The 49,547-nt window shown below is 33.4% G+C and carries 43 protein-coding genes and 1 tRNA gene; 22 read left to right on the forward strand and 22 right to left on the reverse strand.

The window, feature by feature from the left end; translation table 11 throughout:
* Both J0M08_09420 and J0M08_09425 read right to left on the reverse strand, forming a co-directional pair.
* A partial coding sequence (locus J0M08_09420) for an amino acid permease (GenBank protein MBN8703274.1) occupies nt 1-921 on the reverse strand: 921 nt, incomplete at its 3' end.
* Nucleotides 922-935: 14 nt separating this feature from the next.
* Nucleotides 936-2,507 carry a hypothetical protein gene (locus J0M08_09425; GenBank protein MBN8703275.1) on the reverse strand — a complete coding sequence of 524 codons (1,572 nt, stop codon included), beginning with the start codon at nt 2,505-2,507 and terminating at the stop codon, nt 936-938.
* 310 nt (nt 2,508-2,817) lie between these two features.
* Here J0M08_09425 and J0M08_09430 point away from each other — a divergent pair, with 310 nt between their 5' ends.
* Nucleotides 2,818-3,972, forward strand: coding sequence for a hypothetical protein (locus J0M08_09430; GenBank protein MBN8703276.1), 1,155 nt, complete (start codon nt 2,818-2,820; stop codon nt 3,970-3,972).
* A 14-nt stretch (nt 3,973-3,986) separates the two neighbouring features.
* Here J0M08_09430 and J0M08_09435 read toward each other — a convergent pair whose 3' ends face one another.
* Complete coding sequence (locus J0M08_09435; GenBank protein MBN8703277.1) at nt 3,987-5,504, reverse strand: hypothetical protein; 1,518 nt, start codon at nt 5,502-5,504, stop codon at nt 3,987-3,989.
* A gap of 86 nt (nt 5,505-5,590) precedes the next feature.
* Between J0M08_09435 and J0M08_09440 the strand changes: the two genes are divergently transcribed.
* From J0M08_09440 to J0M08_09450, 3 genes are all read left to right on the forward strand, one after another.
* Nucleotides 5,591-7,456 (forward strand): gliding motility-associated C-terminal domain-containing protein, encoded by a 1,866-nt coding sequence (locus J0M08_09440; GenBank protein ID MBN8703278.1) that lies wholly within the window; start codon nt 5,591-5,593, stop codon nt 7,454-7,456.
* Nucleotides 7,457-7,525: 69 nt separating this feature from the next.
* The gene (locus J0M08_09445; protein MBN8703279.1) at nt 7,526-8,029 is read left to right on the forward strand and encodes a T9SS type A sorting domain-containing protein; all 504 of its coding nucleotides are present in this window, start codon (nt 7,526-7,528) and stop codon (nt 8,027-8,029) included.
* 51 nt (nt 8,030-8,080) lie between these two features.
* On the forward strand, nt 8,081-9,526 hold the full coding sequence (locus J0M08_09450; GenBank protein ID MBN8703280.1) for a hypothetical protein: 1,446 nt from the start codon (nt 8,081-8,083) through the stop codon (nt 9,524-9,526).
* Nucleotides 9,527-9,664: 138 nt separating this feature from the next.
* Here J0M08_09450 and J0M08_09455 read toward each other — a convergent pair whose 3' ends face one another.
* The 3 genes from J0M08_09455 to tsaE form a co-directional block, all read right to left on the reverse strand.
* Nucleotides 9,665-10,510: an MBL fold metallo-hydrolase gene (locus J0M08_09455; protein MBN8703281.1), complete on the reverse strand. Its 846-nt coding sequence runs from the start codon at nt 10,508-10,510 to the stop codon at nt 9,665-9,667.
* Between the two features lie 6 nt (nt 10,511-10,516).
* On the reverse strand, nt 10,517-11,713 hold the full coding sequence (locus J0M08_09460) for an alanine dehydrogenase (GenBank protein MBN8703282.1): 1,197 nt from the start codon (nt 11,711-11,713) through the stop codon (nt 10,517-10,519).
* Between the two features lie 99 nt (nt 11,714-11,812).
* The gene (tsaE, locus tag J0M08_09465) at nt 11,813-12,229 is read right to left on the reverse strand and encodes a tRNA (adenosine(37)-N6)-threonylcarbamoyltransferase complex ATPase subunit type 1 TsaE (protein ID MBN8703283.1); all 417 of its coding nucleotides are present in this window, start codon (nt 12,227-12,229) and stop codon (nt 11,813-11,815) included.
* Between the two features lie 122 nt (nt 12,230-12,351).
* Between tsaE and J0M08_09470 the strand changes: the two genes are divergently transcribed.
* The 3 genes from J0M08_09470 to J0M08_09480 all read left to right on the forward strand — a co-directional run bounded on the left by J0M08_09470 (nt 12,352) and on the right by J0M08_09480 (nt 15,024).
* Nucleotides 12,352-12,813: a hypothetical protein gene (locus tag J0M08_09470; GenBank protein MBN8703284.1), complete on the forward strand. Its 462-nt coding sequence runs from the start codon at nt 12,352-12,354 to the stop codon at nt 12,811-12,813.
* Nucleotides 12,814-12,956: 143 nt separating this feature from the next.
* On the forward strand, nt 12,957-13,541 hold the full coding sequence (locus J0M08_09475; GenBank protein ID MBN8703285.1) for a penicillin-binding protein activator LpoB: 585 nt from the start codon (nt 12,957-12,959) through the stop codon (nt 13,539-13,541).
* A gap of 100 nt (nt 13,542-13,641) precedes the next feature.
* Nucleotides 13,642-15,024, forward strand: coding sequence for a hypothetical protein (locus tag J0M08_09480; GenBank protein MBN8703286.1), 1,383 nt, complete (start codon nt 13,642-13,644; stop codon nt 15,022-15,024).
* Here the strand turns inward: J0M08_09480 and J0M08_09485 are convergent.
* From J0M08_09485 to J0M08_09505, 5 genes are all read right to left on the reverse strand, one after another.
* Nucleotides 15,021-16,808, reverse strand: coding sequence for a SpoIIE family protein phosphatase (locus J0M08_09485; GenBank protein MBN8703287.1), 1,788 nt, complete (start codon nt 16,806-16,808; stop codon nt 15,021-15,023). The genes J0M08_09480 and J0M08_09485 overlap by 4 nt on opposite strands.
* A gap of 19 nt (nt 16,809-16,827) precedes the next feature.
* Nucleotides 16,828-17,715, reverse strand: a complete 888-nt coding sequence (locus tag J0M08_09490; GenBank protein MBN8703288.1) for a tetratricopeptide repeat protein — start codon at nt 17,713-17,715, stop codon at nt 16,828-16,830.
* Between the two features lie 2 nt (nt 17,716-17,717).
* Nucleotides 17,718-18,245: a YfiR family protein gene (locus J0M08_09495; GenBank protein MBN8703289.1), complete on the reverse strand. Its 528-nt coding sequence runs from the start codon at nt 18,243-18,245 to the stop codon at nt 17,718-17,720.
* A gap of 79 nt (nt 18,246-18,324) precedes the next feature.
* Nucleotides 18,325-18,579, reverse strand: coding sequence for a hypothetical protein (locus J0M08_09500; protein MBN8703290.1), 255 nt, complete (start codon nt 18,577-18,579; stop codon nt 18,325-18,327).
* Between the two features lie 43 nt (nt 18,580-18,622).
* Nucleotides 18,623-21,601, reverse strand: a complete 2,979-nt coding sequence (locus J0M08_09505) for a histidine kinase (protein MBN8703291.1) — start codon at nt 21,599-21,601, stop codon at nt 18,623-18,625.
* Between the two features lie 84 nt (nt 21,602-21,685).
* Between J0M08_09505 and J0M08_09510 the strand changes: the two genes are divergently transcribed.
* Nucleotides 21,686-23,272: a S8 family serine peptidase gene (locus tag J0M08_09510; GenBank protein ID MBN8703292.1), complete on the forward strand. Its 1,587-nt coding sequence runs from the start codon at nt 21,686-21,688 to the stop codon at nt 23,270-23,272.
* Nucleotides 23,273-23,983 carry a hypothetical protein gene (locus J0M08_09515; GenBank protein ID MBN8703293.1) on the forward strand — a complete coding sequence of 237 codons (711 nt, stop codon included), beginning with the start codon at nt 23,273-23,275 and terminating at the stop codon, nt 23,981-23,983. It abuts the gene before it with no gap.
* A 10-nt stretch (nt 23,984-23,993) separates the two neighbouring features.
* Here J0M08_09515 and J0M08_09520 read toward each other — a convergent pair whose 3' ends face one another.
* From J0M08_09520 to J0M08_09535, 4 genes are all read right to left on the reverse strand, one after another.
* On the reverse strand, nt 23,994-24,635 hold the full coding sequence (locus J0M08_09520; protein MBN8703294.1) for an O-methyltransferase: 642 nt from the start codon (nt 24,633-24,635) through the stop codon (nt 23,994-23,996).
* Between the two features lie 11 nt (nt 24,636-24,646).
* Nucleotides 24,647-26,344 (reverse strand): M3 family oligoendopeptidase, encoded by a 1,698-nt coding sequence (locus J0M08_09525; GenBank protein ID MBN8703295.1) that lies wholly within the window; start codon nt 26,342-26,344, stop codon nt 24,647-24,649.
* A gap of 34 nt (nt 26,345-26,378) precedes the next feature.
* Complete coding sequence (locus tag J0M08_09530) at nt 26,379-27,266, reverse strand: PD40 domain-containing protein (GenBank protein ID MBN8703296.1); 888 nt, start codon at nt 27,264-27,266, stop codon at nt 26,379-26,381.
* A gap of 45 nt (nt 27,267-27,311) precedes the next feature.
* A tRNA-Leu gene (locus J0M08_09535) sits at nt 27,312-27,391 on the reverse strand.
* 136 nt (nt 27,392-27,527) lie between these two features.
* On the opposite strand from J0M08_09535, the gene J0M08_09540 reads away from it, so the two are divergent.
* The 7 genes from J0M08_09540 (at nt 27,528) to J0M08_09570 (ending at nt 33,560) form a co-directional block, all read left to right on the forward strand.
* Nucleotides 27,528-28,457 carry an NAD-dependent epimerase/dehydratase family protein gene (locus tag J0M08_09540; GenBank protein MBN8703297.1) on the forward strand — a complete coding sequence of 310 codons (930 nt, stop codon included), beginning with the start codon at nt 27,528-27,530 and terminating at the stop codon, nt 28,455-28,457.
* A gap of 156 nt (nt 28,458-28,613) precedes the next feature.
* The gene (locus J0M08_09545; GenBank protein ID MBN8703298.1) at nt 28,614-29,771 is read left to right on the forward strand and encodes a 3-hydroxybutyryl-CoA dehydrogenase; all 1,158 of its coding nucleotides are present in this window, start codon (nt 28,614-28,616) and stop codon (nt 29,769-29,771) included.
* A 73-nt stretch (nt 29,772-29,844) separates the two neighbouring features.
* Complete coding sequence (locus J0M08_09550) at nt 29,845-30,261, forward strand: methylated-DNA--[protein]-cysteine S-methyltransferase (GenBank protein ID MBN8703299.1); 417 nt, start codon at nt 29,845-29,847, stop codon at nt 30,259-30,261.
* A gap of 9 nt (nt 30,262-30,270) precedes the next feature.
* Entirely contained in the window at nt 30,271-30,690 is a 420-nt protein-coding gene (locus J0M08_09555) for a hotdog fold thioesterase (protein ID MBN8703300.1), read from the forward strand.
* Nucleotides 30,691-30,756: 66 nt separating this feature from the next.
* Nucleotides 30,757-31,338, forward strand: coding sequence for an elongation factor P (gene efp / locus J0M08_09560; protein MBN8703301.1), 582 nt, complete (start codon nt 30,757-30,759; stop codon nt 31,336-31,338).
* A gap of 19 nt (nt 31,339-31,357) precedes the next feature.
* Complete coding sequence (locus J0M08_09565) at nt 31,358-32,284, forward strand: UDP-3-O-(3-hydroxymyristoyl)glucosamine N-acyltransferase (GenBank protein ID MBN8703302.1); 927 nt, start codon at nt 31,358-31,360, stop codon at nt 32,282-32,284.
* A 52-nt stretch (nt 32,285-32,336) separates the two neighbouring features.
* Complete coding sequence (locus tag J0M08_09570; GenBank protein ID MBN8703303.1) at nt 32,337-33,560, forward strand: PP2C family protein-serine/threonine phosphatase; 1,224 nt, start codon at nt 32,337-32,339, stop codon at nt 33,558-33,560.
* Here the strand turns inward: J0M08_09570 and J0M08_09575 are convergent.
* The 5 genes from J0M08_09575 to J0M08_09595 form a co-directional block, all read right to left on the reverse strand.
* On the reverse strand, nt 33,537-34,991 hold the full coding sequence (locus tag J0M08_09575) for an O-antigen ligase family protein (protein MBN8703304.1): 1,455 nt from the start codon (nt 34,989-34,991) through the stop codon (nt 33,537-33,539). The two genes, J0M08_09570 and J0M08_09575, sit on opposite strands and share 24 nt — an antisense overlap.
* 1 nt (nt 34,992) lies before the next feature.
* Complete coding sequence (locus J0M08_09580) at nt 34,993-36,000, reverse strand: hypothetical protein (GenBank protein MBN8703305.1); 1,008 nt, start codon at nt 35,998-36,000, stop codon at nt 34,993-34,995.
* 55 nt (nt 36,001-36,055) lie between these two features.
* Complete coding sequence (locus J0M08_09585) at nt 36,056-37,495, reverse strand: oligosaccharide flippase family protein (protein ID MBN8703306.1); 1,440 nt, start codon at nt 37,493-37,495, stop codon at nt 36,056-36,058.
* Nucleotides 37,496-37,564: 69 nt separating this feature from the next.
* Nucleotides 37,565-38,575, reverse strand: coding sequence for a bifunctional oligoribonuclease/PAP phosphatase NrnA (locus J0M08_09590; protein ID MBN8703307.1), 1,011 nt, complete (start codon nt 38,573-38,575; stop codon nt 37,565-37,567).
* Nucleotides 38,576-38,657: 82 nt separating this feature from the next.
* Nucleotides 38,658-41,645, reverse strand: coding sequence for a gliding motility-associated C-terminal domain-containing protein (locus tag J0M08_09595; GenBank protein MBN8703308.1), 2,988 nt, complete (start codon nt 41,643-41,645; stop codon nt 38,658-38,660).
* Nucleotides 41,646-41,748: 103 nt separating this feature from the next.
* Here J0M08_09595 and J0M08_09600 point away from each other — a divergent pair, with 103 nt between their 5' ends.
* Genes J0M08_09600 through J0M08_09625 form a run of 6 tightly spaced genes read left to right on the forward strand, consistent with a single transcriptional unit; the run spans nt 41,749 to nt 48,295 of the window.
* Nucleotides 41,749-42,453, forward strand: a complete 705-nt coding sequence (locus J0M08_09600; protein MBN8703309.1) for a WG repeat-containing protein — start codon at nt 41,749-41,751, stop codon at nt 42,451-42,453.
* 7 nt (nt 42,454-42,460) lie between these two features.
* A complete protein-coding gene (locus J0M08_09605; GenBank protein ID MBN8703310.1) occupies nt 42,461-43,480 on the forward strand; it encodes a PorP/SprF family type IX secretion system membrane protein in 1,020 nt (339 codons plus the stop codon).
* Nucleotides 43,481-43,492: 12 nt separating this feature from the next.
* Nucleotides 43,493-44,758 (forward strand): MFS transporter, encoded by a 1,266-nt coding sequence (locus J0M08_09610; protein ID MBN8703311.1) that lies wholly within the window; start codon nt 43,493-43,495, stop codon nt 44,756-44,758.
* The gene (locus tag J0M08_09615; protein ID MBN8703312.1) at nt 44,745-45,530 is read left to right on the forward strand and encodes a TIGR02757 family protein; all 786 of its coding nucleotides are present in this window, start codon (nt 44,745-44,747) and stop codon (nt 45,528-45,530) included. The genes J0M08_09610 and J0M08_09615 overlap by 14 nt, the downstream gene beginning before the upstream one ends.
* Nucleotides 45,531-45,532: 2 nt before the next feature.
* Nucleotides 45,533-47,107: a DUF2029 domain-containing protein gene (locus tag J0M08_09620; protein ID MBN8703313.1), complete on the forward strand. Its 1,575-nt coding sequence runs from the start codon at nt 45,533-45,535 to the stop codon at nt 47,105-47,107.
* Between the two features lie 3 nt (nt 47,108-47,110).
* Nucleotides 47,111-48,295 (forward strand): hypothetical protein, encoded by a 1,185-nt coding sequence (locus J0M08_09625; GenBank protein ID MBN8703314.1) that lies wholly within the window; start codon nt 47,111-47,113, stop codon nt 48,293-48,295.
* Nucleotides 48,296-48,300: 5 nt separating this feature from the next.
* On the opposite strand, the gene J0M08_09630 is transcribed toward J0M08_09625, so the two are convergent.
* Together J0M08_09630 and J0M08_09635 are read right to left on the reverse strand one after the other, a co-directional pair.
* Nucleotides 48,301-49,023, reverse strand: a complete 723-nt coding sequence (locus J0M08_09630) for a methyltransferase (GenBank protein MBN8703315.1) — start codon at nt 49,021-49,023, stop codon at nt 48,301-48,303.
* The coding region (locus J0M08_09635; protein MBN8703316.1) for a radical SAM protein at nt 48,987-49,547 on the reverse strand (561 nt) is incomplete at its 5' end. The genes J0M08_09635 and J0M08_09630, both read right to left, overlap by 37 nt.

Here is a 49,547-nt window from a genome sequence, read left to right on the forward strand (position 1 = left end):
CACCATACCGGTTAGAACCAGTGCTAATATGATATAAACAACGGTGCAAATTAGTAAAGAGTAAATCATTCCTTTGGGCAAATCACGCTGCGGATTTTCACTTTCCTCTGCCAATGTTGATATCGCGTCAAATCCAATATATGCAAAGAAAACAGCTGATACACCTGCCATTACTCCGCCAAAACCATTTGGCATAAAAGGTGTCCAGTTGTCAATGTCGATATAAAAAACACCAACTACGACTACCAATACAATAATTGCAAGTTTTATGAGAACCATTATATTACTTACGTTTTTCGACTCTTTAGTGCCAATATAAACAAGCGCTGTTATAAGCACATTTATTAGCACTGCAGGTAAATCAAATATAATTTTTAATCCCCCTACAACAGGAGCGTTTGACCAAGCAATGAAACCTTCTGTAGCGGTTGAGTTTTCTATAAATGCCTTATGTGCCGATTTGTAATTAATGGTAAGCCATTCGGGCAAATGTAATCCAAAAACATCCAATAAATTGGTGAAATATCCACTCCAAGAAAAAGCTATATATATATTTCCTATAGAATACTCCATAAGCAATGCCCAACCAATAATCCAAGCAAATAACTCTCCAAACGAAACGTACGAATAGGTATAAGCACTACCGGAAACAGGAACTCTAGAGGCAAACTCGGCATAACACATAGCTGTAAAACCGCATGCTACAGCACAAATAATATAAAGAAATACAACTCCAGGACCTCCGGAAAAACAAGCATTACCAATTGCGCTAAATGTTCCCCCTCCTATAATTGCAGCAATGCCAAAGAAGGTTAAATCTCTTACGGTCAAATGTTTCCCTAAGGCATTTCCATGCAATTCATCGTGCTCTTTTTTAGCTAAAATATTTAAAATGCTCTTTTTGCGAAATAGTTTGTTCATTGTATTATTCTTAATTACTTACTAAAGATAAATTCTTTTAATCTTTCTATTGAATTAAGAATAAATTTAGGAATAAGTGGAGTTATTCTTTCTTTATCTATTAATAAATAAATGGAAATAAATAAAAAAGGCAGTAGTGGAATTTTATATCTTACAATGGCACCTAATACTGGAGTTGTAATTCCAATAATTGTAACAAGCAATGAAGAAAATAATAAAGAGAATAGAATTAGATTGATATTGGAACCTCTTTTTTTGAAAAAAAACACTGCCAACAAAAGCAAGACAATTAAAAAAGAACTTTCAACGGAAGGAACAAAATACAATGCATTTTTCTGTTCCCAAACAAAAGGACGAAATAAAGTATTGGCAATGCCTACAGGAAGATAGCTTACTACACTCCACAAATCGGAATCAATAATCTTATTTGAAAGTAAGCTACCGGAGGGTACTAATATATATTTTAGTTTAAACCTGGTGGTGTCCGATGAGTTCTTTACATAAACCGTATCTTTAAAATCCGACTTTCTTTTCCAGTATTGGTAATCGCTCCCTTCAACAAATCTATAGTACTTAGAGGAATTTCCTACCGGAATTAAATCGTTTTTGTTTTCATACTCTGTAAATGCAGCTACAGAGTCATTAAATACATAGACACCTCCTTCTGCTAACTTTACAAAGTCTCTTTGTTTTATTGATAAATGCTTTACCAGATCATATTTAACAAAAAAATTGTAAGAAAAAACTATAGAAAGTATAATAGTAGAGGCAATTACCGAATAGGTAAGATAAACCCTACGTATTAATTTATTGTTGGATAAAATAAACGAGATAATTCCTGGAATGAGAGCTAAAAAAATGTAATATTTAACAATTAAAATTAGGATGAGAGCAAATAACCCCAAAATAAAGTACGTTGCCTTAAACTTGGTCCCCTTGAGTAGCTCTGATAAGGAAAATAGAGAAACACCAAGTGCAAAAAATATTATAGATTCTTTTAATAGTGTAGAAGTCCAAAACTGTATAGTTGGAATAAAGAAAACGCATGCCACAACAAAAAAGCTTGTATATGAGAGCGAATAGACCAAAAATCTATAAATACCTACAAATCCAATAAGAGATAAAAAAGAAGCAAAAATGGAGTGTACATTAAAAAAACCAAAAGAAAATAATTGCAAAATTGCGTTTAAGCGAATAATGGTTCTCGTTCCATTATAGGATTCGGCTCCGTACTTTAAAAGCCAATAATCCATTTGCTTATAGTAGGTTTTCTGAAAATAGCTACCATCATCTGCAATGTTAAACACCATCCTAAAATAATCCAATGGATTAGTTTTTAGTGCTCCAAAAATTACTTTACTATCGTCAAAGAATTTGTATATATCAGCAGTTGTTCTATCTGTATAATAGAATGTGTAAATACTCCAAACTACAATTGCAATAATAATTTTAAATACAAAAATAGTGCGCAAGAAAAAAGTACTAAGTCCACTATTAGTAAAAAATGGAATTCTGCCAATAAGAAAAACAAATATTGACGAGTAAAATAGGATAAGAAAAAACTCTATAGCAAAATCTAAATTCACTTGTCAAAGATACTATTTATAGAGTAGTAGTAAAATTTGCTTCAAAAATGAAAACTATATGAAGAAGTTGTTTAAAGTTGAACCTGTTTTTAGCTTCTAATCAATTGTCATTCCTGCGAAAGCGGGAATATCTGCTTGTTCCCAACATGAGATAACCGCTTTCGCGATAATGACAGTTATTCCGGTTCTTATTTATGGTTCGACTTTGACAAGCCTGAAAAATAATCTTTGAAAACTTACAAAAAACAAAAAAAAGAAATTGAGAAGGATGTATTATAATATAAATTGAGCCCGCAACTGATAAACAATTATGAAGGTCTTTTTTTTAAACATACTTCTACTCTTTTCATTCAACATTCTATCACTCCCCCCTTGTTTTACATCTTGTGGAATAGGCACAAACTCTCAGGTTCGAGATGGAGCTACATTTACAACCACTACTATTGCAGGATCAAGCTCCGGATGGAGTAATGGAAGTAATTCGCAAACCTCAAATGATTCAAGGGCAACGAACACTTCTAGTTTGGCCTCAGTAGGTAATTATACAGATTATTTAGTTATTACCAACTTTGGTTTTTCGCTACCTGCAACCGATAATGTTCATGCCATTTGGGTAGTAATTGAAAGAAGGGATCCAAATGCAAAAGTTTCTGATAATAGTATAAAAACTGTAGTGTCTGGAAGTATTACAGGTTACGAAAGAGCAAACACAACTACAACTTGGTCAACTTCAGACACATATATTTGTTATGGAGGAGCTAATGACACCTGGGGAAACATATTGACTGGAGCAGACGTTAACTCATCGAATTTTGGGGTGGCTATATCCATTAAAAGAAATGTTTCTGGGGGGACGGCAATTGGAGAAATAGACCATGTTTATATAGAGATTTGTTATAGTCCAGATCCTCCACCTTGGCTGCCAGTAGAACTATTGTATTTTGAAGGCAAACAGATAGACAACAATGTAGCCGTAAATTGGGCTACCGCCTCCGAAAAAAATAATTCTTACTTTGTTTTGAATAAGATGACAAACACGGATTTTGGGTTTACTCAGAAAGCAACTATTCAAGGATCAGGCAATTCTCAAAATTTGAAATCTTACGAATATATAGATACTGATTTAACTTCAGGAACTACTTATTATAGTCTTGACCAAGTTGATTATGATGGAACTATAGAAAACATTGGTATAACTGCTATTGACATAAAACTAAAAGAAGACCCAATTTGTCTCTATAGCCACGAAAGCGATGCAATTATTCTTAAGTTGCCAAAAAATGAAACAATAAAAAGCGTAAAAATACTTGGAATTTGGGGGCAAGAATATATTATCATACCTAATATTAAATTGCAAAATGACCAGCTGGTATTATCCTATGATGTTTCTAAACTACCTAGAGCACTATACACTTTAGTTGTAGAAACCAACAATAGCGTATTTTATAAAAAAATAACAAAATAGATTACTTAACTAAATTATGCTTTGGCCTTCCTAAGCTGATAATCTATCATAGACACTCCTTCAATATTACTATTTACCCAATCTAAAAAATTAAACAAGTAGAAAATGGATTTATTTTCATCATCCTTAAACAATTTCTCTAGCACAGTTTTTAATCCAATAAATTCCTTTTTAGGTATTATATTGGACATAGCAGAAGAAATATTACGCTTAAAAAAAGAAAGTAAAAGTTTTTCCACTTCACTTATTCTTTCGTATTTTTTATAAAAACGATCAATAGCTATTATTTTATAATATAATAGCTCTATTTTATCCGCATGGTAATAGTTAATCAACTGCAGTATTCTAGCAACTATTTTATAATCGTTAAATGGGATAGTATCATCAGAATATACAAGGTATGACAAATACTCTTCAGCCTTATTATAGTTTTTCTCATACAAATAGGTACAAGCAACTGTAAAATTCCAACGAATTTCCATGGCAATGTTATAATTGCCTTTTGCAAAATTAGTTTTACTGAGCCGAACCGTTTCTTCTACCACCTCAATACTTTTCTTGAAATTCCCTCTTGCATTATAATAGTTTATTTGCTGTAAATCTGTACCTATTCGTATTGATTCTTGCTGCTTTGTAGTAAGAGGCAATAATTTAATTTCCTCTAAAACCTTAACGACTTTACTTAAACTATCGTTTTTTAAGTGAATATTTAATTGCGAAGCTAATATTATTGCGGTATAATAAGCTTTTAAGTCTTGATCTATTAAATAATCGTACTTTTGCCATAATTGACGAATTTTATCTCCATTTTTCGAGGCTTTATCTTTATCATTTTCTGTGAAAAAGAATTGATCTCTGTTTTGCAGAAACAATAATTCTAGTCGTTTAGATTTTTCAATAATTGACTCAACTTCTTTCTCATTTGCAAATAAAGAGTAGTATGCTTTTTTTTCTTTAGGAGTCCTAAATACTCTTTTTCCATTTGACATCAATTTTATGTTCTTCACAAATAAACTCACACAATGAGTTAATATCTCAGCGTAATTTTGCATTTGGATGGTTTCATTTTCAATAATATCCTTACTTGATTTTTCTGGTTCTCTATATCGCAGTCGTTTTGTCATCAAAAGTAGAAGATATTCATATTGCTCATTTTCTTTAGCATATTTTATGGCTTTTTCAATTACAATGTTGGCTTGTTCTTTAAGTTCCTTCTGTCTTAAAAAATCAATTCTATTTAAGTAGGACCTTGTTTTTTGCTCCTTGCTAATATTAGTATTCTCTAAACATTCCAAAATTAAATTGTACAAATGATTCTTTGTTACATGAAGCTGTTTTATAAAAGTTGTATCAGCAAACGCTAGTTTTATTTCTTCTTCATTAAAATATGACTGTTTTTCAATCAAATCAAATAATTTAAGAAGATTACTGCCTTCAATTTTCGAGTAGCGTTTAGAGTACAATTTAAATTGTCTTTTTTCAGCCTTTGTTAATGAATGTATAAGGTCATATAAATCAGATTTAGGTTTCATGTCGTTCTAATTTTATTTTTGAAAAATTACGAATAAATAAATTAAGTTGACATATTTTCTGTTCAGTGTAGTAGTTTGTAGTAATTATGTTTATAAAAACTACCATTCCGATTATATTGCTACTAATTATTGGTAATTATATTTTATCTTTTTCACAAACAATTTGCTTGCCAAACTCTTCATTCGAAAGAGGAGTTGTTTACAGCTTAGGGAGCCGAGTTCCGGATGGATGGCAACTAAGTGGTGGTTCTGCTGATGCGCAACCAGGTAACTGGGGTGTAACACAAACTGCATCAGATAGCAATTATTATATGGCATTTTGTAATTGGGAAAAAATTTGCACGGATGTTCCGGGATGCCTACAAGCGGGGAAAAAGTATAAATTTAGCTTAGATGCATCATTAATTTCAAGCGATTATTACTCTACCAATTCCAACAACTACAATGCAAGTTCTAGTAATTGTGTTTTGCCTCTTATGGGCGTTTGGGGAAGCAATCATTGTGATAGTTTAGACGAGCTATTGTTCGATACTGTTATCACACATATAGGATGGCAAAAATACACTATAGAATTTGTTCCGAGCCAAACATATTGTAAAATTATTATAGGATTCTACAACGAACAAATCGCCTCTATAGCACAATGCACTGGTATTACTGCCGGATATTCTTACTTTGGAATTGATAACCTGAGCTGTATTTATTCCGAAAAATCTGTAAAATATACTAACCAGACTTGTTATAGTAGTTGCGATGGAACAGCCAAAATTGAGATGATGACAGGTACTCCTCCTTTTGGCTATGTTTGGACTCCAGGAGCTTATACAACCGATAGTATTTCCGGGTTATGTACAGGAAAATATTATGTAAATATTACCGATAGCATTGGCAACACTTTTCTTGATTCTGTTGAAATAATAGCCCCTCCTGCACTTGTAGTTTCAGATACTATTACACCCGCATCTTGTGGTAAACAGGATGGGGAAATTCATGTATCTGTTTCGGGAGGAGTTCCGAACTATACCTATAATTGGTCGAACAACACTACATTAAACAAGGCAATTGGTTTAGCTGCTCAAAACTATAGCCTTCTTATTACAGACTCTAACTTATGCCAAACACAATATTCTTACAATGTACCAGAAATGCCCGGTCCTACTATTTCCTATACAAGTAATATAAATAGTGGATGTCCCTCTACGTGTATCAACTTTGGATTGGATGCTGCTAATAACGGAACCATGGACTCTATTTTATGGGATTTTGGAGATGGAAATACTGCTAACACAAACTCACCTATACATTGCTACACACAATCAGGCACATATAGCACATCTGTTTGGATTTTAGACACAGCAGGTTGTGCCAGCAGACAAACAATAGAAAATCACATAACTATTTTTCCTACTCCTAAAGCAGATTTTTTTACACAAACCGATGAAACAACTATTAGTAATCCGGAAATCGTTTTTTTTAATACATCAACTGGAGCACATACACAAAGTTGGTATTTTAGAGATACATACGGAGGAATAAGCACAGAGAAACATCCTAAACACTTTTATTCCGATACAGGGTTATATTGCACCCAACTAATCGTTGAAAACACATTTAGCTGCAAAGACACTATTGAAAAATGCGTTTATATAAAAGATGACTTTATTTTTTACGCACCTAATGCTTTTACACCTAATGATGATGCAACAAACAATTTTTTCAGAGGCGTTGGAAGCGGGATAGTTGAATACCAAATGTGGATATTCGATCGCTGGGGTAGTTTGGTTTACAACACAGGAAAATGCACAGACCCAGATCAAGCAGAATCGTGGAATGGAAAAACAAACAACAACCTAAATCCCGCACAACAGGATGTATATGTTTGGAAAGTTGTAATCAAAGATTTGAAAGGTAACCAACATAATTTCATAGGACACGTAACTATCGTAAGATAAATTAATCTAAGTTGAAACCTTACGAAAAGAAAATATATAAATAAACCTATATGTAATAGTTACATTAACATGAAACATTTTTGCTCTATTATATTCAAACTTCTACTTTTTGTTAACAATTACAATGCTCAAGAGATTATTAACTCAGGTAGCTCAAATTTTACTACACACAACATTGCACACACCTTCTCGGTAGGAGAGTTGGCTCTAATTGACACCTATAATCAAAACAGCATCATTATTACACAAGGTTTTTTACAACCAACTGCACTCCCTAATAATATAAATAAAGTACAAGAGCTTTTTGCTAATAATAAAATACTTATTTATCCTAATCCTTGTATGTGTAATGGCGAAATACATCTTTACTCTAGTACCAAAACAGTAAGCAATATAAATATTAAAGTAATTAATCAAATTGGGCAACAAGTATTCACAAAAAACAACTTACTTGTAAGCACTCACGATGAGAGCATTTCTCTTCCAAAAGATTTAGGTAAAGGAATATTCTATATTTCATATTACACAAAACACGATACATTACTGTACTCAGACAAACTTATTATTGAATAACGCCATGAAATAGAGCTGTTTTATAAAGTGTATCAATAAAATAATATAACAATGAAAAAAACAACGATTTGCTTCATGAGCTTCCTTCTGTATACATTTATTCATTATGCTCAGACGCCCTCTGCAATAAACTATCAAGGTATTCTTCGAAATATAAACGGACTACCAATTAACAACAAAACAATAAGTGTGCGATTAAGTATTCTACACAATAGTGTTAACGGCAGTATTGATTTTCAAGAAACACATGTTGACACCACCAATCAGTTTGGATTATACACCCTACACATAGGAAGAGGAAATGTAACGACAGGAAATTTTATTTCGATTGATTGGGGACTGTCATCGCATTTTTTACAGGTAGATATTGATACCTCAGGAGGAACAAACTACATTACAATGGGAACATCCGAATTACTTGCAGTACCATATGCACTACATGCAGAAAAAGCAAATACCTGTACTCAACTAGACACAGGAAGTATCGCACAAACACTGCGCCATAATGGAACCAAGTGGATTGCAGATACACTGTTGTATAACAATGGTACAAAAATAGGGATAGGCACTACTAATCCATTAGCTAGCGTAACAATTCAAAACACTGCAGGAAGTGCATTAGCGCTTACAAATACAAAACTGAACCCTAATGCAGGTGACTTACTTGGAGCTTTAATGTTTGGAACCCAGGCAACATCAAACTCTATTAATAGCTATGATGCTGGTATAAAAGCATTTGCGGAGCAAAATCATTCAGGCTCAAATCACGCTACCTACTTATCTTTTCATACAAAACCCTCTACACTAGGTCCAGGAAGTGCGTCTATAGAAAGAGCTAGAATTAATGCAAACGGCAGTTTCGATTTCGGTACCTCAAAATTTTCATGGGGGCCTACTATAGGCAATAATGATGTTTCAATGTATAGAACGTATCCTAATGTATTAAAAATTGATGGGGCCTTGTTTGTTGGAAATTTTGGTTCTCCCGATGCAGACTGGACAGTAAGACCTGCACGAACTTTTACCGCAACCGGTAGAGCCGGGCAATTAGGCGTAAGAGGACAAATTACTACGGCAAATGGGCACGATACCTATATGGCCTTAATAGAAAGTGATGGTATTAATATACCTAGTGGATACTCCAGCTCAACCATCGCCTCTTTAAGAGTAGACGAACCCAACATTACTTTAGGAACATCTGTTAATTTAGGCAGCGCTGCCTCTGTATTAATTGCAGGAGCACCTACAGAGGGAAGTGTAAATTATGGTTTATGGACAAAGGGAGATGTACGTTTTGACAATAAAGTTGGAATAGGTATAGGCGCCACTCAACCACAAGGAGCATTGGATATACAATCAACGGAAGGTGGATTAATTGTACCGAGAATGACAACTACTGAGAGGAACGCACTATTGCCAATCAATGGAACAATTATTTATAATACAACTACTAATCAATTCAATTTTTACGAAAACAATAATTGGGGCACAAAATAGCTTTACAATTTCTAATTAACGAAAATGCTTATCTAACTCTCCTGAAGAACTTAAAACAGTTGCATTTAAACTAATAGTGGAATAAAAAGAAACATTTTAAACAATTTCCCACATATAAATTGAATATAGAAATATTGATTATAAACTATTCAGCATAAATGCTTCTGTAGCTATAAAGCCTCTTTCTGTTGTTTCAATTTTGCAGCATTCATGAATTGGGTCGTGCTCAAAAAACAAGGTGTAATTATTTTTCACAGCTTGCTGCAAAAATTCCTGTTTTTCGCTTAGCGACACTAGTGGTCTTGTATCATACGCCATTACATACGGAACAGGAATATGTCCTATAGATGGCATTAAATCTGCCATAAATACAATTGTTTCATTTTTGTATTTTATCATAGGAAGCATCATGCTTTCGGTATGTCCGTTTACAAAATGCATGGATATCGAACTTCCTAATTCGTTATTCTTGGTTTTATCAATAAATTTTAATTGACCACTTTCCTGTATTGGCAATATATTTTCTTTTAAAAAACTAGCCTTCTCTCTTGCGTTTGGATTAACAGCCCAATCCCAATGTTCTGTGGTACTCCAATAGGTTGCATTTCTAAAAACGGGTTCGTAATGAGTTTTGTTAGTATTCCATTTTATCGCGCCACCACAATGGTCAAAATGAAGATGTGTTAATACCACATCCGTTACATCATTTAACGAAAATCCTAATTTGTGAAACGATTTTTCTAGAGTGTCGTCTCCATGCAAATAATAATAGCCAAAAAATTTATCACTCTGTTTATTACCTAATCCGGTATCAACTAAAATTAACCGATTGTGATCTTGAATAAGCATGCACCGCATCGCCCAAGTACACATATTATTTTCATCTGCAGGATTTAATTTATTCCAAATTGATTTAGGCACTACACCAAACATTGCACCACCATCTAATTTAAAAAGACCTGTGTTAACTGAATAGATATTCATAGAATATTATATGGCGGACATAAACAAATCAATGTCTTTATGCGGAATTTCAAACAATTCTCCTAAATATCTATTTACCAAAATACCATTGTATATGTAAACACTATTTCGAACTCCCGAGGTAGACTTAAGCATTTTTTCCACTCCACCTTCTTCTCCAATACTCAATAATATGGGCGAAAATATAGTGCTAAAGGCATAAGAGGCTGTTCGAGAAACACGAGAAGCTATATTAGGTACGCAATAATGCACTACTCCATGCTTTCTAAATACAGGATTTGTATGATTTGTTACACGAGATGTTTCAAAGCATCCACCCTGATCAATACTAACATCAATAATTACAGAACCGGTTTTCATTTCAGCCACCATCTCTTCAGTAACCACCAGTGGAGTCCTTTTTTGCGTTGCTCTTATAGCACCAATTACAACATCCGCTGTTTTCAAATGTTTTGCCAATACTTTAGGTTGAATAATAGATGTAAATACTGGCATTCCTAGGTTGCTCTGCAGTCTTCGTAGTTTATAAACAGAGTTGTCAAAAACTTTTACTTGAGCTCCAAGACCCATAGCTGTGCGTGCTGCAAACTCCCCTACTGTACCTGCTCCTAAAATTAGAACTTCTGTTGGCGAAATTCCGGAAATCCCTCCTAAAATTAAACCTTGTCCATTATTTACGTTGCTTAGATACTCAGCAGCAATTAATATAGATGCTCCACCTGCAATTTCGCTCATAGAGCGTATTACAGGGTATACCCCTTCTTCGTCTTGTATCCAATCAAATGCAAGGGCTGTAACGCGTTTTGCCATCAATTGTTTTACATAATTTTCAGGCTGAACGGTAAGTTGTAATGCAGAAATAAGCGTTTGCTTAGGCTGCATATACTCTATTTCTTTTAACGTTGGCGGTGCAATTTTTAATATAATATCAGCTTTATACACATCTTCAGTTGTATAAACAATCTCTGCTCCTGCTTCGCTATAATCGTTATCCTGAAAATTGGACATTTTTCCTGCATTGGTCTCCACCAATACTCTGTGCCCGTTATTAATCAGCACTCCTACAGCATCAGGAACTAACGCTACTCTGTTTTCTTGAAAAGATGTTTCTCTTGGAATTCCAATATATAAGCTACCTTTCTTCTTGGCTATTTCAAGCATTTCTTCTTGTGGAAGCATTACACCTCTTGCCAAAGAAGCCATTAGTTCTTTTGATGTTTTCACGCAATTATATTTTTGAGATAGTTCAAATGTAACAATTTAGGTTAAGATAATAGAGGACATATATCATTGCCATACATTTTATTCAACAATTTTTATCATTCTTTTTGCTTCGGAAATCACTTCTATTTTTACTTTTAATAAATTACCAGGGAGCAAACTTTCAATTCTTTCCGGCCACTCCAGTAAACAGATATTACCACTAAAAAAATAATCTTCACACCCAATATCAATAGCTTCTTGTATTGAATTTATTCTGTAAAAATCAAAATGATAAATTGGTTTATTGGCAGCTGTTCTATACTCATTTATGATTGAATACGTAGGACTTGTAACTGAATCAGTAACAGCTAATGCAGCGCATATTTCCTTAATAAAAGTGGTCTTGCCAGCTCCCATAGCTGCGTAAAAAGCAACAATAGAATGTGTTTTTAAGTATGGTAAAAGCAATTTTGCGGCTTTTCCTAAATCGTCTGTATTGTCAATAAAAACTTCCACAATTGCTTGATTTATAAGGCTAAATATACAAAACTCTAAAGTTAATCGCACAAATAAAATTGCTGTTTTTTGACTTTTGGCACGCTATTTGGTATATTGTTAGTAGATTAAAACTTACAAAAATGAAAATAATAAAGAAACTTACCATTTTAGCTTCATTGGTTGCAGTATTTAATACTACCAGTGCACAAGACGAATTAGTTCCGGATCAAAATCCGAATTACAGAAAAAGTATGGATAAATACATGACAGTAAAAGACGATTTAACAAAAAGCGAAAGTACTACTATTCAAGCTACATACAAGGCTATTGATGATATGGAAATAAGGAAAGAAAGACGTATGCAAAGAAAAGAATGGCGTCAAGATAGAAGAATGGCTAGAATTAACAACCGTGGTCTATTTTGGGGTAACGGTTATTACAATAATTCGTTTGGGTATAATCCATACAATTACAACTACTATAGCCCTTTTTCTCCATACGATAACTTTAACATGGGTTACACCCCTTACTTTAGAAGAGGTTTAAATACTGCAACCACACTTGGTCTTTTAGGCTTAGGCACGTATTTATTATTGAGATAATGAAATATATCATAAACAATTTAACTAAAACAAAATAATTCAGTAGATTCTTCTAACCAAACAGCATGTTACTCCGTTAACCCATTTAGCTCTTTAGTTGCTAAAAATTAAAAGGAATAGCATATTTAAAAAAATAAAAAAACATGAAAAAGATTATTTTAAGTGCCTCTTTAATATTAGCACTAGTAGTAACAGGTTGTCAACGTAAAGTAACACGTGTTGAGCCCGAAAAACAGATTGATTTAAGTGGCAGATGGAATGACGTAGATTCAAGAATGGTTGCAGACGAAATGATAAAACAAGTGCTAGGAGAAAAGTGGTTGAGTGACTACATGCAAGCCAACGGAGGAAAAAAACCTGTAGTAATTGTAGGTTTTGTTAAAAACAAAAGCCACGAACAAATAGAGGCCGAGGTTTTTATGAAAGACATAGAAAAATCTTTTATAAAATCGAATCAGGTGCGACTTGTGCAAGGTGGAGAAAAACGTGAGCAAGTGCGTGGAGAGCGTGCTGACCAACAAGACAACTCTTCTCAATCAACCATGAAAAAATGGGGATTAGAAATTGGAGCAGATTTTATGATGCAAGGCACAATAAACTCTGTTGTTGATTCTTACAAGAGAGATAAAGTTGTATTCTATAAAACAAATTTAGAATTAACCAATATTCAAACCAATGAAATTGTTTGGATTGGAGACAAGGAAATAAAGAAAACAGTAAAGAATTAATCTAATTCTTTTACAATTTGAAAACTAAAAATAAAAACACCTGCATTAAATAGAATTAAGCAGGTGTTTTTATTTTTCAGCTCTCTAAAAAAGTACACCCATGCATTCTCGAGTATATTTTTCTTTTTTATTCATAATTGCTTGCCTCGGTATTCTGTTATCCGGCTGCTTTAGTTATTACGAAAGAAATGCCGTTTTAATGACTGCTTTTGAGCAAAAAAACTATGCAAAGGCGGAAGAAGTGTTAAGTACCAAAAAATGGGAAAAGAGGAAGAAAAACAGATTGCTTTATTACATGAATAAAGGAACTATTCTCCATTTACAAAAAAAATATAAAGAGAGTAATATCTATTTTCAAAAGGCTGATTATTATATAGAAGATTTTCAAACTAAGTGGGCTCTCAAACCTGTTGAATTTGTTAGTAATCCTTCTGTTCAGCCATATAGAGGAGAAAATTTCGAGCAACTCTTAATACATTACTATAGCACATTGAATTATTTGCAAATGGGAATGTTAGACGAAGCACTCGTTGAATGCAAACGAATGCAATTGAAAATGCAAAAGATTACAGACTACTATAAAAAAGAAAACAAATACAGTCGTGATGCATTTTCTCATTTACTTTTAGGTATAATTTACGATGCGCAAAAAGATTACAACAGTGCTTTTATTGCATATAGAAATGCCTATGAAATATACCGGGATGATTATGTAAGAATGTTAAATACAGATGTTCCCAATCAGCTAAAAAAAGATTTAATTAGAACTGCTTATTTAAATGGATTTTATAGTGAAAGTTCGCAATACGAAAAAGAGTTTGGTATAACGTATGATAAAAATGATAACACAACCTCTTTAGTTTGTTTTTGGAACAACGGTTTAGGCCCGGTTAAAGATTCAAAAGATTTTAGTTTTATTCTTTCCTCTATTTCCGGAGGGTTTGGTACGTTTACCAATCTTGAGTTGGGATTAACAATACCAGTATACTTAGGAAATGATCAAAAGAAAAATGACAAACTAATTAATTTGAAAGTATTTAAAGTGAGTTATCCAACCTTTATATCGCGAGCGCGCATTTATACAAATGCATCTATTGAAAACGGTTCACAATCAACAAATTTTGAAACTGCAGAAAATATTGAGGCGATAGCTTACAGGTCATTGCAAGATAGAATGCTTAAAGAAATTGGAACAATGCTTGCTAGAACAGCACTTAAACTTGCTGCAGAAGCAATGGCTGAAAATCAAAATGAAGGATTAGGGGCAGCCGTTAATTTATTTAATGCACTTACTGAAAATGCAGATACCAGAAATTGGCAAATGTTACCCCAATCTATCAATTATGTAAGAGTACCACTTAATGAAGGGAAAAATAATTTGTTGCTAAAGGCGTCCGGAACACAAAGAACTACATCAGATACACTAACAGTTGATGCTAAAAAAAATCAAACTAAATTTCACATTTTTAATACACTCAACTAAACTCTTACACCCCAAATTAAAATATCATCTACCTGTTCTTTTGTTCGTCTCCAATCTTCAAATGCCTTGTTAATTACTTCCTTTTGCAAATCGATAGGCTGTTTAGACACCTCTAATAGTAATTGTCTAAATCTACCTACCATAAATTTCTTGCCCAAAGGTCCTCCAAATTGATCTGCAAAGCCATCGGAAAAAATATAAATTGTATCGTTCTTTTGTAGCTTTAAAACATGATTGTTAAACTTAGGTCGTTCTTCTCCAACATAAAATCCAATTGGAAACTTATCTGCTTTAATTTCTATTACTTCATTGTTTCTTATTACAATCAAAGGGTTGTATGCCCCAGCAAATTGTAACTCTAAATTTTCATAGTCTATAGAGCAAAAAGACAAATCCATTCCATCTTTTGCTTTAGCTACTTCTTCGGTATTGTGTAATGTTTGGCTAACACCTTCATTCAAGGCATCTAGAACATCTCCAGGAGTAATTTTATCAGTATGAACAACCACATGGTTTAGTAAATTATATCCTACAATAGACATAAATGCTCCAGGAACCCCGTGCCCGGTACAATCAATAGCTGCAAATAAAACTTTTCCATTCTTTTGATTTATCCAGTAAAAATCACCACTCACAATATCCTTAGGTTTATATAATACAAAGCTTTGTGGCAACAATTGTTTTACTAAACTATCAGGAGGCAAAATAGCTTCTTGAATTTTTAAAGCGTACTTAATACTGTCAGTTACTTGTTTGTATAAATCTTGCAATGCAACACTCTTCTCCTCTATCTCTTGTTTTTGTCTTACAACTTCTTCTGTACGTTCTACCACCTTTCTTTCAAGTACTCTTTCGTTTTCTGCTAAATCGGTACGCATTTTTAATAACGCTTGTCCTAGCGTATCCTCGTTACTTAATGGTTTATAAACTGCATCAAAATTTCCTGCCCCAACTTCATAGGCAAAATCTGTTGTTCGCTTTAGTCCATCTACAAGACCCACTAATGCATCAGACATCTCACCAATCTCATCATTTCTCCCCTCTATTCTTTCTTTAGGTAAAACCCCTCTTCCCATTAACAATAACATTCCTTTAAGCTTTGCCACAGGGTTTACAATACTCCTAACCGTATAAATAGCAATAAACAAACCTCCTACAGCTAAAACAATTCCCAGATACTTTACCAACAATTCCAAAAAATTAAACGAAGTTACCATCTCTTTCGTCTCAATTTCAGCATTCTCTGTTTGGGTTGTAATTAAATCATTTAATTGAATTAATATTTTATCTGTAGAATCTTTAAGATCTTCTTTAGCTAAATTTTGACGCGAAAGAATAAGATATCCATCTTCATATGCGGAAAAAAAGTTTAGTTGAGACATAATCTCTTTCTTATAAACATCATAAAGTTGATCTGTGCTTGTTATTATACCAGAAAGAGAATTAGCTTCTTTGGGAGCAAAGCTGCCAGATTGCTTTTTAAGCCTCTTTTTCAAATTTGGATAATCTATATCTAACAATATTTTAAGTTTATCCTTTTGTGGATCATCGTCTTCTTGAGAATAAACCCAATTCAATAATAAATTTCTAGATTCTGTAATTTGAGAGTAAAAATTTTTAAGCTCATTTACCGAAGGCAAGTAAACATCAACAACTTTGTCGGTTTTTTCTTTACTTGTTTTTGTAATGTATAGTGTATATATAAAGGCAATAAGGGTTAAGAATATAAGTATTCCAAACCCTAAACCAATTCTTCTTCCTACCGAAAAATTAAATTTACCCATGATTATGGGTATTAAGATACTAATTTCCCTCTATTTTCTTCTTTTCCGCTTTAAACTTTTCAGATTTTTCCTGATCGTTTAGTGTGTAGTAAATTCCTTCTAACGCTTCAATTACCTTTATTTTTTTCGAATTTAACATATACGCCTTTTCAAAATATGGTAATCCTTTCTTAAAATAATTAGCAGCTATATCTTGTACTTTTTCTATTTCAGCAAGATCTGTTGAATAATCTGTTTGATTTATAACCGTAACGCCTTTGTTATAATACAAACTACCAATATTGTAATAAGGACTGTAATCATTTGCATCCAACTCAATTGCTTTGCCATAATTTTCTATTGCCAAATCAAAACACTTACTATTTACTATTTGATTGGCCTCAAAAATGTCTCTATACACACTAGCTAGCCCATTATAAAATTGAAGATCAAATTCTTTGAAATTAAAATTTGGATCTGCTATTTTTTTTGCGCTTTTAAATTGATCGTAATTTTTTATAGCAAGCATAAAATTACTTGTATCCATCAACCTTACGGATTCCTTTTGAAACGAAGATGCCAATGCTGCTATTACCTTCTTTATGTTGATGGTGTGTTCTTGAGTTACATCTAACTCCAGCGCTTTTGTTAAACATTTAATGGCATCTGTTCGATATTGCCCCATTCCAGTGCCGGCATCGTTTTGTTTTGATATTTCTTTCAATATAAATCCTTTTACATACCAAACAAATGCATCCTTGCTTGTTTCAGGATGATCTACCGTTTTGGATATGTAAATATAAGCACTATCTATTTTTCCTGCCTGAACAGCTTTTTGCGCTTTATCCACCAAATCATATTGAGCAAAGCCCATACCTGCCTTTAAAAGCAACGCAAACAAAATGATATTTTTATTGTAAAAATTCATATCTATTCAGCAGGCAATGCCAATGATTTTAAATTCGAACTAATTTTCAATTTGTATTTCTCTGCGTTTGCCGAATTAAGCTCAAACTTTTGCTTATTATCTTTTACCACAAAGTTTATTGCCGACCATTGTTTGGCTAATCCGGTTTTTTCAGTAACTAAAAGAGTACTCTTTCCCTTTAGTTTAGAGCTTATATCACTTACAGATATTTCTGTATCGGGACTAATAAATAAGATGTGGTATTTATCTTTTGAAGATATGCTAGTTAACTGTTTAACTTCAAAATCTTGGAATCCGGCTTTTTTGGTAGAAGCCATTTTAGTAAGTTCCGCAATTAAAGATGGATTAGAGCCAACAATTGCTATCGTAAAGTTTCCTGATTTATATTCTTGAGGCCAATCGATGTATTTTGTAAAGTTATAGATGTAAACAGTCTTTACTTTTGCATTTACAGCTTCGGGGGAGGTCGTATTATCCGTAGTGGCGGATAATAGAAAAATAAATAGGATTATGTAAAGAAGATTTCGCATCTACAAAATAGTAATCAAATATAGTACCAATTTGTAAATGAAATACTGATTTTAGAAAATAATGGGAATAAAATGAAAATTACTTCTTAACGGTAGGCTTAGTTGAGGAAGTACCCCCACCATTACCTTTGTCTTTGTCTTTAGACACGGTAATATCGCCACCTGTTTCAGTTTCATTTGTAGAAACTGTTGTAGAAGAAACATCTCCGGATATTCTAGCGCCTTCCATTGGTTTAGAAGTCTTATTATCGCAAGACGGTTTTATTGATTCTTCCTTCTTGCATGACTGGAATGCTAAGAAAACAACTAATGATATGTATAAATACTTTTTCATTCTTATATCAAATATATAACATTTTTTCATATTAGTCAATAGTTTATACATTTTTTTTTAATTCAATCACAATTTCAACCCTCGTGCCTCTTTTCCCCTCATTTTTTAAATCGTATGGTCCTTTAATTTCAATCTTCATTCCTGTCATTTTACGTAATAAATTGATTCGGGTTACAGTTATTTCTGTTCCTTTTGAATCGTGCTCGGTTGGGAATAATGTTTTTTTCTCATAACTGGCATCAATACCTACTCCATTATCCTCAATAACAAAGCATAACTCGCTACTGGTTAGCATATTAACAAAAATACTTAGTTTTCCCACTTCTTCTAAAGGCAATAAACCGTGCCAAATACTATTTTCAACAAATGGCTGAATAATCATGGGTGGTATTTGCACTTCTTCGGTATTTACCTCCGGAGAAACAACTATTTCATACTCGAAACGAGTAAAACGCATCTGTTCGAGAGAAATATAAAGCTGCAACCGCTCCAACTCCTCCTTCAAAAGCACAAAATTATTTTGAGAACTGTCTAAATTTTTTCTTATCAATTTGGCAAAACTGGTTAAATACTTATTTGCAGCAAGCTTATCTTGTCTATTTATATAGTACTGAATAGAGTTTAATGAATTAAAAATAAAATGCCTGTTCATACTTGCATTTAATGTTTGCTGTTCTAGTGCAAGTAATTTAGATCTATACAACAATTGTTGAGTTAATCGTTTTCTTTTTGCCACAGTTAGACGCCAATTGTAAATCAACCATGTTGCAATAACCAAGGCTATAAAACACGACAAGATAAACCACCATGTTCGAAAAAAAGGAGGTGTAATTGTAAATTTAAAAGTAACAGGTTCTAACCAGTTATAGCCATCAATGGATGTAGTAACATAAAATACATACTCTCCTTCCGAAAGATTTGAATAGGTGGCAAAATTAGCTTCTGTTGCGGGAAGCCAATCGGAGTCGAATCCATCTAATTTAAATTTATATCGAATTTTTTCGGGGTGAGTAAAATAGATTGCATTAAAATCAATGGTTACGTAGTTGTTTTTAAAATTTAATTTTAAATCTAATGGTAATCCGGTTTTTGAATCTATTCCACTTGAAAAATCGGTTAAATCCTTTTTCTGTAAAAATAATCTTATACCTGAAATGATAACTTCGGGTAAAACGTTTGTTTTTTTGTCTTTTTCATGTTGATATTTTAATAAACCATCTACTGTTCCAAAATAAATATCCCCGGAAGAATCGCCCCAAATTGCATTTTGATTAAACTCTAGCGATGATACACCATCAGAAATAGAATAGTTTTGAATTTTATACGGTTTGTTTTCTGAATAGTACTCATTCAAATCAAATCTATAAAGTCCAAAATAAGTACCAATCCAAAAATTATTTTTCTTATCAATATAAGTACTTACAATTCGATTGGCAGCAGGATTGTCAGAAAAAACAAGAGTATCAATTTTATCATTCTTTAAAATATTTAAGCCTGCATTTGTTCCAATCCAATAATTGCCTTTAAAATCTTGCTTGATGTTATACACCAAATTATCGCACAATCCATCTTTTACTGTATAGCTTTTACTATTATTCCCATTAAGGAAACACACTCCACCGCTAGAAGCAATAGATAGTTGATTCTTGTTATCAATAAAAATATCGTTTATGTGTTCCGAATCGAAATTGCAACTATTTATAAGGTTGGCGTTTCCGGTTCCTTTATATTCATACAAACCCAACCATGTACCTAAATAATACGTATTGTTTTTTGACTGATACATGGACAAAACGAATTCCTTAACTCCAATAATCTCTTCTGTCAATTTATTTGAGGTTGGGTTGTAGGAATAAAATTTATCAGCAGTGTTAAACCAAAGTTTCCCTGCGTTATCAATAAAGCATTTATAAATAATCTCATTTGCAATTGCGCTATTGTTTATCGCTTTTTTAAATTGACCATTTTCAAGTTTATTTATCCCACCACCGTAAGTTCCTATCCATAAGTTATTCAGCTTGTCTTGTGCTATAGACATTACGGCATTGTTTGATAAACCATCCTGCTTTTTATAGGATATAAATTTTTCGCCTAAAAACTTTACTAATCCGCTGCCATCTGTTCCTATCCATATATTATGCTCTTTATCCTCAAAAACACAATTAATAAGATTAGTTGGTAATCCGTTTTGGGTTGAGTACTCCTTTATAGAATAATCATTTTGAATTTTAAATAATTTTTCTTGAGATGACAACCAACTGTTTTTTTCCGAATCAGTATATATGTTTGGCAAATATTCCGGGAAAGATTGTTTGTTGGAAATTATTCCTGTTGTACTACTAATATAAATTACTCCATCTGTCTTTGTAGACAAACAAAGAAGCCCATCCTTTTCGGAAATAGATAAAACATGAATAGTTGAATCGATTGTTTTTACTTGTTCAAAAGAGTTGCTATTAGCATCTTTTTTTAGCAATCCATTTTTCGTTGCGACCCAAATATTTTGATTTCTATCAATAAATATTTTTTCAAATAAATTATTTGCTGAGTTAATTTTGCAAATTGAGTTAAGTTGATTTTTTAAAGGGTAATAAGAAAAAATTTCTTCTTTGGTTGCAATATAAATAGTATTGGAACTACCTTGAGCTATTGACTTTATTATCGTTTTATCAAACGTATTTTCTAAAATCTTTGGAGTAAATATTTTTTCATTATTGTACGTTGCTAAACCGGAAGTTGTCCCAATCCAAAGCTGATTAGCGCTATCACATAATAAAGCTGTTATCTCATTATCAGGTAAGCCTTCAGTCTTAAAAAAATTTTTAAAGTTTCTACCGTCAAACCTACTCAACCCACCAAATGTGGCTATCCACAAATAGCCCTTTTTATCTTGACATATTGCTTGTACCTGAGATTGAGCTAATCCTTGATTAATAGAGTAATTGACAAAGCTGTATTGTTGAGAAAAAAAAGCAACAGGAATAAATAGGAGAAAAAATAAAACGTGCTTTTTTATAATCATAACTACATTAAATGTACAGAAAATAATAGCTATTGGCTAGATTCTTAAACAAAATTGATTTTAAAATTGTACTTTCAAGTATCAATGAAAAGGTTGCTTTTTGTATTTGCTATTTTGTATTTACCTGTTCAATGTCAAGAAAAGTACTTGGTTTTTTTTTCTGACAAGAATGGCAGCACTTTTAATCCATATACTTATTTTGATTCAAAAGCCATAGAAAGAAGAATTAAGCACGGTATAAATTTATACGATAGTACCGATTTCCCTATTAACCAAAATTACGTTGCTAAAACCCAAAACAGTGTTGATTCTATTGGAAAACAACTGAGATGGTTTAATGCGGTAACTGTATTTGCCAATACGAATCAAATAGATGAGGTGAAGAAATTTTCATTTGTAAGAGAAGTAGTTTCTATACATACACAAGCTCAATTATCAACTGTTGAAGAGAGCTACAATACAGTGCTTAAAGTAGAACACGAAAAAATTTTGCAACGGCAACTAAATAGAATGCAAGGAGATTTATTTATAAACTCGAATAATACCGGCAAAGGAATACGAATAGCGGTGTTTGATGCCGGCTTTCCAACGGTAGATACAAATCCTTGTTTTGAGCATATAAGAAAACGAGGTGGATTTATAAAAACATACGATTTTGTAAAAAACAGAGATTTTGTTTACTCCTACAATCAGCATGGAACAATGGTTTTATCATGTATTGCAGGAAAGTCGAACACAAAATATATTGGACTTGCAACAGAAGCAGAATTTTTATTGGCACGAACTGAATATGGCCACCGAGAACCATTCTCTGAAGAGGAAAATTGGCTAGCAGCTGTTGAATGGGCTGACAAAAATGGGGCTGACATCATTAACAGTTCACTTGGTTATACAAATAAAAGATATTTTACAACAGAGATGGATGGGCACACTAGCTTAGTTTCCAAAGCTGCTAATTTAGCTGTTAAGAAAGGTATATTAGTTGTAAATGCAGTTGGAAATGAGGGTAGCGATAATTGGAAGACCATTATAACCCCCTCAGATGCAGACAGTGTTTTAGCGGTTGGCGGAATAGATCCCGACACAGACTATCGTATTTCGTTTAGCTCTTTTGGTCCGAATAGTGAAAAAAAAATTAAACCCAATGTTTGTGCTTTAGGGAAAGTAATTGCAGCGGGCAAAAAAGGATTAGAGGTTACGCAGGGTACATCTTTTGCAAGTCCTTTAATTGCAGGATTTGCGGCATGTGTACTAAGTATGAATAAAAATTTTACCGCAATGCAATTATTTGATACTGTTCAAAAATCGGGCGATTTATATCCTTATTTCGATTATGCTCATGGGTATGGTGTGCCTCAAGCAGAAAAATTTATGCAAAAAAGTAACACGCCCCTCCCTACTGAATCCTTTGAATTAATTGAAAATAATGGAGTTTTAGAAGTAACAGTGAATGATAGTTATGTAAATACTACCAACGAGAGTAGAAAAGAAAATAGTTATCAAAACCATTTATTCTATCATATTGAAAACAAAGCCGGATATCTTAGCAAATATTATCTAATTAAAGTTAGCTCCAAACAACCTGTGCGGCTTGTTATATCAGACTTTGAAGTTGGTACTACACTTCGCTTCCATTACCAGAAACATACAATAACATATACCATTAAGTAAATGAAGAATCTATTAGTTATATCTTTTTTTTTAATCTCTGTTCTTTCATTTTCGCAAGAAATATTGCTTGAGCAAAATGTACTTGAGGATGAGAAACCTACACTGTATGGTCCCAATAAGAAAAACTATTACCACATGTATTTAGGGGCTGGAGTTTTAGTTGGGAAAACAGATAAGCCTGAATTAGAGGTTAAAAGTGGCTTGCAACTGATGTATGGCTTTAGATATAAAAGAAGAATAGCTAGTTTTTATGCAGCAGGATTTGATGTTTCTTTTTTAATGAATAGATTTAACATTCAACAAGATTCACTTACCATATTTCCTTACAAAAGTATCAACAACAAAGCTTGGCTTACCCTCCCTGCGATACAGGGTGAGATATATAATCGTTTTAACCTAAATAAGAAAAGAGGAAATCATGTAGGAACATTTATTGATATTGGAGGATATGCCCAATGGGTGTATAATGCAAAATACGTTATGATAAACAAATTTGAAACAGCCAATCAATCCGGGGCAGGAAAGACAAAATCAATAAATAATAACTTGGTTTACACAAACGATTTTATTTACGGGTTAAATTTTAGACTAGGATTTAATAAATATCTTATTTATTGTTCTTATAGGCTCACAGATGTTTTTAAGAAACAATTTATTTACCCTGAATTGCCAAGAATAAACGTTGGTATTCAAATTGGGTTACACAAATAGAAATTGACAATTATTTTTTACGAATTGCCATTATACCATCCCTGATAGGCAATAAAACATTTTCTACTCTACTATCAGCCGTTATCTTTTTATTAAAATCGTTTATCGCTTTTGTATCCTCATCCATCTTTGCAGCATCCATCAATATTTTTCCGCTCCATAGCACGTTATCTGCAAGAATAAAACCGCCAGCATTAAGTTTATCAAATACTAAATCGAAATAAGTAGAATAGTTTATTTTGTCGGCATCAATAAATACCAAATCAAATTTCTGAGTTAGTTCCGGAATAATTGTTAATGCATTGCCAATGCGATACTCAATTTTTTCAGCATACTTCGAATTATTAAAATGCGCTCTTACAGTTGTTTCAAGCTCTTCGTTAATATCTATTGTAATTAGTTTTCCGTTTTCTTGTAACCCTTCGGCAAAACAAATAGCAGAATAACCGGTGTAGGTTCCTATTTCTAAAATATTTTGTGGGCGAATCATTTTGCTAAACATGCTTAGCACTCTTCCTTGCAAATGCCCCGAAAGCATTCGTGGCATCAATACTTTTGCATAAGTTTCTCTGGAAATAGTTTTAAGTAAATCCGATTCTTCTTTAGTATGTTTTTCTACATACTCCTCTATTTCAGGTGGTAAAAAATTCAATGTAATTTATCTTAATTTAATCGTGAATCATCAACTTGTAAAAGCCAATTATTAACCTCTGTAGCAACACTCTCCAAACAACCTTCTTTAAACGGAGAATCTATGTTTGCAATCTCTACTAATTCTAAAAATGATTTACTTCCACCCGCTTTACAGAGTTCTAAATAATCTGACATTGCTTCTTTCTTATTCTGATTAAATTTTTTCCAAAATTGAAATGCGCAAATTTGAGCAAGCGTATAATCGATATAATAAAATGGACTTTCGTATATATGGCGTTGTTGCTGCCAATATCCACCATCTTCCAAGTATTTATTGTCATCGTAATTTCTGTATGGAATATATTTTTGCTCTATCTTTCGCCACTGCGCATTTCTTTCTGTTGAAGTAACATTTGGATTCTCGTATATCCAATGTTGAAATTCATCAACAGCAACGCCATAAGGAAGAAAAATTAAAGATTTTGCAACATGCGAATATTTAAACTTGTCTGTATCTTCTTTAAAAAACAAATCCATCCAAGGCCAAGTAAGAAATTCCATACTCATAGAGTGTATTTCGCACGCTTCGTAAGTTGGAAAATTATATTCCGGAACATCGAATTTTCTGCTGCAGAAACCCTGAAATGCATGCCCTGCTTCATGCGTAAGTACAATTATATCGTGAGCAGTTCCATTAAAATTTGAGAATATAAACGGACTTTTGTAATTGCTAAAATAAGTACAATACCCTCCAACAGCCTTACCCGAACGAGATTCTAAATCCAGTAGTTCATTTTGGGTCATAAACTGAAAAAATTCTCCTGTTTCGGGGCTAAGCTCACTATACATTTTTTTAGCATTGTCAACAATCCAATCCGGACTACCTTTAGGCACAGCGTTTCCACTTTTAAAAGAAAGTGCCTCGTCATAATAATATAATTTATCTAACCCAATTCGTTTCGCCTGCTTTTCTGCCAATTTTTCTGTAAGCGGTACAATATATTTTTTTACTTGATCTCTATAATCAGAAACCATCTGGGCGTTGTAATCGCCTCTTAACATTCGTTTATAGCCTAATTCAACAAAATTATTGAATCCCAATTTTTTAGCAATAGATGCTCTTACCTTTACAAGGTCATCAAACAATCTATCTAACTCAATCTTATTTGAACTGAAAAAATTATATTTTGCTTCGTTAGCAGCCTTTCTAATCGTTCTATCTTTTGAATTTAAATAAGAGCCTAGCTCAGATAGGTTAAGCTCTTTGTTATCAAATTTTATTTTTGCCGAGCCTAAAAGTTTAGTGTATTCGCTTCCTAATTGATTCTCTTTTTGTAGTTCCTCTACAATAGAATCAGAAAAGGTATCTACAGTCATTTGCGCAACAGAAAAAAGTTGATTGCCATATTTCAGAATCAAATCTTGTTTAAATTTCGACCTACTAATTGTCTCATAAAACTTAACCTCCAAACCTAAAAAGGCAGGGGATAATTCATCAAAAAAATCTTGCTCTGCTTGATAATCGGCATTGGTGGTGTCTTGCGTATATTTTACACCTGCAATGGAACGTTGTGTATTAAAATCGTTTCTTATTTCATTTACTTTATCAATAATTTCCATTTGACTTTTTGCGTTTCCGGCTTTTTCAAATTCCACTAACAATGAGTCAATATTTTTAGATATAGAAGCTAAATCTGGACGATAGTAATTAAATTCTTTAAAATTCATACTCAATTAAATAAAAGTTGTTTTTAAGTCTAAGTTATTCTTCACTCGAAAATGCATATCTTTTTAAATCTTTGCTAATTGCAAGCCTATTAATTGTTTTTATTTCATATTTGGTAAAATCGGCAATTGTGTTCCACTTTCTTTCCGGAGAACCAATCTCGTAAGAGACTAGCTTTTTACCAAAACTTGTCCAAATATATTTTTTTCCGTTTATAGCAATTACAACAAAGTCTTGCGAATTCATATCCGGGCTATCTATCAAATACTCAATTTTATTCGTGTTCTTTAATGGTACTATCGCAAAAACTCTCTTCCCGTCTATAATTAAAGTAGTAATTAAAGAATCGTTACCATATCCTAAAAATGTTCTACCGCAATTATTAGCAATTAACATACTCTTTTTGCTATCTAAATCTTGCAACCAAAGACTTGGTGGTTCCGTAATTTTAAACCACGCTAATGATTTATGAGCAATCCAAGTATAATAACCAATCGAGTCGATGGATTTATCCACCTCAAACTTTCTAGTCAAATCAGTTTGGTCGTATTTCCATAAACGTTGTACCGAATCTAAATCAATACGAACTGTTGAAATGTAGCGCTTGTCTGGAGTTTCTTTGGGAGAAAATTCGCTTTCCTTGGTTTTGGTTGCATGCATATTTACATTCTCTGTAAAATCATAAACCCAAATATCATTTTGATTATTAATGGTTGTGGAATAAAACAGTCGCTGATTATCAGCAGCAAAAAAAGGTTGGTTGTCATATCCTTTGCGATTAGTAAGATTAACGGGCGTAGAAAACACCGGATTAATGGCATCTAATATTGTTATTCTTCCAACCCAAACATCTGTATCAACAGCCTTTTGCGCAAATGAAGATAGAGTAATACAAAAAAAAGAAAAATAGAGTTGAATTTTCACCAAATGTTGCTTTAAAATATATTTTTCCTTTTGTCTAACTAGTTGTGCCCAGAACGAGATTCGAACTCGTACGGTTACCCGCCACCCCCTCAAGATGGTGCGTCTGCCAATTTCGCCACCTGGGCAATGAAACAAATATAAAATATTATTGAAAGATTACCTAGTTGCGAATGATGAAACAAATTATTGAACAAGTGTATTAGATTTAGTTTAATAATTTATATTTACACTCATAATTAATTTAATTTAAAGGTTTAAGTAATGAAAAAAATACTTGTTACAGGTGGTGCCGGTTTTATTGGAAGTCATTTAGTGAAACGATTAGTGGAAGATGGGAATGAAGTAACTGTTCTGGATTCTCTTTTAAGAGGTAATAAACTTGAAAAAAATATCCTTACATCAATTAATTTTATTGCTGGAGATGTAAGAGATAAAGAATTGGTGTTAAAACATGCAAAAGGATGTGAATTAATATATCATTTTGCTGCAGTTTTAGGTGTTGATGTGGTTGCGGATAATCCGGTAGAAACAATGGAAACCGAAATTATTGGCATGAAAAATATTGTTGATGCCGCCATGTTGTATAAAACAGAAAAAATAATTTATGCTTCTACTAGTGGCGTTTACGGACATTCGGCTATTGAAAAATCTGTAACTGAAACGATTCAAATAGACCCAAGAACTAGTTACGCAATAGCTAAACGCTATAACGAAATTTATTTAAAAGCATTAAACGAAGAAAAAGGATTAGATTCTGTTTCTTTACGTTTTTTTAATGTGTATGGAAAAAGACAAGACAACAGAATGGTTGTTCCTCGTTTCTTAGAGCAAGCATTTGCAGGAGAACCTATTACAGTTTATGGGAACGGAAACCAAACACGCGACTTTACCTATATTGATGACACAATTGAAGCATGTCTTCAATTAACAGAGAAAGCAGGAGCTAGCGAAATATTCAATATTGCAAATGAAGACGAAATTACGATTAAGCAATTAGCTGATACAATTGTTAAAGTAACCGGTTCAAAATCTCAAATAAATTATATACAAGCTCCTACAAAAAGGTATGATTACGAAGTAGAAAGAAGATTTGGAAGCTCTGAAAAATTATTTAAACATACAGGATTTAAGCCTAATACGAATCTGGAAGATGGATTAAGACTGATAATGGACGATTATAATCATAAATAGAAATAAGAATTTGAATTTGAAAAAAAACAGGCTACCTCTTTGAGGTAGCCTGTTTTTTTTGACAATAAGCCTTTCCCTTAAAATATCAATTAACTGCCAACAGAAACACTACCAAAATAACTACATAATGCTTACTTTTAAACAAATAATAGCAATATGATTTCAATTGGTATAATCGGTTCTGGCGCTATGGGCAGCGGAATAGCACAAGTAGCAGCAACCGCAGGACACAAGACTTTTATTTTTGATACAAATACTGCTGCTCTTCAAAAAAGCAAGGATGCAATTTATTTGTCACTACAAAAGCTGGTTGAAAAACAAAGAATAACAACAGAAAAGGCATCCTCCATTCAGTCGAACTTACAGTTTGTTTCGTCCTTACAAGATTTCAAAAATTGTGGTCTTATCATAGAAGCCATTGTTGAAATCCTGGAGGTAAAACAAAATTTATTTACTGAATTAGAAAGCATTGTAAGCAATGATTGTATATTAGCCAGCAATACATCTTCTTTATCAATTGCGTCAATTGCATCCAGTTGCAAACTAAACAACAGAGTAATTGGAATACATTTCTTCAACCCTGCTCCTATTATGCCGTTGGTAGAAATTATCCCTGCCATTACTACTAACGCAGCTACCACAAAAACTGCAAAACAACTCATTGATAGTTGGGGAAAACAAACTGTTTTGGCTAAGGACACACCTGGTTTTATTGTTAATCGTGTTGCCCGTTCATTTTATGGAGAAAGTATTCGTTTGTACGAAGAAGGTTTTGCTGATTTTGCAACTATAGATTGGGCATTAAAACAATTTGGTGGATTTAAAATGGGACCATTTGAGTTAATGGATTTTATTGGAAATGATATTAATTATAAAGTAACTGAATCTGTTTGGGAGCAATTTTTCTTCGAACCTCGATTTAAACCCTCCCTAACCCAAAAAAGACTTTTTGAAGCTAAATTATTTGGACGCAAGTCCGGCAAAGGTTATTATGATTATAGTGCAAATTCAACTTTACCAATTCCTAATATGGATGAAAAGTTAGGAAACTTTATTTTTGAAAGAGTTATTTGCATGCTTATAAACGAGGCTATTGACTCATTTTATCTAGGCTTAGCTTCCAAAGAAGATATAGATACCGCCATGACTAAAGGAGTAAACTATCCAAAGGGATTGTTGAAATGGGCTGATGAAATTGGATTGCCCAAGATTTTGAATACACTTACCGGATTATATAACGAATACCAAGAAGATAGATACCGACCTTGTGTGTTACTAAAACGAATGGTATCAGAAAACAAAACATTCTACTAAACTGGAACCTTTGCTTACATATAAATCATTCTACAATTCACCACTAGGAACTATTTGTGTAGAAAACGATGACATGGCTTTAACAAAGCTTTACTTTACCCATCATGTGCATGAAAATCCGGCACAAGTAACTGAGATTGGAGAAATGGCAATACTTCAGTTAGAAGAATATTTTACAAAAAAAAGAAACTCCTTTACCCTTCCTATTAATCCATACGGTACAGATTTTCAAAAAAAAGTTTGGAAGGCTTTGTTAGATATTCCTTTTGGTTATACATACTCTTATCTCAAATTAGCTCAAAAATTAGGCGATTCAAACCTTACTCGGGCCGTTGGGAATGCCAATGGCAAAAATCCAATTCCAATTATTATTCCATGTCATCGAGTAATTGGTGAGAATGGAGATTTAACAGGATACAGCATGGGACTTGATCGCAAAAAATGGTTGTTAGATTTTGAAAGTAGTATTCGATTTCCTAAACTTTTTTAAATAGAATACATGAATACGTTAGCAAAAAAAGTAGTAGAAAAAATGATGTCGGCCGACTGGTTTAGTCAATGGCTAGGAATAGAGGTTTTAGAAGCATCTGAAGGAAAATCAAAGTTGCAATTAAAGGTACGCAAAGAAATGTTGAACGGATTTGCAATTGCGCATGGAGGAATAACCTACTCCATTGCTGATAGCGCATTGGCATTTGCCTCTAATTCTTACGGCAGAATGAGTGTTTCAATAGAAACATCTATATCGCATACTAAACAAGTAAAAGAGGGCGAAACAATTACCGCAACGGCAAAAGAATTAAGTAAAACAGATAAAATTGCTATCTATCAAATTGATATTACCAACGAGCAAAACGATGTAGTTGCACTTTTTAAAGGAACAGTTTATCGTACTCATAAGGACTGGCAAGTAGAATAAACCTGTTTTGTCCTTTAAAGTAAATACTTTACTTTTGCCCTAAAATAATAACAAACTAATTTCACTATGGCAGATACAGGAGACATCAACGTTGGTACCGTAATTCGATTTAATGGAGAATTATGTCAAATTACTGAATACATACACCGTACACCGGGCAATTTGCGTGCTTTTTACCAAGCAAAAATGAAAAATCTTAAAACCGGCAAATCTGCTGAGTATAGATTTAGATCAGGCGAATCTGTTGATATTGCACGTGTAGAATACAAAATGATGCAGTATTTGTACCCTGAAAATGATTTTATTGTGTGTATGGACAGTACTACATTTGAGCAAGTATATTTACAAAAAAATATGCTTGGGACTGGAATTGAGTTCTTAAAAGAAGGAATGGAAGTTAAGATTGCATTCGAAAATGACGAAGCTATTTTGGCAGAAGGACCCACCTTTGTTGAGCTTGTTGTTACCTATACCGAACCGGGTGTAAAAGGAGATACGGCTACCAATGCGATGAAACCCGCTACACTTGAAACCGGAGCAATAATTAATGTTCCTTTATTTGTAAATGAAGGCGATAATTTAAAGATTGATACACGTACAAGATCCTACGTAGAGCGAGTTAAAGAAAGTCATAAAGGAGGATATTAAATCCATTTTTTTATATTAAATGAAACTAAACCCACCACAAACACTACAAAAAATTGCGTCCATTATTGGAGCTAAGTTTGTTGGCAATCCGGATTTTTTAATTTCGGGAATAAATGAAATACATGTGGTGGAAGCTGGCGATATTGCATTTGTAGATCATCCTAAATACTATGAAAAAGCCTTAAACTCTAAAGCAACAACAATATTAATTAATAAAGAGGTTGAATGTCCAGAAGGCAAAGCGCTTATTATTTCTGATGATCCGTTTAGAGATATAAATAAACTAATTACTCATTTTTCGCCTCGCTCCTACTCTACGTTGCAGGTGGGGAAAAATTCGATAGTTGATGTAAGTGCAACCGTTATGCCGGGAGCTTATATTGGTGAAAATGTGAAAATTGGCAAAAACACGGTAATCTATCCCAACGTTTCTATTTACAACAATGTTGAAATTGGCGACAACGTTATTATTCACGGTAATACAGTATTGGGAAGCCATGCATTTTACTACAAAAAACGAGCTTCTCATTTTGAAAAACTACAAACCTGCGGCAAGGTAATTATTGAAAACGATGTAGAAATTGGAGCATCTTGTACTATTGATGCAGGAGTTACAGGAGATACTCGTATTGGAGAAGGAACAAAAATTGATAATCACGTGCATATTGGACACGACACCACTGTTGGAAAAATGTGTTTATTTGCCGCTCAGGTTGGCATAGCCGGGGCTTGTGTTATTGAAGACAAGGTTACACTTTGGGGGCAAGTTGGAATAGCAAGTGGAATAACCATTGGTGCGGGAGCTGTGGTATATGCACAATCCGGTGTAGGAAAAACATTAAAAGGCGATAAAACCTATTTTGGCAGCCCTGCAGGCGAGGCTCGAGAAAAAATGAAGGAAATGGCTATGATTAAGCAAATTCCATCTTTGTTCGAAAAAAAATAGTACCATAAGCTCTTCAAAAATGGTATATTAGTAATTCGATTCATCTTATTTTATGGCTCAAGATTCAAATAGAACTAATAGACCAACACGAATAAAAGATATTAAGCTTAATTCGTTGCTAGAAGTTACTAAAGCTATAAACAACAATTTTACTACAGCAGATTTACTCTTAAAGTTCGAAGACATCTTGAAAAACGAACTAAGCATTGGCAAAGTAGCCTTGTTTAGTAATGATTTGGGGTGGAAATGCATTATGAAATACGGTGTGGGAAATGAATACGTAAATTTGAATGTAGAAAGAGACTTAATTCATATCACAGAAATAAGTACAATAGATTTATCTGCTCAGCTTCACGAAACATCGTTTGAGATAATTATTCCAGTTTTTCATAAATCACAACCTTTAGCCTACGTGCTTATAGGCGATATTGAAGATAAGTTAGAGGTAAGTCCTGCAATTAAGCATTTACCGTTTATACAAACACTTACCAATATTATTGTTGTTGCCATTGAAAACAAAAAACTTGCGAAAGAAAACATACGTCAAGCCGCAGTAAAAAAAGAGTTGGAACTTGCTTCTGAAATGCAATCTATGTTGTTTCCGAGCAGTTTGCCCAACGATAAACAATTAGAAGTGGCTGCATTTTATTTGCCGCACCAGCAAGTTGGAGGCGATTATTACGATTTTATTCGTTTAAGTGAAGATGAAATAGCTTTTTGTATGGCAGATGTTTCCGGCAAAGGAGTATCTGCAGCACTGTTGATGGCAAATTTCCAGGCAAACTTAAGAGCACTTATTAATTATTCAAGCTCGCTTACCGAATTGATTAGGGAGTTGAATAAAAAAGTGATGGCTAATGCAAATGGAGAAAAATTTATTACCCTGTTCATTGCCAAGTATAATTTGGTAACTCGTACACTGAATTACGTAAATGCAGCACACAATCCTCCGGTTATAACAAACGGAAAGTCGTGTAGTCTTTTAACGATAGGATGTACAGGGCTTGGAATGTTTGATGATTTGCGTAAAATAAAAGAAGGTATTGTTACATTAGAACCGGGCTCTGTTATTCACTGCTATACAGACGGGTTGGTTGAAATTGAAAATACGGACAAAGAAGAATTTGGCACCGATAGATTAAATGATTTAGTTTTTGATAATGCAGGAAATAGCATGACTTCTTTAAATAATAAAATAATAGATTCTGTACTTGACTTTAAAGGCGACATGCCTTACATTGATGATATAGCGCTATTTAGCTGTCGATTTAAGTAGCTCGTCTTTCTTATTCTGTCGAATATCAATAGCAACCAATGCTGCTAAAAAGCCCCAAAATGGTGCGGAAGCTTTATCCGTATCCAAAAAATTATTTAGTACACCATGCACCAAATACGTAATAAGAGCAAAGAATAGAATTAGAACCATTGTTCTTATTTCCTTATCCTGCGAAGCATAATAAATACGAAACCCTAACGAAAAAATAAAAAACACCAGTATTAGAATAGATGCAGCGCCCAATACCCCACTCTCTGCCAATGGCCCCAGATATTCGCTATGTGCATTACCTCCTGTTCCAAAATTTGTACTGATAATAGTTCTGTCTTTTGCCTCTTGAAAAGGAGCATATTTAAAACTATATGTGCCCGGTCCCCAACCAAAAACAGGGCGTTCTAAAAACATTTTAATGGCACATTTCCATCTGTTTATGCGTTCAACATTCGATGCGTCTGATGATATATTAGAAATAGATTGAATATGCTCAGTAAAATTCTCAGATGCATCTTGCTTGTTTTTTGATAGTTTCATCAAAATATCAGAACTGTTAAATAACAAGTAACCGATTCCAACTAATGCTAACAGAATTAATGTCCTAAATTTAATTTTCAGTTTTAAAAAAAGTAAAATTACCATAGCTGCTGCCAGGCTCACCCAAGCCGCTCTGGTATAAGAAAATACAATTGCAATTATAAAAATCAATAAAAGACCTAAGGCTAGTATATTAAGAGTTCTATTATAAGTTTTGGTATAAAATGCGTAAGCCAAGAAAGGCAGATACATAACTAAAACTGCAGCGTATGCAGTGTGGTCGTTATAAAATGGATACATGATTGCATTGGCTGACCTTTCTCCAAAACCAAACTGAGCATGGCTTACAAGTGTATAGGCTATTACAATAAGAATCGTAGAAATACCAATCCACATATATTTTTTTATTGCAGCTAGATTAGAAAAAATTTCCAGTGCCAAAAAATAGAATACAACTACAAACCAAATTCTTGCCAGCAAAAATTTAAAAGAAACCAATGGCATTTCACTTACGATTGCAGTAATTGCTATCCAAGCTATATTGAATAGAATAACTAATGTAACAGGATGAGTATAAATAGATTTATCTATACCACCGTTCATGATTTTTTTTAGCATAAAAACTATGGTTGCCACTATAATAAGTGGCTCGGCAGGTACACTTAATCCAAGCTGAATAGCAGAGTTTTCAAAAGGAATAGATAGTGGTACAACAAGTGCTATTAAGTAAAAAAAATGGTTTAAATGAAAAAAAGCCAAGTACAATGCAATAAGTAATATTGGTATGGAGCAATACAGGTAAAAATAAAAGCTTTGATACAATAGAACATAAGCTGCACCTAAAATATAGATACAAGAAAGAAGAAGTATATACTGTTTTCTAAAGAAAAAGGTAAACAAACTAGTTCGATTTACTTAATTGACCAAATCTCTCTTTAAACAGCAGTACAATACACGTAAACGCAAAAGCTGAAAATGCTGTAACAAGTACTATTAAACTTCTTATTGGAGAATGTTTTTTTTGAGGTACATCGGCCTTATTTACAACAAATTTATAAGGTAATGTATTTTCTACATCTGCTTGAGTTTGATCCATTTTTACTTTTAAAACTGTCATCCGACCTCTTGCAGCCCATAAATTTTCTTTTAACGATAAAAACCGACCTCCATACACTTTAAACACATTTAATTTCTCCTCTATTTGTTTTGCGGCATTGGCATTGCCTGCGGCAATTGCCTTTGCATATCCCCTAGTATATTCCTGCACTTGAAGTTCATGATCATAAATACCCATATTTCTAAAGGTCTCCATAGAATCTTCCATCATATTTACCTCTTTCTTAATTGCCAAATACTCTTTAGTTACAATTTGATATGCTTCTACAGCTCTTTCTTTTGTCATTCTATACTTAATGCTATCAAGAAATGCAAGTATGTCATTTGCAATAAGAGCAGCGGTATCGGCACTTTTATCAATTACTTCAATTTTAATTGACATGTACTCGGTGGCTTTGCATTTAACTGCACCTTCGAATTCATTTTTTACTTTATCATTGGCTTTTGAGTCGTTTGCACTTATTCCGTAATGGGATAATAGGTTATATTTTTGAGCAATTTTATCTCTAATTTCGTTTGAATTTAGGACTTGTAGTGTTTGTTCTACATGTTCTTCTTCTCCAAATGCTAAATGATCACGCTGGCCTCCATTGTATTGCTCCAACAAGTTGCGGGAAACAGTATTAGTCATTGTTGGAAAAATAATTGCTGTTGATTTATATTTAGGTGTAAGTAAAAGACTTGCAACAACAGAAACAACCACTGCAAGTAAGGTAATTTTACCAATAAGTTTTCTTTGTGAATAAAGAAATGAGAGAATGTCGGAAGAATCAAACTGCTTTGAACTTTGCATACTTTTTAAATTTATGTTAAAAGTAGTTATTTTTTCTATAGGCTCAATGTGTTGATTATCCGTATTTTAGAATACGAATCGCAGATTTTATATTAATTAATCTAATTAAGAATGCCCATACCACACAACCCACCGCAGATGCCACAAAGTTAAGCATCCATTGCTCGGTCATCATTTTTGAAAAATAATTGATACAAATTACTCCAAAAACATACACTGCTAGTTTGCTAAGCAATCTATAATTTATATTAAACCTAAATTGGTATTGTACCATTAATACTTGCGCAAGCCCAGTTGCTACTTGCGTAAACAAACTTGACATAGCAGAACCGGTTGCTTTGTAAACCGGAATGAGTAAAAAATTGAGTGCTATATTTACAACCATTCCCGAAGCTGCAATGGTATTTAGTTCTTTTAAATTTCCGTTAGCGGTTAATAATGTACCAAACACATATGTTGTAGAGGTTGCGATAAAGCAACACATTAAAATAGCAAATACCGGAGATGATAGTTCAATATGCTGTTTATACAATAAATGCATAAACTCTTCTGAATAAAAGGCGCAACACACTGCTACCATTACCGAAAGTGTTATAAGCAAGGTGAAACAAAGCTTTACTAATTGTTCAACCGATTCCTTGTATTTAATCATTCTTGAAAAAATGGGAAGTAGCATGCCCGCAAACAGAAAAGCAATCATATTCGTTGCATCTAAAAGTCTATATGCTTGTGCATAAATACCTGATTGTTCTTCTCCGTCAGGCAATATACGTTCTAACATTACTGCATCAATTCTGTTGTAAAAAGTCATCAATAAAACTAAAACAGCAAACGGAAAGCTCTTTTTTAAAATCATTAACGAAAAAGGGAAACTCCATTTCAATTGAAGCGAGTCCACCTTTCTAACTACAATAATAAACGTGATTAAGGCTGTAAAGAAATAAGCTGCTGTTTGTGAATACACAAACCAAATAATATCAAATTGAACATCGAACACATTGCCCCACAACAAAACACCACAAATAGCAATCATAATAAGCCTATCTAAAATAGAAACAAAACTGTCTGTTTTAAATAGATGCAATCCAGCCAGATTTGACCTTAAATACATGATAAATGAAATTAAAAACTGATTGAATGCCAAAAGAATGAGCATTTTGGTAAGCTTTACATCATATCCAATTACAAAACCGCTAATAATGGTAATTATTAAATAGATAACTGCTAAAATGATCTTTAGTACTACAATGCTAGAAAAGTGTTTTGTTAAAAGATGGTTGTTTTGAGCAATATTCTTATTATTAAAATTGGTAATTCCAAAATCAAGAATAATATTCAGTAGGAAAGAAAAATTGAAAAGAGCAAAATACATTCCATAATCCGCAGCTCCTACAGCATTTTGAACAGAGCGATCTATCCCTAATATCCAAAATGGCTTAATAAGTAAATTAAGAAATAATAGAAGCGCTAAATTTGTAACAAACTTTTTTTGCATTTAAGCCTACCTGAAATTTATGTGGTGGCAAATATAAGATTTTAGTTGTAAGTGGAAAACTAACGACTATTAGCTTCTGGTAAGCTCCGTTTTATAGTCAGGTAAAGCTTTTAAAAACTTATCTATTGTTTGTTTTAAACTTAATTTGCTACTTGCTCCGGAGGCATTTTTATGTCCTCCTCCATCAAAATGTTTACGAGCAAATTTATTTACATCAAAAGCTCCTTTTGAGCGGAATGACATTTTTACTTTACCGTCTCGTTCTGTAAAGAAAACCGAAAATTTAATTTCTTTAATTGAAAGTGCATAATTAACCAATCCTTCCGTATCGCCTTTTTTAAAGTTGAATTTGTCTTGCTCTTTTTGTGTTAATCCTAAGTAAGCAGTGTGAATTTCCGGCATAACATTCAACTTTTCGTATAAACTATACCCAAGCAATTTTAATCTATCGTATGTATAGTTGTCATGTATTAATGAGTTGTTTTTTGAATTTTCGGCTCCGGCTTCAATTAAATCGGCAATTACGCGATGTGTTTTTGCTTTTGTAGATGGAAATTTGAAAGAGCCGGTATCTGTCATTATTCCGGTGTACAAGCAATTAGCTATGTTTTTAGTAATAGCTTTTTTGCCACCTAAGCTGCATATAAAATCATACACCAACTCGCACGTTGACGAAGAATGCACATTATGCAATACATAATCAGCAGCTATCGTTGGCTGCTCATGATGATCAATTAAAACTTTTAATCCTTTTGCTTTTGAAGCTATTGCTCCCAATTTATCTTCTAATCGGTAATAATGATTGAAATCTAAACAAAAAATAATATCAGATTTTTGAATGTGGGCAAGTGCTTTTTTCTCTTCTTTTTGAAAATCCAGTACATTACTGTTTCCGGGAATCCAATGCAAATAGTCCGGATAATCGTTGGGGGTAATTACTCGAATAGTGTGTTTTCCTAATTTTAAGTAATTGTATAGACCTAAAGAAGAACCCATTGCATCTCCATCAGGCGACCAATGAGTAAATATGGTTATTGTTTGTTTTTTTGATAACGTTTTTTTTAGCTGCTGTAGTGTCATGCCTTTTTATTTCGATTAGTTTAGTTTCTATTGAATATCTAATTTTTAGATTATTCAATCTATATGAGACAAACAATTTGGTTTAATAAATTAGTGATATTGGTCCTGTAAATTTTTGTTCGTCTCCGTTTTCAAATAGTACTTTAACGTAATAACTATATACACCTTCTTCGGCTTTTTTACCTTTGTGAGTTCCATTCCAACCATCAGAAATACTAGTAGATTCAAACATTTTTGTACCCCATCTATCGTAAACTAAAAAAGTTAAACTTACCACACATCCACCTCTTACATAAAAAACATCATTCATACCATCGCCATTCGGAGAAAATAAGCTTGGGATAAAAAAATCATCACATTTTTCGGTAACAGTAATCGTAACTTCATCCATATTGCTACACCCATTAACATCAACAGCAAGTACACTATACGTAGTTGTGACACTTGGCGTTGTTGTGGGACTGGCACAGGTAAAGCAATCTAAAAATGTTGCAGGTATCCAAAAATAAGTAACACCTCCGGAAGCATTTATAACAGTGCTACTTCCAAGTGTAACACTTTTATCAGGTCCGGCATCAATGGAGGGCAAGGGATTTACTGTTACAACAACGGTGTCGTTTGAATAACATTTTGCTCCGTCAAATGCAGTTATTATTAATGAGTTTGTGGTAGTTGGAGAAACTACAATGGTACTGGTTGTAGAGCCATTGTTCCAAACATAGCTTATTCCACCGGAAGCAGAAAGGGAAATTTGTTCTCCAACACATATACTCACATCAATTCCTGCATCGGCAAAATCGGTTGACAAAACACCTACATTAGTAATAGAAGTGTCTAGACAACCATTTAAATCTACTCCTGTAACGACATACTGAGTAGTATTTGAAGCAGATGCAACAACACTTGCACCTGAAACAGATGACAATCCTGCACTTGGAGACCATGCATAGGTTGTTGCCCCGGAGGCAAAAAGATTGGCGGCACCTCCAAAACAAATAGATGTATCATTAGAGCTGGAAATATTGGGCAGCGGAAAAACGGCAACAGTAACAGCAGCTGTATCTTTACAACCATTGTTATCTGTTCCCTCTACAAAATAAGTACTTGTTGTGGTAGGATTCGCAATTACTGAGGCTCCTGTAGTTGGAGATAACCCCACAGTTGGAAACCATTGATAAGTAGTTCCTCCAGTTGCATTTAAAGAAGTAGAACTTCCAACACAAATGTTACCGGAATTTGAAGCATTTATAGTTGGAGATACCAGCACAAGAACGGTATCGCGATACGTTCCGGGACAAGTACCTACATAATATAATCTTGATGATTGCAAAGGAGTGGTAGTATAAGTTGGTCCACTTGCAATGGAATTGCCTCCGGATGCTGAATCGTACCATTGAATAGTAAAGCTACTTGGCGGAGTACCAAGCAAAGTAGCAGAAATAATTGCAGTAGTATTTTTACAAATGGTATCTCCAGTCGATTTTATGTAATAATGTGGGGCAGATGCACCAGTTGTTCCATTCCCGCCTTTTGTTGCTCCATTTGCAGGGAATTCAGTAAGAGCATCAGAATCGGTTGTTCCATTTGCACCACCAGTTGCAGTCATTGTGGGGGAGCCACTTGAAATAGCTATATGTCCGCCACCGCCACCACCACCCGGACCTTGCGCTTCATCTGTAATTCCAACAACAGGAGAAATATATTGATCACCACCTTTTCCGCCATTTGCATTAATGGTAATTCCACTAACATTTCCCCACACATTTACTACAATTGTGCCCCCTGCACCGCCACCACCTGCACCATCTTTACCTGTAGAAGAAAATGTTCCAGTACAACAGGCATCTCCTCCATTTTGTCCGTTTGCCACAATTTGCCCTGCTCCGGACACAAATCCATAACACATAATATAAGCCAGTCCTCCTCCTACACCTCCATAGCCATTTGTATTACTATTACCATCAGCAGCTCCTCCGCCCCCACCTAAAAATAATTTTCCGGTAGAATAATCAAGAGGCCTTCCTCCCAAACCACCTTGTTTGCTTCTCAAATCGCCTCCCCACAATATATTGTCAGGACCAATCGAAAGTGCGCCATTGTTGCTAGATGACATAGTATATCCACCTTTACCACCGCCACTGGATGTAGAATTAGCAAAACCATTGTATTCTAAGTTCCATGCAGCTATCCAATTTGTATTACTAATATCCGGATTGCCTGAACCTTTCCATAAATTTATATTTCCACCATTTGCACCTCCGCCACCACCGGCATTGTGCGCAGTGCCGCCACCACCGGCATTGGCAGCAGCTCCTTTGCAATACCTTCCTCCAAAAGTAGCATAGTCGGATTGATAGCCTGCAATACCCTCGCCTTTTTCTCCTCCAAATTCTTTTTTTATTGCCGCAGTATAATTAACTCCAAAATTGGAAGAACTATCAACTTGCCCACCTCTAAAACCTTTTGCACTTACATCTATTTTTGCACCTGCATTAATCGTAATATTTCCGCGCACCTCTATGGTTGCAATACCACCTTTTTGCCCATTCCACGCATCTGCTGTAATTACACCACTATTGAAAATAGTTAAGGTTGAGTATCTTGGAACTCTTACTATTTGAACCTTTCCTAGTGCTACATAGTTATTAGAAATAGGGCAATCGAGTTCAATTGTATTAATATTGACCAAACTTTTTACTTGGGCAAATTCATAATTACCGCAACTTCCGTACGAAAGTATTTCGCCCCAAGTACTGTCAGAAGGAGTTGCCCCATCTCCACTTGCTGTACCGTTTATAATAGCTCCTTGCATTTGAATAATAAGAATTAAATCGCCTTGAGCTAATGGACCAGAGAACCTGCTGGTTGAATTTAAAAAGCCATCGAAAACGGTAAGTGTTGTAGTCCCACTAAGAGCATCGGCAGTTAAATAGGTATATTCATTTACAATAGTATTGGCAGAAGTAATAATTTTTGCTCCATGCTTACCTCTCTGAGCAACCAATTGCAAAGAAGTAATATAAAGTAGAATAAAAAGAGGAATATGTTTACAAAAAAATAATTTACGCATACTGTGTACAAAAGTAGGAACAATCAACCATCTATCATACAATTTTAGGTTTGAATAATTAGTTATTTTAAAATATCTTAGCCATTAAATCTAATTGTTAATCATGAAAAAATACAGCTTTGCTATCCTATCTTCTTTTATCTTTTTAAGTTCATTGGCGCAAGACAAAACGCCTATTCGATTTTATAAGAATGCTAAAGTTGGATACAAAGACGAATCCGGAAAAGTTATTGTTGAACCTACCTATCAAGCAGGTAGCGATTTTTACAATGGCTATGCACTAGTATTAAAAAATAACAAAAGAGGGTTTATAAATAATACAAGCAACGTAGTAATCGATTTTATATATGACGATGCTTCTGTTTTTACACAACTTGGGTTTGCCAGGGTAACACAAGGTGGCAAAAGTGGATACATAAATAAAGCTGGAAAAGTTATAATCCCGTTAGAGTTTGATTTTGCAGATGATTTTAATAAAGATGGCTTGGCAAGAGTTAGCAAAAATAGCAAGTTTGGTTATATAAACCCAAAGGGAGTTGAGGTTATTAAACTTCAATATGAAAATGCACACAATTTTACGGAAGAAGTTGCTGCGGTTCAAAATGCTGATAAAAAATGGGGCTATATAAATAGCAAGAATGTTTATACAATAGCTGCTACGTTTGATGAAGCTGCACCATTTTACAATGGACTAGCAAGAGTAAGAAAGGACAATAAAGCCTATTACATAGATTTAAAAGGTAATTGGGTAAAAGACGAGAAAAAGCCGGAAGAGGAAGAAATGGAAAAGCTAGAAAGAAAACATTAAGAATAAAATGAGTTTCTCTAATCTATTTTATTCTTCAACAAAAAAGAACTCTGTTATTTGCTACGGATTGTTTTTAATCTGTTTGAGTTCATATAGTCAACATGTTGTTCCATTTTCACAATTTTATCAAAACGAAACACTTTTAAATCCGGCACTTTCCGGTCAAGTCGGAACAGATGTAGGTCTAAATTTTCGCAGTCAGTGGAGTAGCGCAAATTCTCCTTTTAGAACAATTGCCGCCAATGCTGGAATAAAAACACTTCAAAACTTTGAAAAGACTCGGCACTTAGGCGTTGGTGCTTATGTACTAAATGACAAACTTGGTGCAGGACAAATTAAATCGAATGTTTTAGGTGGTGCTATTAGTGGTCATATTAAACTAGGACTCAGTAATACCTTGTCGCTAGGGTTAATGGGTAATTTCAGAATGAATACCGTTGATATAAGTAAATTTACTACCGACAATCAATATCAAAATGGAACATTTGACCCCGGTGCATCTATTGGAGAAAATTTTGCTTTAACTAGACAATCGTATTTGAACTATACAGGCGGTTTGAGTTGGAATTATGTTCCTAAAACTGCTTTCTCTATGCAAAACAGTGACTTTAGCTTTAATGCAGGACTTAGTGTTACATACACACCAAACAAAAGTGTATTTATTGCAGGCAGTTCGCCCAAGTATTGGAGATGGCAAGGTCACGGAAATTTTCACTTTGCATTAAACAGCGGAAATAGTTTTGAACCGTCTGTCTTATACATAAAAGATGGACCATTTAACCAAGTTGTAGTTGGAGCTTCCGTAAAATCATACTTTAAGGCAGGTTCAAAATACACAGAACTTGTGCATGGCGCAACCATTTCGTATGGTGCGTTTTATAGGTTTAAAGACGCTTTATTTGCTCAGTTTTTAATTAAAATGTCTAATTACCAAATTGGATTAAGTTATGATTTTACCATTTCACGATATATTGTAGCAAGCAAAGTAAGAGGGGGTCCCGAAATTTCGTTACGCTACTTTTTTTAGTAGTTATTTTACATGCCGTTATTCAAACTAAATTCTGAAAAACTAGAAGTACTTCAAAACAAGCATTTTTTATTTTTTTCGTTATCTCGATTTTTACTCACAATTGCTATTCAGATGCAAAGTATTTTAGTGGGATGGCAGGTATACGAATACACAAAAGATGCATTGTCATTAGGACTGATTGGACTTGCAGAAATTATACCTTTTATAACTATTATTTTGTTTGCAGGACATATTGCTGACATTTTTAATCGTAAAAAAATAATATTAATTGCTCTTATCTTTTATTTGTTTACATCAACGGGCTTTCTACTGCTCTCTTTAAACTCATTTGAGTATTTAAATTATTTTGGAATATTTTCAGTTTACGTACTTATAGGACTTACAGGAATAATACGTGCATTTTTGGGCCCATCCTACTTCGCTTTACTATCGCAAGTAGTAGAAAAAAAACATTACGCAACTGCTGCAACCTGGAACAGCAGCGTATGGCAAATAGGTGCTGTTATTGGACCCGCTTTGGGCGGTATTGTTTTTAGTTATACTAATTACGTGTTTTCTTACGGACTCGTAATTTTTTTATTTACCATATCACTTATTTCTGCTCTTTTATTACCTATGATAAAAAGCAATGCTGTTGAAAATAAACGAGAGCCAATTTTTAAAAGTATATCAAAGGGAATTCGTTTTGTTTTTAAAAGCAATATTGTGTTACCTGCTATCTCACTAGATTTATTTGCAGTATTATTTGGAGGAGCTGTAGCATTGTTGCCAATATATGCCGATCAAATACTGCATACCGGAGCCATTGGTTTGGGATGGCTAAGAGCAGCACCATCTATAGGAGCTGTTATAATGGCACTAGTACTCGCATTTTTTCCTCCGCTTAAAAATGCAGGAAAAAAACTTGTAGTTGCTGTAATTGGATTCGGCATCACAATTATTTTATTTGGCATATCTACCAATTTTTATTTTTCATTTACGGTATTACTCCTTGGCGGAGCATTCGACAATATTAGCGTTGTGATAAGACACACTATTTTACAACTTTATACACCGGATGAAATGAGAGGAAGAGTGTCGGCAGTGAATAGTATATTCATTGGCTCGTCAAACGAAATAGGGCAATTTGAATCTGGCGCTGCAGCAAAATTAGTTGGATTGGTTCCTTCTGTTATAATTGGCGGCAGTATTACAATTGCAACGGCATTAGCAACAATAAAATTAGCTCCAACTCTTATAAAACTTAACTTGTCTGCAACGAATGAAAACAAATAAGTTAAGTCTTAACGAATTAAAAGAGTTTTTAGATGAAAAGTATAATTATTTCAACTCTCATCAATTTATTCAAACTGACCCTATCTGTATTCCGCATCAATTTAACGTAAAAGAAGATATAGAAATTTCCGCTTTTTTAATAGCTACTATTGCTTGGGGGCAGCGTGCAAGTATAATTAAAAATGGGAATAGATTAATGCAATGGATGGACAATTCGCCTTACCATTTTATTCTTCATTCATCTGAGAAAGACTTAAACGTGTTCAATAAATTTGTTCATCGCACTTTTAATGGAATTGATTGCATTTACTTTCTTAACTCTTTAAAAAATATTTACAAGAATCATAGCGGCCTAGAGCAATCATTTTACAAGGGGTACAAAGAAAATAATTCGATTAAAAATGCAATTGTAGAATTTAGAGCCATATTCTTCGAGTTGAAAAAATTTCCAACTCGAACACTAAAACATGTTTCGAATCCAGCAGATAATAGTGCTGCTAAAAGATTAAATATGTTTTTACGATGGATGGTACGAAAAGACCATAAAGGTGTAGATTTTGGAATATGGAGAAAAATGTCAATGGCAGCACTTTACTGTCCATTAGATATTCATACTGGGAATACATCTAGAGAACTAGGTTTATTATTCCGAAAACAAAACGATTGGAAAGCTGTTGAAGAACTAACAAACTATCTTCGAATGCTAGATAGTAACGACCCTATCAAATACGACTTTGCTTTATTTGGGCTTGGAGCAATTGAAAAATTTTAGCTATGGATCGATTCAAGGATATTACTCCCGCCTTTATAATAAGCCTGTCCATCTTACTTATTGGAATTCTCATAAGTTTTTATTGTATTCATAAGCCATTAGGAGATTTTGGTAATTATTATTTCGGAGCAAAATTAATTGAAAAAGAAAATGTGTGGAATTCTATCTATGATGTATATAATTTTAATGAGCAAATTCGCAAATTAGGATATGAAAACTTATTTCTAAGCCATACCACTGTTGCTCCTCAATCATTATTATTCTACAAACCACTTTCATACGTATCTAATCCATTCTTAGCAAAGCTTATTTTTAACCTTAGTGGTGTAGTTTTATTTTCAATTTGTTTCTTTTATTTTCTTCGCACTATAAAAATTGAAATACATCATATAATTATACTTGCAAGTGCAGTTATTCCGATCTATTACAATATTCTTTTTGGGCAAGCTTATTTATTTGTTTGTGGTGCTTTGTTAATAATTACACATACCAGGTTCCAAAAAAACAATCATTTTATATCATTTATTCTTGCAATGATAATATCTATTAAAATTACTCCTGTTATTTTTTTGCTTTACTTTTTTCTCACAAAGAACTATAAAGTACTATTCCTTACTGCACTTTATTGGTGTGTTATTTTACTAGCTACCTCATTAATTGTTGACACAGATACCATTTATCGCTTTTACACACAAATAACCCCTAAACTAAGTTCCGGATTTGTAAACGATCCTTTTTCAAGCTCATATTATGGCGTTATCGTAGTATTACACAAATTATTTTTGTATGACGAAGTTCTGAACTCAGCTCCTTTTATTCAAATTAGCTCATCTTGGATTAATTTAATAAATGGATGCATTGTTTCTGCATTGCTAGTAATAATTGGCATAGTGATAACAAAAATTAAGAATGAAATTGCATTTTGCATATTTACCATTCTTGTTTTCTCTAATATGACTTCTGGTTATAACTCAACCTATTCGCTACTCTTGTTAGTTCCCTTTTGCTTAACAACAAAACTTTCCAAAAATTATTTGTTCGTTTTTGCACTTATAGCTATACTATTATTGCCACCAAGATTATTCGATGGCAGTATAATTATTCTCGCGCACTACAAACTGATACTATTTACCCTATTGCTTATTCTTATTCTTAAAGAAGTTAAGTTTGAGTTTAAACTGAATAAATCAATACTTTTTATTAGTAGCATTTATATATCACTTATTACAATCAACTTCGCCAGAAGTAAAGACTATGAGTTTAACTACTTCCCTCCTATTGCAAATAAATCTATACATTATGTACAACAATATTCCCAAAATTCGAATACACTTACTTATACCTATTTTAATTATTCAGGTATTCATATCGATTCCACAAAGGTTTCAAATCCTATTGAGAAGTGTATAAAAAATAAAAATATACTTTTGCAAGATGGTTCTGAAATAAATACAATTTCTTGTATTGGTGATACAATAGTATTTTTGACAGATTATAAGAGAGGTCCCGGATTGTATAATATATTTTATGTTACGAAAAATAATTTACAGGACCTACCATTTACAATGTATAAGTAGCAAATGATTCGAATCAATATAAAGCCAAATAAATCAACCTCCTTAAGTATAATTCTACTTTTCTCTCTTTTATTTATAATACAATCCGCTTACACCAATAAACACAATAGTTCTAGTGCAAACAAAAGTATTACGATTAAGTGGTATAAGTCTTATCCATTACAAACATTTGATAATGTTAAAACAGGAATGTTGTGGTCCTTTTCGTATTTAGGTGCAAATCTACCTAAAGGATTTTGGAGTGATGCACTTGAACAAATTGACAGTACAACCTACATACTGCATATAAATGCACTTGGATTTAATTCGCAAGCAGAGAGTGCGCTAGCCCTAATTTGTGATAGTATAAAAAACACCAACGAGTACAAGCAGAGTAATTTTATTGACATTTCTAGATTATTAGTACTTACCCTTCACACACCTTACCACTACTATAAAATTACCGGTGTATATCCAACTTTAAAAGATTTTAATAAGCGATATCATGTAGATAAAGGTTTAACATTTGGAGTTAATCAATCTTGTGTTGCAATAGGAAAAAGAATAATACAATTTTCAACTGGAGAAAATATTCGAGATGTAGCATTTTACGCCATAGAAGGATTTGATACAACAACTATTAGTTTAACAACCGGAAATACATACGAAGCAATGGATATTTTGGAAAACGGGCAGTTGCGATTTGCTATCTATGATAATTTTGGCAATTTAACAACACACTCGCCAAAAGAGTATGGAGAGGCCGGTAAACCAAGTAAATGTTTATGGTGTCACGAATCAATTATTCAGCCTTTATACACTACCAATACAGCAATTAATGGGATGCTATCAAACGAAGATTTTTTAGCATATCAGCAACGGTTTCAAAAAAAGCTTGACGATTACAGAAGAACGTTAAATAGCGAACTTGATTATACCAAAACTAGAGATCATACATATAATGAGTTATTGTATATCACATTTATGGAGCCCAATAAGGATAGGCTGCAGCAAGAGTTGAAAGGTAAAAATGAAAAAGTATGGGAAACAATTTCAAAGTTTGAAACACATGAGTTTGAGGAGTTTCCTTTTATAGGAAAGCAACTTTACCACAGAAGCTACATTGACAGTTTGTTAAATATACATGCGTTACGTGTCCCTTTGTCAATAAGAGAAAAGGTGGGAGATGACCCCAGTTTTTTTAAGTAGGACAACTACTCATTCTTCTGTCGAACTATCTTGAAAATGTAATTTTTCTCCCACAAAATTTTCTTTTCTTTTACTAATACAAAATCAAAAAAATAAGAAGATGCAATTTTCTTTATTCTCTCAATATCGCAGTTGTCGGCCAATACCATAAAAACTTCTGAGTTAGTATGTGTATAAGCAACAAGTTTCGAAAAAAAATTATCGAAAAAAATTCCATTTAACCCACAATTCCAAGCAGCTTGAGCAAGATTGCTATAGTCTTTAAAAAAATAAGGTGGATTTACCACAATAAAATCAAATTGTTGAACCGGAATAGCATTGAACACATCGGAAAGATATACGCTTATATTTTCTGAAGGAAATTGACTCGCATTCTTTTTATAATTTAGTTTAATATTTTCTACAGCATTGGGATTAATATCAGATGCTGTAACAATTGCTTTATTTCTAGAGGCTATCAAACTAATAAAGCCACTTCCGGAACATGGCTCAAAAAACGTTTTACCACTTAACGGTAAACCCTCTACAAAATTTGCTAAAAATTTACTGCTAAAAAAAAATTGCGGGTGAAACACTCCAGAAAAAACTGTAATTCTAAGTCCTTTATAATAATAGGATGTTTCTCTTTTCAAATAAAAAGACAGTATTGGTTTAATAAACCAAGTAAAAAAATATTTCCCAATGTTATCCATTAAAAACCTTCCTTTTCCGGTTGTCGGTATTTCCAAATTTTTAGAAGTAGCTTAATTTCGTATGGGTATCGATACCATTTTAATTTATATCTCAACCAACTTGTTTTACGGATTATCCATCGCTTTGTTACAGTCAATCTTGTATCTGTTGCAGTTGGATAGTACCCATTTAAAACTGTTTCAAAGTTTTTAATTGTATTTATCATGTAGGGTTTAAGCCATGGTGTTAATGGATTCTTTCGCAAATCAAAATTTTCCCAATCGTTACTTACCCAGTCTTCCAACTTTTCAGGAAACTTAAATCCTTGGGCGCTAATTTCCTTGTACAAATCGCTGTTCTCTGTCGGAACAGGCGAATACACATAAATAATAATCTCTGTTTTAGGATTAATTTCTTTAACCTCTCGAATAAAATTAATTTCGTCTAAAATTGCTTCAAATACTTCCTTTTCTTTATCGGATGGAAAGCCAAGAACAAAGGAGTATTCCGGAATAATATCAATTTTTTTTAGTCGTGCTGCAAACGATTTAATTTGTTCTCGAGTTTGAGTTCCTCCTTT

The organism is Bacteroidota bacterium (genome assembly GCA_017303975.1).
Lineage (GTDB): Bacteria > Bacteroidota > Bacteroidia > JAFLBG01 > JAFLBG01 > JAFLBG01.

Excerpts from the sequence above, each read along its gene's own strand:
- J0M08_09470 (MBN8703284.1), top strand. The coding sequence starts at position 12,352 with ATGAAAATAATAAAGAAACTTACCATTTTAGCTTCATTGGTTGCAGTA.
- J0M08_09550 (MBN8703299.1), top strand. The coding sequence starts at position 29,845 with ATGGCTTTAACAAAGCTTTACTTTACCCATCATGTGCATGAAAATCCG.
- J0M08_09455 (MBN8703281.1), bottom strand. The coding sequence starts at position 10,510 with ATGAATATCTATTCAGTTAACACAGGTCTTTTTAAATTAGATGGTGGT.
- J0M08_09460 (MBN8703282.1), bottom strand. The coding sequence starts at position 11,713 with ATGGCTTCTTTGGCAAGAGGTGTAATGCTTCCACAAGAAGAAATGCTT.
- J0M08_09540 (MBN8703297.1), top strand. The coding sequence starts at position 27,528 with ATGAAAAAAATACTTGTTACAGGTGGTGCCGGTTTTATTGGAAGTCAT.
- J0M08_09625 (MBN8703314.1), top strand. The coding sequence starts at position 47,111 with ATGATTCGAATCAATATAAAGCCAAATAAATCAACCTCCTTAAGTATA.
- J0M08_09435 (MBN8703277.1), bottom strand. The coding sequence starts at position 5,504 with ATGAAACCTAAATCTGATTTATATGACCTTATACATTCATTAACAAAG.
- J0M08_09605 (MBN8703310.1), top strand. The coding sequence starts at position 42,461 with ATGAGTTTCTCTAATCTATTTTATTCTTCAACAAAAAAGAACTCTGTT.
- J0M08_09585 (MBN8703306.1), bottom strand. The coding sequence starts at position 37,495 with ATGCAAAAAAAGTTTGTTACAAATTTAGCGCTTCTATTATTTCTTAAT.
- J0M08_09440 (MBN8703278.1), top strand. The coding sequence starts at position 5,591 with ATGTTTATAAAAACTACCATTCCGATTATATTGCTACTAATTATTGGT.
- J0M08_09580 (MBN8703305.1), bottom strand. The coding sequence starts at position 36,000 with ATGCAAAGTTCAAAGCAGTTTGATTCTTCCGACATTCTCTCATTTCTT.
- J0M08_09600 (MBN8703309.1), top strand. The coding sequence starts at position 41,749 with ATGAAAAAATACAGCTTTGCTATCCTATCTTCTTTTATCTTTTTAAGT.
- J0M08_09510 (MBN8703292.1), top strand. The coding sequence starts at position 21,686 with ATGAAAAGGTTGCTTTTTGTATTTGCTATTTTGTATTTACCTGTTCAA.
- J0M08_09475 (MBN8703285.1), top strand. The coding sequence starts at position 12,957 with ATGAAAAAGATTATTTTAAGTGCCTCTTTAATATTAGCACTAGTAGTA.
- J0M08_09505 (MBN8703291.1), bottom strand. The coding sequence starts at position 21,601 with ATGATTATAAAAAAGCACGTTTTATTTTTTCTCCTATTTATTCCTGTT.
- J0M08_09555 (MBN8703300.1), top strand. The coding sequence starts at position 30,271 with ATGAATACGTTAGCAAAAAAAGTAGTAGAAAAAATGATGTCGGCCGAC.
- J0M08_09570 (MBN8703303.1), top strand. The coding sequence starts at position 32,337 with ATGGCTCAAGATTCAAATAGAACTAATAGACCAACACGAATAAAAGAT.
- J0M08_09445 (MBN8703279.1), top strand. The coding sequence starts at position 7,526 with ATGAAACATTTTTGCTCTATTATATTCAAACTTCTACTTTTTGTTAAC.
- J0M08_09590 (MBN8703307.1), bottom strand. The coding sequence starts at position 38,575 with ATGACACTACAGCAGCTAAAAAAAACGTTATCAAAAAAACAAACAATA.
- J0M08_09545 (MBN8703298.1), top strand. The coding sequence starts at position 28,614 with ATGATTTCAATTGGTATAATCGGTTCTGGCGCTATGGGCAGCGGAATA.
- J0M08_09525 (MBN8703295.1), bottom strand. The coding sequence starts at position 26,344 with ATGAATTTTAAAGAATTTAATTACTATCGTCCAGATTTAGCTTCTATA.
- J0M08_09615 (MBN8703312.1), top strand. The coding sequence starts at position 44,745 with ATGAAAACAAATAAGTTAAGTCTTAACGAATTAAAAGAGTTTTTAGAT.
- J0M08_09450 (MBN8703280.1), top strand. The coding sequence starts at position 8,081 with ATGAAAAAAACAACGATTTGCTTCATGAGCTTCCTTCTGTATACATTT.
- J0M08_09490 (MBN8703288.1), bottom strand. The coding sequence starts at position 17,715 with ATGAATTTTTACAATAAAAATATCATTTTGTTTGCGTTGCTTTTAAAG.
- J0M08_09515 (MBN8703293.1), top strand. The coding sequence starts at position 23,273 with ATGAAGAATCTATTAGTTATATCTTTTTTTTTAATCTCTGTTCTTTCA.
- J0M08_09595 (MBN8703308.1), bottom strand. The coding sequence starts at position 41,645 with ATGCGTAAATTATTTTTTTGTAAACATATTCCTCTTTTTATTCTACTT.
- J0M08_09500 (MBN8703290.1), bottom strand. The coding sequence starts at position 18,579 with ATGAAAAAGTATTTATACATATCATTAGTTGTTTTCTTAGCATTCCAG.
- J0M08_09620 (MBN8703313.1), top strand. The coding sequence starts at position 45,533 with ATGGATCGATTCAAGGATATTACTCCCGCCTTTATAATAAGCCTGTCC.
- J0M08_09430 (MBN8703276.1), top strand. The coding sequence starts at position 2,818 with ATGAAGGTCTTTTTTTTAAACATACTTCTACTCTTTTCATTCAACATT.
- efp (MBN8703301.1), top strand. The coding sequence starts at position 30,757 with ATGGCAGATACAGGAGACATCAACGTTGGTACCGTAATTCGATTTAAT.
- J0M08_09485 (MBN8703287.1), bottom strand. The coding sequence starts at position 16,808 with ATGGGTAAATTTAATTTTTCGGTAGGAAGAAGAATTGGTTTAGGGTTT.
- J0M08_09565 (MBN8703302.1), top strand. The coding sequence starts at position 31,358 with ATGAAACTAAACCCACCACAAACACTACAAAAAATTGCGTCCATTATT.
- J0M08_09480 (MBN8703286.1), top strand. The coding sequence starts at position 13,642 with ATGCATTCTCGAGTATATTTTTCTTTTTTATTCATAATTGCTTGCCTC.
- J0M08_09610 (MBN8703311.1), top strand. The coding sequence starts at position 43,493 with ATGCCGTTATTCAAACTAAATTCTGAAAAACTAGAAGTACTTCAAAAC.
- J0M08_09495 (MBN8703289.1), bottom strand. The coding sequence starts at position 18,245 with ATGCGAAATCTTCTTTACATAATCCTATTTATTTTTCTATTATCCGCC.